Here is a 56,294-nt window from a genome sequence, read left to right on the forward strand (position 1 = left end):
GCACTCGGCCTTGAAGGCCGGCGTGTACTTCTTGCGCGGGACGGGTTGACCGTCAGTTGGTTTCTGTTCGGGCATAGACAGCGGAAGGTAAGACTTCTCCCTGTCCGTTCCGGTTAGACCACCTCAGATTATGCGACGGTGGAACGGGCCGTGGAAGAATGGCTGGCTTCATGGCGCAATTTTGTGGATCAGTTCAGTGGCTTGGTGGTTCCTAGTAATAGCAATAGCCGGAACTTAGCCACCTATAACTTAACAAGCACCGTTCAGCAACTGCCGGCCATGCAGGCCGCGCAACGAACCATAAGTGCCCGGCACGATTACTTCGAACTGGCCGCGTTAGAGCAAGAGGAAACGAGTTGGTATCCGCGCCTGCTGGACAGTGTACGGTTTTACGTGTATTGCCAGGAGGTACTGACCGGCGCTAAAGTATACGGCGTGCGCGAACGCATCCGTCAGTGGAATGAGGCCGACAAGCAAACCAGCTTGGCTGAGGTGCACGCCATCCTGCGAGCCAGCGAGCATGTCCTGCCCGTGCAGATGCATCTGCCAACCTATTTGAGCCAAGAGGGAACGTTGAAAACAGCCGTTATAGGGGTAGAGGGGGTTGATTTTACGAATCAAGAGCACCTGTTGCCGCTGCTGGTTTCACTGGTCGAGCTGAGCGAAACCCGGGCGGATTATTTTCTGCTAGTGCCCGTAGTTAACCGAAAGGCAGGCAGAGGTCTTCGCTGCAACAAGGAGGTCTTCAGGTGGCTTAAGGCCCTCAACGAGGGGGAGGAAGCAGCTACCCCGGCAGATTGGCAACTACCGCAGCCAAAGGCAGCAACTCCAGCGAACGTGCAACCCTTACTTGGAATTGAGGCCCAGGTGATGGTAGAACCTGAAGAAAATGAACGCCTGATCGGCACGCTACAGGCCTTGTGGAAGCTCTTAGAGTACCGGCGGCGGTTGGCGGATGCCTCTTCCTCAGAACGAGCATGGCTAAGCCAGGTAGAAACAGTAACCCGGCTTCGGGTGGAAACAGATTTACGTTGGCTGCAGCCAAGGGTAAATGCCGAGAACTATACTTCCCTAACTCAGTGCGTAACTCGCTGTCTGAACCATGACAGCAGCGTCGAGGAAGAACAACTGGTCACCTTGCTGGAGTCACTTCTGAATACTGCCCCTACCCAGGCGACAGAAATATAATGAGGGATTGGTCATCACCACAAGCTGCCGTTCCGGCAGAGATGGTCAAAAACAAGTTCCGCCACGGCCGATGCTTTCGCTCAGTCCACATATTGGACCCACGCCATATCGGCTATTTCTGCGGCGGGTGCCAGCTGCCCTTGGTGTTGGCCCGAATAGCAGCGCAATCGCACCAATACGTCGGCGGGCTTCTGGTCAGCTGGGGCCGTAAACTCGCTAATAAACTGGGCCGTTTCCGGCAGGAGCACCACATTGAGCTTCTCTCCTATCTCACGCATCAGGGCCAGCGTATCGGTTTTACCTGCTTTGCGCTTACCGTCGGGTATGTAGTAAACATCTCGGTCGTGACAACGGGCCATTAGAATCAGGCCGCCCTCTAGGCGAATCCGGGGGGGTATCAATCACCTGCAGCTCGCAAAACAGTTTACTAGGATCAATGACAGGTACCTTACATGAGACCATTGAATGGCTACATTTATTGAAATTTACTTGCTACCCGCTCGCAACGGAGATTGCCTGCTTTTGCAATACAGCACTGGAGTTAGGCTGCTGGTGGACGCTGGGTATAAGTCTACCTATACCAAATATCTAAAACCACGGTTGCTACAATGGGCACGCCAAGGACGAACGCTTGATTATTGTATTATTACTCATATAGATGCTGACCATATAGAAGGGGCTTACAAAGGGTTGCTTCCAGAAAATCAGGCGGCCGGATCTCCCCAAGTGATTTACATTAACCAGGTCTGGCATAACGGCTACCGGCATCTACGTCCGTCCAATGGTCAAACTATACTTAGTACTCGGACAGATGAAGCCATTTTGCGGAGTCTGGTTAACCGCCAGCCTGTGGGTGAGATGAGTGCTGCTGATACCGGCCCACGATTGCTCAATGCAAAGCAGGGCACCAGCTTGAGCGCTCAACTAGTCAAGTATGGGTACGCGTGGAATACGGCGGTTAATGAAGGGCCGCTCGTGGTACCGTTTGCGGCCCAACTCGCTCCTGGCCTATCCTGCCGGCTGGTCTCCCCTACAGTTGCTGGATTGGCCAAGCTGGCTAGCCGTTGGGAGACTGAACTAGCCAAAATGGGAGTAAGAGCGCGTCAGGAGAGTAGTCCACTCATGGAAGAAGCATACGAGTTCTGGCAACAAACGGAACGCTGGCTACCCTCCACGGGCCCCCGACCCATTGCAGCTGTAGCACCTGCTTCTCCGCAGGCATACCTACGAGCGGCTTTTACGGAGGATAAGTCCCCCATCAATGGCAGTTCCTTGGCCTTCGTGCTGGAAATGCAAGAATTGCGTCTACTACTACTCGGCGATGCTCATCCGTCGGTTGTGTTAGCAGAGCTAACCCGGGCCTACGGTGGACACCAAGACAAGCCTTGGTGGTTTGCGGCAATCAAGCTCTCGCACCATGGCAGCTTCTCAAACAACAGTCCCACCCTGTTACAGGCAACTGATTCGGATTGCTACCTAATCTCTACCGATGGGGGACGCCACCATCATCCCGACTTGGCAACCTTGGCCTGGATAGTTACTAGACCCTTAACCCGACCGGGACAAATAAGGAAGCTTTGCTGCAATTACCTTACTCCTTCCATTGCTCAATTTAACCGGATAGATTGGCAGCAGACATATCATTACACAATCACTGTGCTTGATCCAGACCAACCCCTAATCCTTACTGCTTAATGGACGCTATTCTCTACCCAGCTCAGCTTCAGCGTGCTTTGGCTTGTCTTGTCGTCAGCACCCCTGATGATGAACGACAGGGTACCGGCTTTTTGGTTACCTCCACTCGCTTGTTAACAGCCAATCATGTAGTAGAGCAGGCCACCAGCATCCAAGTAGAGTTTCGCTACGCCGAGAAAGCGCATAGCACGGCTGGGCGGGTCATCGCATCGCCTGAACTGGCAGTTTATGACTTGGCCATCGTTGAATTAGAGAGCGCGCTAAGCAATGTTGAGCCATTGCCGCTTTCCACGGTAGAGCCACGGGTAGGGGCACGTTGGGAAACCAGCGGCTTCCCGCAACCACACGCGCTTACGGGACGGCATTACCGGGGGCGGGTGCTGCAAAAGAATCATCAAGTCGACTGGCCCCTGACACTGGCGGTAGAAGGGGGCAACGCTGTAGACAACCTGACGGGCCTGTCGGGCAGCCCGCTAGTTGTTGACGATCAGGTATGCGGACTGATCCGCGTGCAGCTTGAACAAGACATTGGGGCCATGCTATTAGCTCCAGTGGCGGATGTGCTGCGCGAACTGGGGTTGTCGGTGCACGAAGAAACCGCAACAGATCAACCTCTGCCAGAGGAGGAAGAATTAGTGACTAATCAGGCAGTCATAAATGAATTACGCGCTACGCTAACAGAGGCGAGCACCGGCTGGCATGCACTGGTCGGTTCACCTGGCTCGGGTAAAACCACGCTCGTCGCCACACTGGAGCCGGCCGAGCGACAGGCGTTTGTTGTTGGTGGCCGGTATTACCTAAGCCGTGCCGGTAGCGCGCTGCTCCCGATCCTAGCGGCAGCACGGGAACGGCTGTTGCAATGGCTCAACGATACGGCCAGCATTTTGATGACGGGCGAGCGTGCGCCAGTTCCAGAACCAGACCAGTCATTTGAAGAACAACTGCGCAGGTGTCATGGTCGACTTGCTCAACTAGGGTGGCACTTCCAGCAGCAGCAAAAGATGGTCGTGCTCGTCATTGATGGATTGGACGAAACCGTTCCAGAGCCACAACGGCATGAGTTTTTGGGGGTATTGCCCCTCACGTTGCCCTCCGGGCTGGCCATTGTGTTGTCAGCGACAGGCTTGGAAGTGCTCTCCGCGCCTATTCGCACGCAGTTATCCTCTGCCCGAATTGTAAACGTTACCCCGCTGCCAGCGCAGCACTGTGAGAATTATTTGCACAAACGTTTGCCACAGTTGCCAGTCAGCCAAGCCGCCTTGCTGGCTGAACGCTCAGAAGGCCATCCCCTGTACCTGCAATACCTAATCCGGCAGGTGGAACTACGTCAGGCCGAAGGGGAAGATAACGCAGACTGGTTAGCTGACATTCCCCCAATAGGTGGCGAAATTCAGCACTACTACGAACGCATTTGGCCTGTGCTGGCAGCGAATCCTGCCCAACTTCAGTTAGTGCTGACTATAGCGGCTCTGCGTGGGCCTGTGTCACGTAGCGAGCTTTACTACCTGCTGCCGGGATTTGCCCAGCAAGAGTTTGAAGCAGCATTGCCCAAAGTAGCATACTTGCTAAAAAATACCGTTCAGGTATCTCTCTACCACGCTTCCTTTGCTCAATTCGTGCGTGAGATCGCTACCCAGCGACTGCGGCAAGTGCAGGACAGCATCTGCAAGTACATCGAGGCGAACCCAGCCTGGCCGTACGCCATCGTAAACCAAGTGTACCATTGGGCTTATTCTTCCACTCCCGCACGAGCCATACAAGCATGCACGCAAGGGTGGGCCGATGACTGCGCCCGTCAGCACGTGGTTCCCGACACCCTGCTCGACGATGTACGCCTGGCCAAACAAATGGCCATTGAAGCCAGCGATTTAACACAGGTAGTGCGCTTGCATCTGCTGCATGTGCGGATGGCGTTCAGATACAACGACCTGATGGGGTCTTATGCCGCCGTATTGGCGACTGCGCTGCTAGCGCTTGGTCACCCCGACGCCGCGCTTAATTACCTGTTGCGAGGCGACATTCTCCAAGTGACGGAAAATGACGCATTGCTGCTAGTTCAGCGATTTTATGAAGTGGAGGCTGAGCGAGAAGGAGCTTATTTATTGAGCTACTTGCGACGCCGGGCCTCACGCCTGCTAGACGAGGAAATGCGCGAAGGCAGCCTGTCGTGGGAAGTATTGAGGCTTTTCTATAGCAGCAACACCTTGTTCGCTTATGAGGACACCAAATCTTCAATTGATGTCTTTACGCGGGGTATTCACATGCTCACCCAAATACAAGAAGACTTTCCCGACGGAAGCAAGGATTATCAAGCTATCCAAGTGATGAAGGATCGGATAATGGGCTACCACGGCGGCTTCATTCTGTGGGCTTTTGATCATTACGCTTTGCCCCTTCGCTTTTATGAAGAGCATCCCGAATATGGCCGCGTGATGCGACCGGCTGATGCCGGGAAATGGGCTACTATCGCCCAGACCGCGTTGGAGTTTCAATCGAATGCCCCCCGGCAGCCTTTACCCTCGAAACTGGTAGACGTCGTGCAGGATGTGACGCTTCTAACCAAAAAACACGGCTATTTAGAGCAGGATTTATCACGCATTCTGTTCTTGCTGATGGAGCAAGATGGCGATCCGCAAATAGTACAGGAACTAGCCCCCGGTTGTCTTGAACTGTTGGCTATACCGGCCTTACGAGCTGCCAACGGCGTGGACCTTCAACCGAACTACTTAAGTTTAGTTGTGCAGCGGGCGCTCTTGACCGGCTATACCAATTCAATTGGGGAGGGATATAAATCGTTGCCTCGACCCTATCCTAGAGCTGAAACATGGGAGGAATTTGTCGCCAGCTTGCTCACGCACCTGGGGTACTTGCGCGGCCAATTACTCCGGTTGCGGGCCGAAAACCAGGCCACCAGCTACGGAGAACTATTGGCACAAGTACAGGCCGCTGATGCAGCACTCAATCTGACGCTGGGGAATCGCAGTCAATGGGAGCGGAGCTATGCCCTGCCAGAAGCAATATTTCCGGTTGCATATGAACTACTCGCGGGCATCTACACAACTTTTTATCCGGCAGAAGTGTCCCGGTGGGTAGGTGCGCTGACGCGCCGAGCGGGCGATCAGGCCGGTTTATACACAGAGGGATTCCGTGAGTGTTATTTCCGAGTAGCACAGGTACTGCGGCGTGATAATGATTTTCGGCGGGCTCGTTATCAGGTGCTTGAATCTTTGCGACTGCACGTGCTGGCTGGGGTCCACAATCGTTGGGAACGCACGGGAGCGTTGCTGGAGCTGATTGAGCATTATGCCGATAATGGTAATCAGGCTCGAAGCTTGGCCAGCTACGACGAATTGCTGGCCACATCAATGGGCCCAGCCTGGTATAAAGAAGATCAGTTTGCACTGGCACCATCAGTCGTACGCCACTTACCCGCTGCCTCCCAGGTTGTGCCCACCCTCGCCGCGCTGGTAGATGCCGCAGCGGGTGAAATGACCTTTCAGCGTTACGTGCGCGACACTAAAGCTCAACTGGTGGGCGCACTGGCGCAGCAGGGGCGGATTGACTTGGCTATTGACTATTACCAATTTGAAACCCTTCCAGACCCAGGCACCGTGCGCGCCAACGCCTTGTTGCTGGCAACGGATGCTGTGCAGCCTGGAGATGGATATGCGCTGGGAGCGCGCAGTCTGGTTGAGGCATCCGCGCTGGCTGAGCTGCTCGGCAATCTGCCCATGGTGGACCCCCGCTTAAGCTGGGCTTGCGCTCAAGTATTTAGTCGTAGTGAGGATACGTGGCGTTTTGCTCGGGAATATGGAAAGTTACAGGGAGAAGCGTTTAACCGGCTATTAGCGGAGCGTCCAACTGAGACAGCAGCGTTACAAAGCGAATGGGTAGCTGGTCTGCGGGCAGGCCGCTTCACGAAACGGGAGTTAAAAGAATATCTTCCGGCTTTTGGTAAGGCCCTTACCAAAGAAGCGCATCAACGGATAGAAACCGCCTTGGCTGTAAACCCCGGTTGGCAGAAAATGATAAAACGCACCCCTGCTCCACCGCCTCAACAACGGCTGGCAGACGAGGAACAAATAACTGGATGGCCTGGCATAGGGCGTCCCGACCGTTATCGTGCCATTGAAGAGCAGTTGAGGGTCGCGGCTGAAGAAGCCGAGATGGGCGACCAGCAGCGGGCTGGTCAGATGCTCGGGGAGTACGCGACGACACTGTGGCAGGAAGGGTGGAGCATTTGGTGGGCGGAGAACCTGAGCCGGGAGCTGGGGCGACTGATGGCTAAAACAGTGGAATACACTGAAACAACCCCCGGCCTGCTTCGCGCTTTGCGTCAGCCTATTGCCCATTCAACTGAATGGAACGTTGCGCAAAAGCTGTTGGAATGGTCGGCGCCACGGCTCGGCGAAGTGGAGCAGCAGCAATTGGCAGAAGCAGTAACCGACCATCTGCAAGCTATAACGCAACCCGCCGCAGCCGCTTTACACAAATACGCGTGGTTGGCCAAGCCTACCGAGCAGAAGCTGAGCACCGAGCAGCAGATGGTAAAGCTGCTAATTTGGCATTTAGTCCACCCAAATGCTGAATGGAGGCAAGTTTCTGCGATTACCTTGATTCGCTTGGCGGCTCAACTACCAGCACTGGTTATAAGTGGTTTGCTTGACGTAGCACTTGCTCCTCAATATACGGGTGCTTGGCATGAAGCAGCAGCTTCTCTGCTGCCTCATATTGCCCGAGTTCATCCACTAGCACTGTGGAATGTTGTTGCGCAGGAAATCGATTTGGTCGGACGGGTAAAACACGTTCGTCACTTGCTGATTCATCACGATGTGCAGCAGGCACTGGAGACAGTCGTAAAAGTTATGCCTGACGCCCGGCCAATGCTCCAGCAAATCCAGGACACCGTACCTGCCAGCGGATTGTTAACCGGACGAATTACAGCAGCCGAAGTAGCTCTGGATGAAGAATATCTGGCCTTTATCCAGTATGAACTGGAAGAGCTTAATGACAGGCGTTGGCTAAGCAAGGAGTTTTGTCAGGAGCTTTTGTCAACGTTAGCTAGTCTGTGCCAACCTCTTACTATAACTGAAGTGTGGGAAGCTGATCGCTACGTCCAACGGAGCTTTATGCCGAATAAGCCCTTTCTGTTGCCTTTCCAAGCCCGGTTAGCCTACGCTTTAAATCAGGCTGTAATGCACCGGGCTGATCAGCGGGGCTGGAATGAACTTGTAGACATCCTTCGCCCAGATTAATACTCCACCCATGCACATAACCCCCCGTCCAGCGCCCTACACCCGAGCAATCTTTGAGCGGCGCTTTAATATCCTGCGGGAGATGGCAATGAACGGCCGTATCCATATCAGCCCAGAGGCTGATGGAACCATTGAAAGCCTAGGAGCTATTCGAGCAGCCCCCAATCAGCGCTATAACCTGCTTACAATAAATGAAATGGCGCGAGCAACGGCCATGTCGGTGGATTCTTTCGCTTCCCGAGCAGACGAAGATTTACCGTCAAAAGAAGCGGGCAGTGCTTCAATTACAAAATGACCTTCGACACTTAAGGGTTGGACAATAGCAGGAACGAAAAACAACGGTAAGAGCACTAGTCAGCCGAGTTTGGTGCATTCTAAGTTTGTGGCGCATAGGGATCTCAAAAAACGACCTATAAACATGAAAGACAAATCCTTTCACTATCCAGTAGGCCCTGGCGTACAGCCTGTCCGTGCCGTGCACTCATTAATTCTTGGTTTATTTGAAAACGCTTCCCCGGAGTTCAGCAACACACTTTCGGAACAGATTAAGTACTTCGGCGCCAACCCTAGGATAACCTATGACATTGTGCCCGACGCGGTAGAGGGGCCTTTTATCCAAGGTGCTGAGGGTACTATCTACATTCAGGAAACCTTCCTTTCTTACCTATGGGCAGTGACCTACTCTCATCTGCTGTTAGTGGATGAGGAAATTACGCGCCCTAGAATCGAGCCGGACTATTCTCGTAGTGAAACGCAGGCTAAGTTGATTGACGATGCCTATAATGTGTTAATTTATGCATTGGGCCTGCGGGAGGTATTCGCTCCATGGGACACTGAAGCGCTTCCAAACCCAGAGATTTTTGCGGAAGAAGAAATCCATTACGTTGGAAAATCAAGCGCCGTCTTTGTGCAAGCAATCGTGTTTATTCTGATTCATGAGTTTGCGCACCTCTACCTGGGCCACCTGGAATCAGGCGTGCCGGTTGACAATGCGGAAAGCATTGAGGATGAAACTAAGGCCGATAATTATGCTATCGCCGTCATGAAAGAGGGTGCGGATTTTCTCATTAATAAGCAGACCGTTTACTGTGGAGTAGTAGTCGGCTTAATTGCCGTGCTGTTTCTAAATCCCTCACTGGCTGGTGATACGCACCCAGACCCACACCAAAGGCTCTACAGTGCACTGATTCAGATGGATTTAGAGCCCAATAATATGCTCTGGGCGCTTGCCTCGACAGGTATTGCACTTTGGGCGCATTTTTATCGCAAGCCGCGCATTGGTGGCCACGACCTTAACTCACTGCGCGAAAACTTTGAGAAGATGTTGGATGAACTCTCAGACCCTGATTTCTTTATGTGTTAGGATATAGGTCGCTTCATTTGGTGTGGCTGGCTTTCTTTTGTCACTTTCTACCCAATGCGCCTATGCCTCCCATGCTTCTACCAGATTTTGTATTCGCATTGGGAGAGCTTGTGCGGCACAATGTTACTTGTGAGGTCTGCGAAGTGCGGTGGCAGGGCCAACGCTTCCGGCATGGCATCGTGTACAACGTGCTCCTGGTAGATGACGGCTACCTGCATCTGTTTCACGAGAGTGAGTTCCGGCGAGCCTTTCCACCAGAAGACGAAGAGCAGTTTCTTTACCGATAAAGCAGTCTCTTTTCGAGCTTCCGCTACTATCGCTGGTTCCTGCTACCCACGGTTGCTTTAAAGCTTTGGGGACACGAGGAAATGGAGTTGCGCCTGAAAGGAGGCCAGCGCCTCGGCATCCGGCAGCACAAACCACGTGGTCTTACTTGTCAGGGGAAAGCGTAGCTGCTGCGCAGGTATTCCCAGGCTAACGAGCACGCGCTGCACGAGGCGGGGCTCCTCGCGCTTGAGCTTGCCGTTTTTCAGGTTGACGATGTTGGTGTAGGTGAGCTGGTGGGTCTCACAGAAAGGCTTCAGTTCCCCGCTGCCCAGCATTTTTAATCTTCCCTGAGCATAGAGCAGCGCATCGGCATAGGAAACGGTCAAACTCAGGTCTGGGAATGGCAGAGGGGCAACGTCCGCTTGGCTGAGTACTTCTTCAGTCATGTGTGGTGTATTTTCTTCCTGTCTACGCCATGCTGGGCTCAGGAATCATTATTAAGGTCAGTACAGTAACAGAACGGTGCTTTTGGCGCAAAGGAAGCAAGCCAGAACGGTTCCCCTACGGGCCAATGCCCTTCAAGGGTGCGTAGAAGCCACTTATTAGCCCTGGCTGTTGCGGTCAAGGCCCACCGTAACGATGCCGAGCCGGGCCCTCGGTAGTATTCCATAACCCGCGATTAGGTGGTGCTAGCCCGCATTTTGGCTTATAAAACCTATTAGTTCACGAACCGGCTCAGCTGAACTGTAGGCCGCCGGGCCTGCTAAAGAATAGCTTTTATAAGCTTTGAGGGTGCTGTGAGGGGTACTATCATGCTCAGGGGCCATTTCCTGGGCTGTTTCGGATGCTGCTTCAGAAGCTACATAGACTCTCTTACGATACTTATAAAATCTATTAATGAGGCCTTGGTGAGCTTTCAGCATAGTTTTTAAGTACCTTTGGAGTTGATAGGAGTGTTCTAAATAGTAGAAAAAGGTAAAAAAATCTTTAAAAAGTGCAATCCAATTTTGTGCTTATTTAGACTCCCTTTTTTGTTGTTTTCGTTCGGGTATCGGCCTAAATCACCACTTTAAAAGCTTTTGTACTCCAGCTTCAACAAGCTTGTGAGTATTTTAAGTATTTAAGGTATTTGCAGGGGCCACAACTTTTTGTACCACAGCAACTTAAGCCGCTTCAGTAATAGGTTTTATAAGCGAGCTAATAGGTTTTATAAGCCAAGTAATAGGTCTCATAAGCGGACTAATAGGTTTTATAAGCCCAGCTAATAGCTTTCATAAGCTGATTAATAGAGCATCTTCTTATAGGCTATTAATTCGCTGCCTGGGGCCAACTAATAGATTTTATAAGTCAAAGCTGCTGCTGCCCCAGAAGCAGCCCGAACCTGATGGCTCTGAACTAATAGGTTTTATAAGCCGAACTAATAGCTTTTATAAGTCTCGCATAAAGCTCGCGCCCGGCTAACTAATAGGTTTCATAAGTCTAACTAATAGCTTTTATAAGCTGCCTCGGCGCCGCGCCTGCTCCTTGCTCATAGATTCAGAATTTGTCTCTATTAGTTTCCGATTTAAGCCGTATGTTTGCTTTGTATCACCCCAGTAGCTGCGTATGGCCGCGCCCGAATCCACCGTTCCGATTGAAATCCGGCAGCACAACGCGCTGACGACGGCCCGCTACGAGATGAGCGCCTGCGAGATGGACATCGTCTTCTCGCTGCTCTCCAAGCTCACCAAGCAGGACAAGGCCGGCACCATCTACGAAATCCGGGTGCAGGAGCTCATGGAGATGACCGGCCGCACCTGGAACTACAAGCAGCTGCTCGAATCCACCGAGAACCTCAACAGCCGCGTCTACCACATTGAGACAGGCAAAACCTTGCTGCAAGTGAGTCTGCTGGCCTCGGCCCTGTACCGCAAGGGCGAGGGCACCATTGAGCTGGAGATATCCGAGCGCATGCGGCCCTTTCTGATTGACCTGAAAAGCAACTTTACTTCTTATCGCCTGCAGGCCGCGTTCAGCCTCAGCAGCAAGTACGCCAAGCGCATCTACCAGCTGGCCTCGCAGTGGAAAGACATCGGGGAAACCAAGACCTATTCCCTGGATGAGTTCAAGGCCATGCTCAAGCTCAAGGACCCGGCGGGCAAGGAGCCGGAGCAGTACGCCCAGATTTCAGCCCTGCAGAAGTATGTGCTTGACGTAGCCACCAACCAAATCAACGAGCACACCGACCTGCGCATCAAGTACGAACTGCTGAAAAAAGGGCGCTCCTACCAGAGCATCAAGTTCTACGTCAACACCCAGGTACCCCAGCAGCTCCCCATTCCCTTCGAGTTGGAGGCCGACGATGCCAAAGTGCAGCTGGCGCGCAAGCACCTAGATACGCTGGGCATTGCCGAACCCAAACTGGTGCAGGAGATTCTGCAGTCCGCGAAGCATGTGGATGCCCTGTTTGCTTTCGTGTACAAACTGAAGACTGACAAGATTAAGGCTACTAAGAATCCGGGCGGCTTATTCCTGAAAATGCAGGGTTTACGCTAATCCATACAGGTCACCTGGTTTTCAACCGCGCCTGAGCTTGTGCTTAGCCGCCATTATTCCTGTTGGCTTGCTACTCAAGGGTGCGGACGCTGGGTAGGTCCATTTTCTACATTATGCTGCAGGGGCGCAAGGGAGGAGTTATCTGGGCATCAATCCAGGCTAGCGCTCCGGGCGTTCGGTTTTCGTGGTGACGTGAGTTTTCATATATTCCTTCCAAAGTGACAAGTCCTGCTGCTCTCTAGGTCTTGAACTAAATCTCAACCCTAATAACCACGCATCAACATGTCTATTAAACCCGGCCCCAAACCAAACAAGGAAGACGGTACCCCCGACAGAAGAAGACGGGTCACGGAGGAAAACCGACCGAAACACCCCGATTTAAAACCTCACAAGCATAAAAAAGGCGAGTAGTAAGCTTCCATCCGAAACTGTATGGGAGGGAGTTAACGCCAGTACTGCCAAGCCAACCAGCCCCCTTGCACCACGCCCATCAGCTGGTGCAAGGGGGCTGGACATTTACCAACCATTGAATCCCTTTTTACACGCTCCTGTAGAACCCTTGTCAGGGAGCCGCTTGCGTAGCCGAAGACATGTTGGGATTTGTGCAGGGTGCCTGCAGTAACGCCGCGAGGAAGAGCGCACCCTTGCGTCCTCCCTGTGGCAAAAGACTGTTCTGGCTGACCGTTGGCCGCCCGCGCGTGGTCGGCGGGTGGCTTTCCCATTTTGTGACCAACGCGGCTAAACCAACACGCGTCACCACCCTTGCTCAGCGGTCTAACCAATCTCCAAGGGAGGCCATAAACACCAACGCATCCACCCAAACCTCTATGAGACCCATCCATATTAAGTCATGCTAAAAATATTTTTAGACTAGTCTAAAAAGTGTTTCTTTGCTAAAACTTTACGCTGCTCCCATGAAGTTCGACTCGCACATGTCCAAGCCCAGCATGCGCTTAAGCGGACTGGCTGCGGTGTGGCTGCTGCTCGCCTCGTGCGAGCTGATTTTTCCGCAAGCCCCCGCCGATGACGCGGTGCTCGACGGACCCGTGGCGGGCCTCACGCCCGAGCAACACGCGCAGTTTCTGCGCGGGGACGTGGCGTTTAACGACGGGGTATTTACCTCCCGCACCGGCCTGGGCCCGGTGTTCGTGGCCGCCAGCTGCGGCAGCTGCCACGCCGGCGACGGCAAGGGCCACCCGACGACCACGCTCACGCGCTTTGGGCAGGTGGACAGCACCGGCAACCTGTTTTTGCAGCGCGGCGGGCCCCAACTCCAGCACCGGGCCCTGCCCGGCTTCCAGCCCGAGCAGCTGCCGGCCGGCGCGGCCCACAGCCGTTTCACACCGCCGGCCAACACGGGCCTGGGGTTCCTAGACGCCGTGCCGGACGCGGCCCTGCTGGCCCTGGCCGATCCCACTGACGTCGACGGCGACGGCATCAGCGGCCGGCCCAACTGGATCAGTGCCCCGGGCTACATCACCGCACGTCCTGGGACTAGGGTGCAGGCGGGACGTTACATCGGCCGCTACGGCAAAAAAGCGGCGGCCTACGACTTGCTGCACCAAACGGCCGCGGCCTACAACCAGGACATGGGCATCGTGTCCAGCTACGAAGCCGTGGACGCGCACAGCGGCCAGCTTGCCGACCCGGAGGTGAGCAACCAGACGGTGCTCGACGTGGTGGCCTACCTGAAAATGCTCAAGGCCCCGGTGCAACGCGAACCCAACCACCCGGACGTGCTGACCGGCGAGCAGGCCTTCCTGCGCATCGGCTGCGGCAAGTGCCACACGCCCCAACTGACCACCGGTGCCTCGCCCATCGCGGCGCTGGCCCACCAGACGGTGCGCCCCTACACGGACCTGCTGCTGCACGACATGGGCCCGGGCCTCAACGACGGCTATACCGAGGGCACGGCTGCCCCGGCTGAGTGGCGCACGCCGGCGCTCTGGGGCCTGGGGCTGTCGCCCAACTCGCAAGGCGGCACTTACTTCCTGCTCCACGACGGACGCGCGCGCAGCATCGAAGACGCCATCCGCCAGCACGGCGGCGAGGGCCAGCCCAGCCGCGAGCGGTTTGACTCCCTATCCGCCGAGCAGCAGCGCCAGCTCGTGCGCTTTCTCCAAAGCCTCTGATGACCAGCCTCATGGACCGACGTGATTTTGTGCGCCGCGGCTGTGCCGCCTGCGTGGGCGCCACCCTGCTGGCCCCCTTGCTGCAGGGGTGCGCCGCCACCCGTTACGCCACCGGCACCCTGAACCGGGACGGGCTGCTGCTGGAGGTGAGCGAATTTCTGGCCCCGGACGGCGCGCTGCGTCCCTACGTGGTGGTGCGCAACGAGGCGCTGCACTTCCCCATCTGCGTGTTCCGCTTCAGCGACACGGAGTATGCGGCCCTGTGGATGCAGTGCGCCCACCTCGGGGCCGAGCTGCAAGTCAGCGGCCAGGCGCTGCAGTGCCCGGCCCACGGCAGCGAGTACGACAACCGCGGGGTGGTCACCAACGGCCCGGCCGACCAGAACCTGCGCCGCTTTCCGGTGCAGGTAGCCGCCCAGCACCTCTTCATCGACCTGCGGGCCACCTCATGAAGCAGCTGCTAGCCCTCTTGCTGCTGGCCGGGGCCCTGCCCGCTACGGCGCAGATTGACCCCGTGCTGCTGCGCCGGGTGCCGCGCGACACGAGCCGCCTGCAGCTGAACATGGACGCGGTGTACAACCGGCCCTTCGTGCAGCCCGGGCGCCTGCCCGTGGCCTTGGGCGGCTACGTGGAAGCCAACTACCAGTACGCCGCCACGGACGGGGTAAGCGAGGGCCACCAGTTCCAGATGCGGCGGCTCACGCTATTCGTCTCCAGCAGCATTGCCAAGCGCATCAGGTTCCTGACGGAAATCGAGTTCGAGGACGGCACGAAGGAAATCAACATCGAGTTTGCCTCCGTTGACGTTGAGTTCAGCCCCTTGCTCAACGTGCGCGGCGGGGTGGTCATGAATCCCATCGGCGCCTTCAACCAAAACCACGACGGCCCGAAGTGGGAGTTCGTGGACCGGCCCCTCTCGGCCACACAGCTGCTGCCGGCCACCTGGAGCAACGTCGGCGCGGGCCTGTACGGCAAGAAGTTCGGCGCGACCTGGGTGGTGGCCTACGAGGCTTACCTGACCAACGGCTTCGACGACCAAATCATCTCCAACACCCAGAACCGCACGTACCTGCCAGCCAGCAAGCTCAACCCCGACCGTTTCGAGGAAAGCTTCAACGGCGTGCCCCTGTTCACCGGCAAGGCGGCCCTGCGCCACCGGCGCGTGGGCGAAGTGGGCGTTTCCTACATGGGCGGGGTGTACAACAAGTTCGAGGACGACGGGCTGCGGCTGGACCGCCGGCGCGGCTTGCAGGTGTGGGCGGTGGACCTGACGTCCACCGTACCCAAAACCCGTACCGTATTAACCGGGGAATGGGCCTGGGTACGGGTGAACATTCCCGATGCCTACTCGCCGCAGTACGGCCAACGCCAAGCCGGCGGCTTCGTGGACCTGGTGCAGCCGGTAATGCGGGGCACCATCTTCGGGTTCGACAGGGCGGTGCTCAACGCGGCCCTGCGCCTGGAATACGTGGACTGGAACCGCGACCGGTTCGCCGAAACCGGCGGGCTCATTGGCGACGAAACCCTGGCCGTGGTGTCGGCCGTGAGCTGGCGCCCCACGGCCCAAACGGTTATCCGCCTCAACTACCGCCGCCAGTGGGCCCGGGATTTCCTAGGCAACCCGCCTGCCCGCACGGCCGCCGTGCAGCTGGGCTTTTCCACGTATTTCTAAACCCCTACCGGCGTAGTCTACTTGATTAGCTAACGCCTCTGGCCAGGGGCCTGCTGCTCTTTCTCTTTCTTGCTTGGTTTAACCAACCACGAGCTGCCACCGTCGGACTGCTGCAGCGGGCGGGCCCGCGTGTAAACTTGGGGGCAGGCGTACCCGGCCGCTACCCAGTCCAGGGAAACCAATTCCCACAACCAAGCGGTTGTTACGGCGTGCAGCCCCCCGCGCCTTCGCCGCGGGGGGCTTGTCATACCCCATCCGGGTAGGGCTCGGATGGGTGCAGCCCGTCGTAGTGCGAGAAAACAGCGAATTGTGCTTTAAGCACATCCTTTCTCCGCCGGCTGCGTATGTTTGCACCGTTCCGAACGCACGCCATGCGCTTCTTTTCCGTCTTTTTTGCGCTGTACCTGGCCATTCTGGCCTGCCTGCCCTGTGCCGATGAGGTGCCGGCGCCGGCTGACGGCGTGCAAACCTACGTGGAGGCCCCGCAACACAACACGGCGGACCACGGCGTAGCGGATTGGTGTTCGCCCCTCTGCCAGTGCCACTGCTGCGCCGGCACCTCCTTGCCTTCGGGGTCCATCGTAGCGCTTCCTGCCCAAGGGGGTGCGTATGCGGCGGCACCGCGCTTTGCCCGGCTCACGCCCCCGCCCGTTCCTGAACGGAGCGGCAGCATCTGGCAGCCTCCCCAAGCCTAGTTTCCTGTTCCAACCGGCTCCGTTCGCGGGGGCGGGCACGCTGCTGTGCCCGCCCCCGTGGATGCGTGACGCCTTTGCGCGTCCCGGCCGTGGCTCGTACCGAGCGCGCCTGCGCTTCGAGCGGCCCCCTTTCCCAGGATTTCTAGCCTTACCCAGCCAGCATGTTTGACCGGCTCATCCATTTCTCCATTCACAACAAGCTCATCATTGGAATACTGACCCTGGCCCTGGTGGCCTGGGGCGGCTACTCCCTGAGCCGGCTGCCGATTGACGCGGTGCCCGACATCACCACCAACCAGGTCGTCGTCTACACCGTGGCTCCCTCGCTGGCCGCCGGCGACATCGAGCGGCTCGTCTCCTTTCCCATTGAGCAAAGCCTGGCCACCATTCCCGACCGCGAGGAGGTGCGCTCCTTCTCCCGCTTTGGCCTCTCGGTGGTCACCATCGTTTTCGAGGACGACGTGGACATCTACTGGGCCCGCCAGCAGGTGGCCGAGCGCCTGCGCGAAGCCGAAAGCCAGATTCCCGACGGCATTGGCCGGCCCGAGCTGGCGCCCGTGACCACCGGCCTGGGCGAAATCTACCAGTATCTGGTGCGCGCCAAGCCGGGCTTCGAGAAAAAGTACAACGCCCGCGAGCTGCGCACCATTCAGGACTGGATTGTGCGGCGCCAGCTGCTGGGCACGCCCGGCGTAGCCGACGTGGCCAGCTTCGGCGGCTTGCTCAAGCAGTACGAAATTGCCCTGGACCCGGCCCGCCTGCGCTCGTTGAACGTGACGGTAGACCAGGTCTTTCAAGCTGTGTCGCGCAACAACCAGAACGCCGGCGGCGCCTACCTCGACCAGAAGCCCACCGCCTACTTCATCCGCACCGAAGGCTTGGCCGAGAACGCCGCCGACCTGGGCAACATCGTCGTGCGCAACACCCAGGGCGGCCTGCCGGTGCTGGTGCGCGACGTGGCCGACGTGCGCCTGGGCTCGGCCGTGCGTTACGGGGCCATGACCCGCAACGGGGAAGGCGAAGTCACCGGGGGCATCGTGCTCATGCTCAAGGGCGCCAACGCCAACGACGTTATCCAGGACGTGAAGGCCCGCATGCGGACGGTGGAAAAATCCCTGCCCGAGGGCGTGGCTATCGACGTGTACCTGGACCGCTCCGAACTGGTGGGCCGCGCCATCGGCACCGTCAAAACCAACCTGATAGAGGGCGCCCTGATCGTACTCTTCGTGCTGGTGCTCTTCCTGGGTAACTGGCGGGCGGGCTTAGTCGTGGCTTCGGTCATCCCGCTGGCCATGCTTTTTGCCATCGCCATGATGCGCCTGTTCGGCGTGTCGGGCAACCTGCTCTCGCTCGGCGCCATCGACTTCGGCCTGGTCGTGGACGGCGCTGTCATCATCGTCGAAGCCATCGTGCACCGCCTGCACGGCGGGCAGCTGCAGGTTCCGGGCAACCGCCTCAGCACCGAGCAGATGAACGCGGAAACCTACACGGCGGCCTCCAAAATCCGCTCCTCCGCGGCTTTCGGTGAAATCATCATCCTCATCGTGTACCTGCCCCTGCTGGCGCTGGTGGGCATCGAGGGGAAGATGTTCCGGCCCATGGCCCAGACCGTGGCCTTTGCCATCGTCGGCGCCTTTATCCTCTCGCTCACCTACGTGCCCATGATGTCGGCGCTGGCTTTGAGCCGCAACACTGCGCACAAACCCAACTTCTCGGACCGCATGATGGGCTGGCTCGAAGCCCGCTACCGGCCCGTGTTGGAGTGGGCGCTGCGGCGCAAGGCGGTGGTGCTCGCTTCGGCGGTTGCTCTCTTTGCAGGCTCCTTGCTGCTGTTTCGCACCCTGGGCGGGGAATTCATTCCCCAACTCTCGGAAGGCGACTTTGCCGTGGAGTTGCGCACGCTCACCGGCTCCTCGCTGAGCTACACCGTGGACCGGAGCCTGCAGGCGGGCGCCATCCTCAAACAGCGGTTTCCGGAAGTGCAGGAAGTCGTGGCCAAAATCGGCGCGGCCGAAATTCCCACCGACCCCATGCCGGTGGAAGCGGCTGACGTGATGGTCATCCTGGAAAAAGATCCGGACAAGTGGACCTCGGCCAGCAACCGCGAGGAGCTGGCCGAGAAAATGGCCGAAGCGCTGAGCGTCATTCCGGGCGTGACGTTTGGCTTCCAGCAGCCCATCCAGATGCGCTTCAACGAACTGATTTCCGGCGCAAAGCAGGACGTGGTGCTCAAAATCTACGGGGAAGACCTGCAGCAGCTCGCCTCGTATGCCGAGCAGGCCGCCCGCCTGGTGCGGCGGGTGGAGGGCGCCGAGGACGTGTACGTGGAGCAGGTCACCGGCCTGCCCCAAATCGTGGTCAAGCTGGACCGCAACCGCCTGGCCCGCTTCGGCCTCAACGCCGAGGACGTGAACCGCACGGTGCAAACGGCCTTCGCCGGCCAGAACGCCGGGCAGCTATTCGAGCAGGAGCGGCGCTTCGACGTGGTGCTGCGCCTAGCCCCCGAGCTGCGCCAGAACATCAACCAAGTGCGGCAACTGCTCATTGCCACCCCGGCCGGCGAGCAAATCCCGCTGGAGCAGGTGGCCGCAGTCAACCTGCAGGAAGGCCCCAACCAGATTCAGCGCGACGACGCCAAGCGCCGCATTTCCGTGGCCTTCAACGTGCGGGGCCGCGACGTGGAAAGCGTCGTCACCGAGCTGCAGGGCCGGGTAGAGCAGCAAATCAAGTTCGCCCCGGGCTACTACACCACCTACGGCGGCCAGTTCGAGAACCTGCGCGAAGCCAGCCAGCGCTTGGGCATCGCTGTGCCGGTGGCCCTGGGGCTTATTTTTACCTTGCTGTATTTCACCTTTGGCTCCCTAAAGCAATCGGTGCTCATTTTCACCGCCATTCCGCTTTCGGCCATCGGCGGGGTGCTGGCCCTCTGGCTGCGGGACATGCCGTTTAGCATCTCGGCGGGGGTGGGCTTCATTGCCTTGTTTGGCGTGGCCGTGCTCAACGGCATCGTGCTCATCGGCTACTTCAACCAGCTCAAGGCCGAGGGCCGCGCCGACCTCTACCAGCGCATCCTGGAAGGTACGCAGGTGCGCCTGCGCCCGGTGCTGATGACGGCCACCGTGGCCTCTCTGGGCTTTTTGCCCATGGCCCTGTCGCAGTCGGCGGGTGCCGAGGTGCAACGTCCCCTGGCCACGGTGGTCATCGGCGGACTGGTCACGGCTACCCTACTGACCCTGCTGGTGCTGCCGGTGCTATACGCCCTTTCGGAGCGCAATGCCAAACCCCGGACGGAGCCGGAACCCCAGCCTCGCCCGGTCGTGCCCACGGCCTTACTGGTACTGCTGGTGCTCGGCGGGCTTCTCAGCACTCCGGCTGCCCGGGCGCAGGCGCCGCTGACCGCCAACCAGGCGGTCGGCCAGGCCTTGCAAGCCAACGGCACGGTGCAGGCCGCGCAACGCTCCTTAGAAGCCCAACAGGCCCTGCGCCGCACCGCTTTCGACGTGGGCCGCACCACCATCCTGGGCAACTACGGACAGGTAAACTCCCCGCTTTCCGACAACGTGCTCAGCATCGGCCAGTCGCTGGCCTTGCCGGGCTACTACCGGGCCCAGGCGGGCCTGAGCCATGCGCAGATTGCCACCCGCGAGCAGCAGCTGGCGCAGGTGCAGGCCGAGCTGCGCCGGCAGGTGCGCCGCAGCTACGAGCAGGCCGTGCATGCCCGGCACCGGCTGCGCACCTTGCGCGGGCAGGACAGCATCTACGCCGAGTTCCTGCGCGCGGCCCAGCTGCGCTTCAAAACCGGGGAGGTAAACCGGTTGGAGCCGGCCAACGCCATCATCCAGCAGGGCGAAACCCAGAACCTGCTAGCGCAGGCCCGGACCGATTTGGCGGTGGCGCAACGGCAGCTCCAAGCCCTGCTGCAGGTTGCCCAGCCCGTTACGGTGGCCGACAGCACGCTGCAGGCTTTGGCCGCTCCGGTGGCTCTACCCGACACCGGCCGTTTGGCCGCGACGCCCCAGGCGCGGACGCTGCAGCAACAAATCGCCGAGCGGCGAGCCGAAACCCGGGTCGAGCAGGCCCAGGGCTTGCCCCAGGTAAACGTGGGCTACACCAACCAGACCCTGCGCGGCACTTATGAGGTGGACGGACAGACCCAGACCTACGGCACCGGGGACCGGTTCCAGAGCGTGCAGGCCGGCGTGGCCATTCCGCTGCTGCGCGGGGCCCAGCGCGCCCGCGTGCAGGCCGCCAAGCTGCAGGAGCAGGTTGCCTCGGCCAACTACCAGCGTTACCAGGCCGAGGCGGCTGCCCAACTCGACGAGCTGCGCGCGCGCCTGCAAGAGCAACAGCGGCGGGTGCAGTTCTACGAGCAGACCGCTCTGCCCCAGGCCGCGACTATTGTGCGGCTGAGCCAGCTCGCTTACAAGGCCGGCGAAACCACCTACTCCGAGCTGCTGCTCAACCTGGAGCGCGCCCTAGGCGTGCGCACGGCCTACCTCGACGCCCTGCTCCAGCACAACCAAACCGTTATCGACCTGGACTACCTGCTCGGTACGGCCCAATAACCCCGCTTGCGACGCATCAACCATGAAAAACATAGCAACCCTGGCGCTGCTGCTGAGCCTGACCTTGGCCGGCTGCAGCAAAGAACCAAACGAAACTATCGACGCCGACCACGCCGAGGCCACCACCGAAGCCGGGGAGCATGCCGGTGAAGCAGGGGCGGCCGGTGGGGAAGCCCACGAAGAGGAAGAAGCCACCGATGTGGTGACCCTCTCCGCCGCCGAGCAGCAGGCCGGTGGCCTGAAAACCGGCCCGCTCAGTACCCGCCCGATGGGGGCCGGGCTGGCCGTGAACGGCACGCTGGACGTGCCGCCGGAAAGTTCAGTATCCATCACTGCCCCGCTGGGAGGCTATGTGCAAAGCACCGAGCTGCTGCAGGGTACGCGGGTGCGCAAGGGCGAGGTCCTCGCCGTCATCCGCAACCCCGCGTTCGTGACCCTGCAAAGTGAGTACCTGGAGCTGCGTAGCCGTTTGAAGTTCGCCACCGCCGAGCTGGCCCGGCAGCGGGAGCTTTACCAGCAGGAAGTGGCCCCGCTTAAAAATTACCAGCGCGCCCAGGCCGAGGTGGAAGCCCTGCAGGTACAAACCAGCGCCCAGGCCGCGCAGCTGCGTATCGCCGGGCTACCTGTGGGCGGGGCTATTACCACCACGGCTACGCTGCGCGCCCCGCGGACCGGCTTTGTGCGCGCCGTCAACGTGACGGTGGGCCAGAGCGTAACGGCCACCGAGCCCTTGTTTGAAATCGTGGACCCCGAGCACCTGCACGTGGAGCTGACGGTGTTCGAGCGCGACGTGGCCCGGGTACAAAACGGGCAGCTGATCCGCTTCACCCTGGCCAGCGACTCCACCGGCACCCGCCGCGAGCGGACGGCCCGCGTGTACTTGGTGGGCAAAGCCATCGGCGAAGACCGCACCGTGCGCGTGCACGGCCACCTCGACCAGGAAAACGACCCGGCCCTGCTGCCCGGTCTCTACGTGCGGGCCCTCATCGAAACCGGCCGCACCGACGCGGCGGCCTTGCCCGACGCGGCCCTGGTGCGCTTCGAAGGCAAGCACTACGCCTACGCCGTGGAAGCGGCCGGCCGCTACCGCATGGTGCCCGTCACACCGGGCCGCAGCGAGGACGGCTACACCGAAGTTACCTTGCCCGAGTCCGTGCCGGCCTCGACCACTTTTGTCACCGACGGCGCTTATTCCCTGCTGGCCAAAATGAAAAATGCCGAAGAGGAAGGGGAAGGCCATTGAGGCATCCAGCCTCTCATCCTCCGGTATCCATCTTCCCCGAACCATGAGCTACCTCCAACCCTTGGCCCTGTTTGTGCTGGCCGGTCTGTGCGAAATTGGCGGCGGCTACCTGATGTGGCAGTGGCTGAAAGCCGACCGCCCCGGCTGGACGGGGCTGCTGGGGGCGCTGCTGCTCGTGGTCTACGGTTGGGTGGCCACGTGGCAGCCCACCTCATTTGGCAAAACCTACGCCGTGTACGGCGGCGTGTTTGTCCTCATGTCCGTGGGCTGGGCCTGGTACTTCGATGGTTTCCGGCCCGACCGGTTCGACGTGCTGGGCGGGGCCATCATGCTGCTGGGCTTGGGAGTCATCCTGTTCTGGCCCCGTTCCTGATTACTCTCCTCTAGCTTACTTATATGGCCCACCCGCAGGAAGACACCTTACTCGCCAAGCAGATCACGCCCACCCCCATGCGCCTGCTGGTGTTGGACGTGCTGCGCCGGCAGTCCGCCGCGTTAAGCCTGGCCGACGTGGAGCAGCAGTTGGGGCACGCGGACCGCATCACGGTGCACCGCACCCTAAAAACCTTCACCGACCAAGGATTGGTGCACCGCGTCGAGGGCGGCAGCGGCGCGGTTAAATACGCCCTGTGTGACCCGGCTTGCACGCCGGAGCACCACCAGGACCTGCACGCCCACTTCTTCTGCACCCGCTGCCGCGAAACCAGCTGCCTGCCCGCGGTGGCCGTACCCCCCATTTCCTTGCCAAGCGCCTACCAGGTGCAGGAAACCAGCCTGGTGATGAAAGGCCTGTGCGAGCGGTGCGCCGCCGCTGCCGAAACAATGCAATAGCATTGCATTGCCCAGCAGCCGAGGTTTGCCCTCGTACCCGGCAGTGCCTGACCTGACACTTTCCGCCCATGTTTGATTTGCTCACCGGTGCCCTTGTGCTAAGCTTGCTACACGCCGCCATACCCAACCACTGGGCGCCGGTGCTGGCCGTGGCGCGGGCCGAGCAGTGGACGCTGCGGCGGGCGGCGGGAGTAACACTAGCCGCGGGCCTGGCGCACGTGCTCAGCACCCTGTTGCTGGGCCTGGCGCTGGGCCTGCTGGGCTGGAAGCTTGCGGCCCGCTTCCAAGAGTTTACCGGCTGGGTAGCACCGCTGCTGCTCATCGGCATCGGGATGGCCTACGCCCTTTCCGGCCCGGGCCATACCCACCCCGACCCGGGGCCGGTTGCCGTTCGGCCCCGCAGCCGGGTCGTCCTCGGCCTGGCCGCTACCATGTTTCTGGCGCCGTGCGTGGAAATTCAAACCTTCTTCATGGCTGCCGGCGCCCGCGGCGCGCTGGCCTTGGCCCTGGTCATGGCGACGTATACGCTTGTATCGGTGTCGGCCATGAGCCTGCTGGTGGCCGCGGCCTACACCGGTATTCGCCGGCTGAATTTTAACCGGCTGGCCCGGCACGAGCGCCGCGTTACCGGCGCGGTGCTCGTGCTGGTGGGCTTGGCCGGCTTTTTCGTGCACTGGTAACTGGTGCTCTTTTCTTACGCTCTAACCTGCCCTTCCATGCCTGATCCTTCATCCCAGAACACCGACGAGGAGCTGAACACCGCCAAGCAGGTGCAGCTCGAAAACGTGGGCGCCCTGACCCGCGGGCAGCTCACCCCCGAGGCCGCCGCCAATCCCGAAGGCCACGACGTGCCCGGCCACGACCACCGCGGCCACAACCACCCCGCCGGCAAACAAGTCGTGGACCTGGCCGGCAACGCCGCCGACGCTCACGCCGGCCACGACCACGGCGACGGGGGCCACGACCACGGCCCGGCGGGGGCTAACCCGTACCTGTGGCCCGGCGTAAGCTTGGCGCTACTGCTGGGCGGCATTGCCCTGGATTACTACGACGCGGCTTGGTTTACCGGGTACGTGCGCCTGCTCTGGTACGGCGTGTCCTACCTGCTGGTGGGCTGGAAAGTCATCCGCTCAGCCATCCAGAGCATCCCCTCGGGCAACGTGTTCAACGAATTCCTGCTCATGAGCATCGCCACTGTCGGGGCCTTTGCCATCGGCGAGTACCCGGAAGGGGTGGCTGTGATGCTGTTCTACACCGTGGGCGAGCTGTTCCAGGACGCGGCCGTGAACCGCGCCAAGCGCAGCATCCGGGCCCTGCTGGAAATCCAAGCCACTGAAGTCACCGTTATTCGCAACGGGCAACCGCTGGTGCTGGATCCCAAGCAGGTGGTGATTGGCGACACCATCGAGGTCAAGCCCGGCGAGAAAGTGGCCCTGGACGGCACGCTAACCAAAGGCCCGGCGTCGTTTAACACGGCCGCCCTCACCGGGGAATCGGTGCCCCAGACCAAGCAGGCCGGCGAGGTGGTGCTGGCCGGCATGGTCAACCTAGAATCCTTGATTCAGGTGGCCGTCACGGCCGGCTACCAGGACACCAAGCTGGCCAAAATCCTAGCCATGGTGCAGGACGCGGTGGGCCGCAAAGCCAAGACCCAGCAGTTCATCACCAAGTTTGCCAAGGTCTACACGCCTATCGTGGTGGCCCTGGCCGTACTGTTAGTAGTGGTGCCCGCTTTCGTAGTCGACGACTACGTGTTTCGCACCTGGCTCTACCGGGCGTTGGTGTTCCTGGTCATTTCCTGCCCCTGCGCGCTGGTCATCAGCATCCCGCTGGGCTACTTCGGCGGCATCGGCGCGGCGTCCAAAAACGGCATCCTGTTCAAGGGCTCCAACTTCCTGGACCAGATGCGCGAGCTCGACACGGTGGTCATGGACAAGACCGGCACGCTCACCCAGGGCGTGTTTGCCGTGCAGCAGGTGCAAACGGCCGCCGGCCTTGATGCCCCGCAACTCTTGCGCCTCGTCGGCGCGCTCGAAACCAAGTCCACCCATCCCATTGCCAAAGCCGTCGTGCTCCACGCGGGCGCCGCCGCGGTCGGGGTACCCGCGGAAAACGTGGAGGAAATCAGTGGCCACGGCATGCGCGGCCGCGTAGACGGGCGCGACGTGCTGGCCGGCAACACCAAGCTGCTCACCAAGTTCAGCGTGGCCTACCCGCCTGAAGTAGACCAAGTGGTGGACAGCATCGTGGTGGCGGCGGTGGATGGCCAGTACGCCGGTTACCTGACCGTGGCCGACGCGCCGAAGGAAGACGCCGTTCGAACGGTGCAGGAGCTGCGGGCCGACGGCATCACCAAACTCGTGATGCTCTCCGGCGACAAGGACAGCATCACCCAGCGCGTGGCCAAGGAGTTGGGCATCGACGAGGCCCACGGGGGCCTGCTACCCGAAGACAAGGCCCGCTACGTGCAGCAGTACAAGGACGCGGGCCGCAAGCTGGCCTTTGTGGGCGACGGGGTGAACGACGCTCCAGTCGTAGCCCTGGCCGATGTGGGCATTGCCATGGGCGGTCTGGGCTCCGACGCCACCATCGAAACCGCCGACGTGGTGATCCAGACCGACCACCCCAGCAAAATTGCCACCGCCCGCCGCATTGCCCGCGCCACACACACGGTGGTGTGGCAAAACATCTGGTTGGCCTTTATCGTGAAGGGCATCGTGCTCGTGTTGGGCGCCGGGGGCCTGGCCACCATGTGGGAAGCGGTGTTTGCCGACGTGGGTGTGGCCCTGCTGGCTATTCTCAACGCGGTGCGCATCCAGCGCATGGACTACGCCACGCCGGGCGGCGACCCGCTGGCTGCGGTGCCCCCGGTAATCATCCCCCGCCCGGCAAACGAGTCGGTGGTAGAAAAAATGCCCGAGGAACTGCGTCAAGGACCCCACCCCCGCTAGGCGCGTGCGCATCTACCGCTCGACTGTGCTAAACTGCCCACCGGAGCAGGTCTGGCAGGCCGTTATCCAGCCCCGGTTGCTACTTTACGTGGCCTGGCCCGTGCTGCGCTTTCGGCCCGTAGCACCCCGGCAGCTGCCGCAAACGTGGCAGGACGGCAAATACCTGGTGCGCCTGTATCTGGGCGGCTGGTTGCCCCTGGGCACGCAGTGGATTGTGATTTCGCAGGATGCCGCCCGTTACCGGCTGCGCGACAACGGCCACGGCCCGCTGGCCCGCGTGTGGGACCACCGCATCACCCTGCGGCCACTGGGTGCCGGGCAAACCGTGTATACCGACGAGGTCAGCATTGATGCGGGCTTGTTGACGCCGCTGGTAGCGGGCTTTGCCGCCGGGTTCTACTGGTGGCGCCAGCGGCGGTGGGTACGGCTCGTGCGCCGCGAGCTTGCCTTTTGATGGGTTGCGCCGCATCCGAATGGAAGTAAGTAATATCCCTTCTTTACCCAACACCCCATGAGCAGTAGCCACGGCATGAGCGGCAGCGCCGCCGGACGCAACAAGCGGCAATTAACCATTGTGTTTTTCCTAACCCTAACCTACCTGGTGGCCGAAGTCGTGGGCGGGTTCTGGACCGGCAGTCTGGCCCTGCTGGCCGATGCCGGCCACATGCTCACCGACGTGGCCGGCGTGGGTCTGGCCCTGTTGGCCATCCGCTTCGCCGAAAAGCCCGCCACACCCGAGCGTACCTACGGTTATTACCGCTTCGAGATTCTGGCCGCGCTCACCAACGCGGTGGTGCTCATCCTGATTTCGCTCTACATCCTCTACGAAGCCTATTTCCGCTTTCTCGACCCGCCCCAGGTAGAAAGCACCAGCATGTTGTGGGTCGCCGGCGTAGGCTTGCTCATCAACCTGTATTGCATGTACCTGTTGCGCCAGGGCAAAAGCGAAAGCCTGAACATGAAGGGCGCCTACTTCGAAGTGCTCTCGGACATGCTCACCTCCATCGGCGTTATTGCGGCGGGCGTCATCATGCTCACCACCGGCTGGTACTACGCCGACCCGCTGCTTTCGGCCGGCATCGGCCTGTTCATTCTGCCCCGCACCTGGACGCTGCTCAAGGAAGCGGTGGGCGTGCTGCTGGAAGGGACTCCGGCCGAGGTAAACCTGGAAACCCTGCGCCAGGGCCTACTGGCCGAGCCGGGGGTGGCAGCCGTGCACGACCTGCACGCCTGGTCGCTTACCTCCGGCGTTAACGCCTTCAGCGCCCACGTGGTGCTCGCCGAGGGGGCCCAGCACGACGAGGTGCTGGCGCGAACCCACGCCTACGTGACCAGTAAGTTTGCCATCCAGCACGCCACCATTCAGGTGGAGCGCGGCGGCTTTGCCCAGCACGAAACCCACTTGTAAAACCTTTCTGGTTGCTTTCCCACCTTTAACTGGCTCCGGTTCATGCCCGCTACTGCTTACGACGTTCTCATCATCGGCTCCGGCCCCGGCGGCTACATTGCGGCCGTGCGCTGCGGACAGCTGGGCCTCAAAACCGCCCTCATCGAAAAGTACCCCACCCTGGGCGGCACCTGCCTCAACGTGGGCTGTATTCCCAGCAAGGCGGTTCTCGAATCCACCGAACTCTACCACAAAGCCACGGAGCAGTTTGCGGCGCACGGCATCGACGCCGATAACCTGCGGGCCGATTTGCCCCGCTTGATGGCGCGCAAGGACCAAGTGGTGAAAAAGGTATGCGACGGGGTGGTGTACCTGATGAAGAAAAACAAAGTAGACGTGATTCACGGCACGGCCTCGTTTGTGGATGCCACCACCGTGCAGGTTGCGCCCGCAGCAGGGGGCAGTGAGGAGGGGCAGCAGCTCACGGCCAAGAACATCATCATTGCTACCGGCTCCAAGCCCAGCAGCCTGCCCTTTATCACCCTGGATAAGGAGCGCGTCATCACCAGCACCGAGGCACTGGCCCTGCGCGAACTGCCCCAACACCTGATTATCGTGGGCGGCGGCGTCATCGGCCTGGAGCTGGGCTCGGTGTACGCCCGCCTCGGCAGCAAGGTGTCGGTGGTGGAATACACCGACGCCATCATTCCCACCATGGACCGCACCCTGGGCAAGGAGCTGCTGCGTTCCCTGAAAAAGCAGGGCCTGGAGTTCTACCTGTCGCATAAGGTCACGGCCGTGACGCGCGAGGGAGCAACCGTGAAGCTGACGGCCTCCCCGGCCGCCGGCGGGGCCGACCTGCAACTGGCGGGCGACTACTGCCTGGTCTCGGTGGGCCGTCGCCCCTTTACCGACGGGCTGAACTTAGCTGCGGCGGGGGTGGAACTGGACGAGAAAGGGCGGGTAAAAGTCGACGAGGACCTCCAAACGACGGTGCCCGGCATCTGGGCCATCGGCGATGTGGTGCGCGGCGCCATGCTGGCGCACAAGGCCTCCGACGAAGGCGTGTTCGTCGCCGAGCGCATTGCCGGTCAGAAGCCCCACCTCAATTACCTGCTCATCCCCGGCGTGGTCTATACCTGGCCCGAAGTGGCCGGCGTGGGCTACACCGAAGAGCAACTCCAGGAACTGGGCCGAGCGTACAAAGCGGGCTCCTTCCCGTATTCGGCTTCGGGCCGGGCCGTGGCCGGGAGCGACACCGAGGGATTGGTAAAGGTGCTCACCGACGCGCAAACCGACGAAATCCTGGGCGTACACATGATTGGGCCCCGTATTGCCGACATCATCGCCGAAGCCGTGGGGGTCATGCACTTCCGCGCCGCGGCCGAGGACGTGGGTATGATGTCGCACGCCCATCCTACCTACGCCGAAGCTTTCAAGGAAGCTTGCTTGAACGCGGCCGGCATCGGGGCCCTAAACATGTAACGCCGCACGTCGACAAAATTAGCTCTGCATGCTAATTCAATCGTTATGCAAGTAAGAGTCCTCAAGGGGCAGCGGGTGGAAGCTTGATTAATAGGCAAATATGCTTTTCATGCGGGAAGACCGAAGTTCACGCGGTGGTCCTGCAGGTCTCGACGCGCCGTTGTTTGTCCTGCTATGCCGTTGCTCGCGGTTACGTCAGCCGCAAGGTCTGCGGCCTGCGCGAGAGCGACAAAACACCCAGGCAAGGGTCGGCGGAGTAAACGGTGCTGAAAGTCTAACATCCGGCGCGGTTATTCCAAGGAGGTACGGCTGTCTCCACACCTACTTTGGTGTGCTTTTTGAATTAGCAGCCCGACGCATGAGGCGTATTTACTTGTCGGATCACATGGCTCTTTCCCGTATTTCACGACGGCGCTGGCCGCTGCCGCTGCCCTTCTTCACCCTCATAACCCTTCTGCTGGTGGGCTGCCGGCAACCGGTTACCACGCAAGCGCCCGTTTCTGCCTCGGCATCTCGTCCGGTCGTACTTCCGGACTCGGCCGGGCACGTGCCGCGCTTGGATGCACAGCTGCGCCAGCATTACCGGGCGCTGGGGGACGCGGCCCAGGGCTTGCGTTTTGCGGTGTTCGAGCAAGCCATGACCGGGTACCTAAACCTACGCCAGCAAGGCTTGGTGCCTAGGCAGCGGCTGGCCATTGTGGACTTTGACTTGCCTTCCACCGAAAAGCGGCTGTGGGTGCTTGATGTTTCCGCCAACCAAGTGCTCTATCGTACGCTGGTGGCCCACGGCAATCAATCCGGGCAATTGCAAGCCTCTCATTTCTCCAACACCGTGAACAGTCACATGAGCAGCTTGGGCTTCTACGTGGCCGGCGAGACGTACGTAGGCAAGCACGGCCGCTCCCTGCGACTTAGCGGCTTGGACGAGGGGTTTAATTCCAACGCGGCGGCCCGCGCCATCGTGGTACACGGAGCGGACTACGTCAGCGAAAACTTCATTAAGCAAACCGGGCGCCTGGGGCGCAGCCAAGGGTGCCCGGCTTTGCCCCTGGACCTGTATGAGCCCATCATCGACAGCCTAAAGGGTGGCGCGGGACTTTTTATGCACAAGTCCGAGGCCGGTTACAGCTCCCCGTATTTAGACGAGCAAAAAGCCAGCGCCGCTTACTTCCCGGCTGCCTGAGAGACAGCGCTTTCCAGCAGAACGCCCCCGTCCAATTATAGGGCTCGAACCCGAGTCATTTAGAAGCGTTCTAAAAAAAATTTCGGTCTATTTAGAATGATTACAGATAAGCTAATACCTTTGCCTTATCATTCGCTCCACACCCAATCCCATGACCTTAAAATACGCTTCGGTCGCGCTGCTTGCACTTGCTTTTGGTTTCGCATCCTGCGATAAGAACGACAACGAAGCCGCGCCGACCCTGCGCGCCAAGATGGACGCCAGCACCCTAACGGCTACCTCGCGCTACACCGAGTCCTTCAAGGATGCCAGCGGTCAGAGCACGGTAGACCTGGGTACGTCGAACCAGCGGCTGGACATGTTCACGGAGTTCAACACTTACATGTCGTTGGTAGCGGTGGCGCCGCCGGCCGCCCCACAGACCCTGGACGTAGCCAAGCTCCGCGGTATGTACGCCAACACGGGCGGCTACTTTACCGGCGTTGGCCTGAACGGCTCGGGCTTGTCGCTGCGCGCCACCACGGCCGCTTCCCTCACTGGCACGCCGGCCGAGGCCGTGCGCACCTACATCGATGGGCAAATCACCAAGCTGGCCACCGCCAGCCAGTCGGTTAACCAAGTGGCTGCCCCCGGCACCGCCGGGCGCATCGGCCGTTATCTGGTGGACGAGAAAGGCATTGAAGTGAATCAAGTTATTGCCAAGTCGCTCCTTGGCGCCCTGCTGCTTGACCAGATTGGCAACGTGTTGCTCACCGACAACGCACTGAAAGCCAACAACAACAAAGTGGTGGACGGCAAAGCATATTCGGAGTTGGAGCACAATTGGGATTTGGCGTACGGCTACCTCACGAGCAACCCCATTATGACCACGGACATCAACCTGACGCCCCGCGAGCGGTTCCTGGCCGGTTACCTCAACGAGAAGAACGGCCCGGCTTCGCCCGGCGTGTACCTGGCCTTTCTGAAGGGCCGCGCGGCCATCGTCAACAACGATGCCGCCGGCGTGCAGGCCCAGGCCGCCATCATCCGCACCGAGCTGGAAAAGACCATTGCCCTCTCGGCCGTGTCGTACCTGAGCAACTGGAAAGCGGCTTCGGACCCGGCCGTCAAAGCCCACGCGTTGGGTGAAGGCCTTGGCTTTATCTACTCGCTGCGCTTCTGCACCAAGTACGGCGCCGACGCGGCTTTCTCCGACGGGGTCCTGAATCCCTTGACCGCCGGCACCAACGGCGCTTGGAACCTGACCAACGCCCAAGCCGACGTGGCCATCAACGCCATCAAAGCCAAGTTCAATTTGCAGTAACCCGGAACTGCCCACCCGGCGAAACCGTTAGGCCAACCCGTTTGTCAGCGCCGCTGCCAGGCGGGTTGGCCTTCGCTACGAAATCAGCTTTTCATGAAAAAGTCCCTTCTGTTTGCCCTGACGCTGCTGTTGCTCACCGTTGGCATGTTCAGCTGCCAGAAAGACCCCGCCGGCGATTCACCCGAGCCCAGCACGGGGCCCGACCGCAAAGCCTTGCTCACGCATTGGGCCGACAGCCTGGTAAAGCCCGCTTACCAGCGCTTCAACGACAAGCTGGTAGTTCTCAAGGCCAAGACCACGGCGTTTACGGCCGCCCCCGCTCCGGCGACGCTTGAAGAGCTGCGCCAGGCTTGGCAGGCCGCGTACGTGGAATGGCAAAAGGTAGAACTCTACGAGTTCGGCCCCGCCGAGCAGGTGAGCTTGCGCAACCACTTCAACATCTACCCGGCCGATGTGACGGGCATCAACCGCAACATCACCAGCGGCTCGTATGACTTCGAGCTGTCGACCGCCATTCCCCAGCAGGGTTTCCCGACCTTGGATTACCTGCTCAACGGCGTGGCCACGGGCGACGCGGCCATTGCGCAGCGATACGCTTCCTCGGCTAATCACCGCCGTTACCTGACCGACGTGGTGGCTAAGATGGAGCAGACCTTCGGCACGGTGTACGCGCAGTGGAACGGCTCCTACCGCGACACCTTCATCAACAACGCTGGCACCGACGCCAGTTCGTCCTTGTCGCGGGTCATCAACGCTTATTCCTTGTACTACGAGCGCTACCTGCGGGCCGGCAAAATCGGTATTCCGGCCGGGGCCATGACCGGCGCGCCGCTGCCCGACAAAATCGAAGCCTACTACCAGCGCGGCGCGCTGCCCCTGCAGCTGGCCACCACCGCTCACGCCGCGGTGCAGCAATTTTTCACCGGCCGTACGGGCCAGCCCTCGCTAAAAAGCTACCTGGATGCGCTGGGGGCCAAGGACAGCCGCACGGGCCAGAGCCTGACCAGCATCATCAGCGCCCAGTTCGGGGTATCGGCCCAGCAGCTGGCCTCGCTCGGCCCCGACTTGCACGCCACCATCACGGCGCGCAATGCCGACGCGGTGGCATCTTACAATGAGATGCAGAAGGCGGTGCGCCTGATTAAGGTCGACATGACGTCGGCCATGGGCATCACCGTGACCTACGTGGACAACGACGGCGACTAATGCAGAGCAGCCGGCTGCAGCGCTACCTCCACGCCTACACCCCAGCTGCCCCGCTGGCTACGTTCCGGATGGCCTTTGGCCTACTGGTTCTGGCCAGCGTGGTGCGTTTCTGGGCCAAGGGTTGGATAGACGAGCTCTACCTGCAGCCCAAGTTCTTCTTCCCGTATTATGGGTTCGAGTGGGTGCGGCCCCTGGGCGTCTACACCTACGGGCTGTTTGCTTTCTGCGGGCTGTGCGCCTTGCTGGTAACCCTGGGCTACCGGTACCGCGCAGCTTCCCTGGGCTTGTTTCTGAGCTTCACCTACATCGAGCTCATGGACAAAAGCACTTACCTGAACCACTACTATTTCGTGAGTCTGGCGGCGCTACTGCTAGCCCTGCTGCCCGCCGGGCGCTACTTTGCCCTCGACACGCACCGGCACCCCGCTCGCTGGCGCAGCGAGGTGCCGCGCTGGACGGTAGACGCGCTGCGCCTGCTCATGGGCATCGTCTACGTGTACGCGGGTCTGGCCAAGCTCAACTCCGACTGGCTGGTGGAAGCCATGCCGCTGCGCATCTGGCTGCCGGCCAAAAACGACTTGCCGCTGATTGGTCCGTTGCTGGGGCAGGTATGGGTGGCGTATGCCTTCAGCTGGTTTGGGGCCGTGTATGATTTGACGGTGCCCTTCTTTTTGCTTTACCGCCGCACCCGGCCCTGGGCCTACGTTACCGTGGTGGTGTTTCACGTGCTGACGGCGGTGCTCTTTCCCATCGGCATGTTTCCCTACGTGATGATGGTCGCGGCACTGGTGTTCTTTCCGGGCGCGTGGCACGAGCGGGTGCTGCAGCGGTTGCGCGGGCTGCTGCGCTCGTCCCCCACGGCCCCCTTTTCCCCCACGCCGTTGCGCTACGGCCCGGCCCGCCGGCAGCTGCTGCTGCTGACCCTGGGTGTGTTCTTTGCCGTGCAGCTGGTCTTGCCTTTCCGCTACCTACTCTACCCCCACGAGCTGTTCTGGACCGAGGAAGGCTACCGCTTTTCTTGGCGGGTGATGCTGATGGAGAAAATGGGCTACGTGCAGTTCAAGGTCGTGGACGGGGCGACGGGCCGCATCCGGCAGGTGGACAACCGCGCGCACCTGAGCGTGCTGCAGGAAAAGATGATGAGCACCCAGCCCGACATGCTGGTGCAGTTCGCCCATTACCTGCGCGACTACTACGCCGGGCAGGGGGTGCAGCGCCCCCAAGTATACGCCGACGCTTACGTGAGCTTGAATGGGCGGCTGGGCAAAAGCTTTATCGACCCCACCGTGGACCTGGCCCGCGTCAAAGACGACTTGCAGCCCAAGCCCTGGATTTTACCTTTTGACGATGAAATCACCGGTTTATAGCGCCGTCCTGGCCGTAAGTGTGCTGTCCGGCTTTTCCGCCATCGCCCAGCAAGTGAGCCTGCAGGGCCGCGTTCGCGAAGCCAGCACCAACGCGCCCGTGGTGGGCTGCGAGGTGTACGTACGCGGCTCCCGCCTGATTGCCCGCACCGACTCGGCCGGCCTTTTTACCTTGACCAAGGTCGCGCCCGGCCGGCAGCAGCTGCAGCTTTCCTCCATCGGCCACGAACCCTTCAAAGCTATAGTTGAAGTGACAGCGGAAAGCAGCGTACAGGAGTTCACGCTGACCCGCCGGGAGCGGCAGCTGCAGGAAGTGGTGGTGGCGGCCCCCCAGTCGCGCTTTGGCCCCCAGCGCCTGCGCGAGGTGGAAGGCACGGCCATTTTTGCGGCCAAGAAAACCGAGGTCATCGTGCCCGACAACCTAGTGGCCAACCTGGCTACTAACAACGCCCGGCAGGTGTACTCGCGGGTGGCCGGGCTCAACATCTGGGAAAGCGACCAGGGCGGCCTGCAGCTGAGCATCGGCGGCCGCGGCCTGGACCCCAACCGCACCAGCAACTTTAACGTGCGGCAAAACAATTACGACATCTCGGCCGACGCGCTGGGCTACCCCGAGAGCTACTACACCCCGCCCATTGAAGCCGTCAAGCGCATCCAACTCGTGCGCGGGGCGGCTTCGCTGCAATACGGCACCCAGTTCGGCGGCCTGCTCAACTTCGAGTTGCGCACGCCCGAACCCGACAAGACCGTGGCGGTGGTGTCGCGGCAGACGGCGGGCTCCTTTGGCTTTTTCAACTCATTTAACAGCGTGAGCGGCACCGTGAAGAAGCTCAGCTACTACGCCTTTGCCCAGTACAAGCGCGGGGACGGCTGGCGGCCCAACTCGGGGTTTGCCAGCAAAACGGCCTACGCCGACCTGCGCTACCAGTTCACCGAGAACTTCAAGATCGGTGCCCAGTTCACGCACATGGACTATTTGGCCCAGCAGCCGGGGGGGCTGAGCGACCGGCAGTTTGCCGACAACCCGCGGCAGAGCAACCGGGCGCGCAACTGGTTTGCCGTCGATTGGAACCTGTTTAATCTTTCGGCGGACTGGAAGCTGAGCCCGCGCTCCAACCTGAATTTGACCACGTTCGGGCTGCTGGCTTCGCGCGACGCCCTGGGCTTTCGCACCAACTTTGTGGAGCGCCCCGATGCCGACACCCAGCAGCGCGAGCTCATCACTGGCGACTTCCGCAACGCGGGTGCGGAAGCTCGCTTTCTGACCCGCTACGGCTTAAGCAACACCCGCAGCGGCGTATTGCTGGTGGGCACCCGCCTCTACCGCGGCGACAACCACAGCCTCCAGGGTGCCGGCCCGGCCGGCCGCCGGGCGGAGTTTCGCTTCGAGGAGCCGGGGGCAGGGTTGAACGCCCCATCGGCCTCGTCGGACTACCGCTTTCCCAACTACAACGCGGCCGCCTTCGCCGAGAACATCTTCTATTTCGGGGAGCGTTTTTCGCTTACCCCCGGTCTGCGCCTGGAGTACATCCGTACCCGTGCGGACGGCTCCTACCAGACCGTGTCGCGGGACTTAGCCGGCAACATCACCGCCGTGCAAACCACGGCCGAGCAGCGCACGAGCACGCGCTCCTTTGTCATCGGGGGGTTGGGAGCTTCCTACAAGCCGGTGGAGCAGCGCGAGTTCTACGCCAACGCCACGCAGAACTACCGCTCCATCACTTTCGGCGACATGCAGATCGTCAACAACTCGCTCGTCATCAACCCCAACCTGCAAGACGAACGCGGTTACTCGGCGGACCTGGGGCTGCGCGGCGAGCAGGGCCAGTGGCTGACCTACGACGTGAGCTTGTTTGCCCTGGCCTACAACAACCGCATCGGCGAAATCGGCACCTACGACCGGTTTGACCGCCCGTTTCGCTACCGCGACAACATCGGCCGGGCCCTGATTCTGGGCGTAGAGTCGTATGCCGAGGCCGACGTGCTGCAGGTGCTGCGCCCGAGCGCCGAACCGGGCCGCTGGCGCTGGTCCGCCTTCGGCAACGTGTCGCTGATACGCAGCCGCTACACGCAGAGCAAGAATCAAGAAGTGGTGGGCAAGCAAGTGGAGTTTGTGCCCAACGTCAATCTGAAAGCCGGAATGCAAAGCGGCTTTGGGCCCTTGAAAGCATCCGTACAGTTCACTTACTTATCCGACCAGTTTTCGGAGGCCACCAACGCCCCCAACAGCCCGAACGACGCCCGCCCGGACCCCAGCCTGGCAGTCATTGGACGAATACCAGCCTACCAGATACTCGATGCGTCCGTGTCGTGGGAGCGGCGCTGGCTCAAGCTGGAAGGCAGCGTGAACAACCTGGCCAACACCCGCTACTTCACCCGCCGCGCCACGGGCTACCCCGGGCCCGGCATCCTGCCCTCGGACGGGCGTAGCTTCTTTGTGACCGCCGCCGTAAAGTGGTAGCTGGGTACCTTTGCCGGTGCTTGCCCCTGCCCGCATGTCTTCTCCGCTCGCCCCCCTTGAGTCCATGCTGCGCTCCTGGCCCCTGCTGCGCAGCCACTTCCGCGGCCGCGACTACTTGCCGGAACCGGAACTGCGGGCGTTTGTAGCCGCGGCCGTGCCCGGCGTGCCGACCGCCGCGTGGCCCGTGGTGCTGCAGGGACTTGTGCGCAGCCAGCTGCTGCACGAAACAGTGCCGGGCGTGCTGGCCTTTGAGGCAGACCCGTACGTGTCGGCGGGCAAGCCCGTGCTGGCACCCGCTTGGATAGCCCTGTGGCAGCACTTGCAGGCGCGCCTAGCGCTGCCGCTGGGTTGCCTGTGGTCCACCCGGTGGCTACGCCCGTATTTTCCGGATGCGGCGCCGTTGCTGGTCGTGGACGTGAACTGAGCCGAGTTAGATGCGGCTACCCATCTGCTGGCTGCCCTTACGGAACCGGACCTTGGGGTACATCCCGCCGAAAAACCAACCAATAGCGAGCAGGATACCGTGGTGCTGCGGCCGGCCCTGCGCGCTTCGCCCGTTCGGCTCGTGCAGGGTTTACCCACGGCCCGCCTGGAAAAGATGCTGGTAGATGCCACGCAACTGCCGCAACTGGCCACCACGGTGACGGACATGGCTTTGCGCGGGATGCTGCGCTGCGCGGGCAGAACTCAAGCCAACCGCCACGTGCTGCTGCAGTACGCGGCCCGGCGAGACGCCTCGGCGCGCTGGGAAGCGCTCTTGGCGGCGGTAGGATGATTCTTTCGGCGTGACGTGTTTACTTCTAGGCTGCTTGGCATTGCCCCTGCGCAAGATCCAGCGCCAGCGCTATGCTACGTCGTGCAGCTAGGTCCGAAAACTTGGTTGGGCCTGGCTGGCGTTTGGCCGGTTAACGCGGCCGCCACACCATGGTCAGGCCGGTGGCGCCCGGATAAAGCAGGGGCATCACGCTGTATTTGCCGGGCAGCGGCTTGCGGCCCCAGCGGTTGCGGTGCGAAAGGTAGCCCAAGTGCGCCGAGAGGATGCCCAAGCCCGCGCCGGCAAACACGTCGGATTGCCAGTGGCGGTTGTTGAGCATGCGCATAACGCCGACCCCGGTAGCAATGGTATAGGCCCCGATGCCGTACCACTGGCTTTGGTCGCGGAACTCGGTGTGCACGATGCTGGCGGCTAGAAACGCCTGGGCGGCATGCCCCGAAGGAAACGCGTTGCGCGTCGAGCCGTCGGGCCGCAGCACCTTGGTCGTGTTCTTGACCACGTAGGTGGTCACGCCGAATATTGCCTCCGACTTCAGAATCACCAGCAGGGTGTTGAGCCGGTCGTTGCGGCCCTCCACGCCGGCCAGCTCCACCAAGGCCAGTTCGGCGTACGGGGCGAAGATGAGGTAATCGTCAATTTTGGTGCGGAAGTTCGGGAACTGCCGCTGAATGTCGCGGTGCGCGTCGTAGCTGCTGTAGAATCCGTTACCGTTAATGGTGCTGGCCCCGTAGCCGATGAGCAGCGCCGGCACGATGGTGGCTTTCACCAGTTTGCCCTGGTACCAAGGCTTTTTCTGGGCAAGAGAAAGCCCGGCGGGATTCTCGTACTTCTTAAGCGTGGAGTCGGGCGAGGTTGCGGGCGACGCCAGCGGAATCTGCGCGAGGACGGCCCCAGAGCTGAGCCAAAGCGTCAGCAGTAGAGAGGAAAAAATACGCATAACGGCCGGTTGGTACCGGATAGGTGCGCCCCGATGGGGCGCTACAGAGGATGAAACGTTCCGCCAAAGGTACGCGGTGCAACAGAGTACAGCGAAGAGCGCATCCGGTGAATCGTATCTGGAAAAGTGTGTTTCTTTATTCCGCATCCCAGCACCGTTACTGTTATGCAGACGCTGTTTCTCCCCGTACGCTTGCGGCCCTATTACCAGCAAGAACTAAGCGCGGCTCGCGCCGCTTACGACCGCCGCGATGCTGCTGGGGCATTCCGCCACCTCGAACGCGCCCACGTCCTTGGACAGCGCTGGGCCCTGCCGCATACGCACACCCATCTGCTCATGCTGCGCCACGGTTGGCGCACCGGCGACCGGCGCGAAATCCTGGGGCAGCTGCCGCGCATTGTGTTCGGGTTCTTCATGTCCTTATTTGGCCGCGTGCCCACCGGCAACACCGGCGGCGCCAACGTCTCGCCCGAGCAGCCCATGCCCATCCCGGCCGATTTGCAAGCACTCTTAGCGGAAGCTTCGTCGCGGTAGCGATGATTCCGCACCATGCTATTTCCGAAAGCCAGGGGTGACGCCGGTGAACGGCACCGGGGCCGCCGGCTGCGCAAACAGCGGCGCACTGCAAATCAGCGTAAGCAGCGACAACAGGCAGATTTTCAGAGCATCGAGGGGACGGTCAACGATAAAAGGAATCTATGTCGCAAACTTACGTCATTTAATGTCGTATATTTGCAACATACTTCAAAGCCTTGCCATGACCTACGCCAAAACCGCCGCTTTCACCCACGAGCAACAGCAGCTGGCCCGGGTGGCCAAAGCCCTGGCGCACCCGGCCCGGGTGGCCATTATCCAGTTTCTGGCCTCCAAGCAAACCTGCATCTCCGGCGACATTGCCGCGGAGCTACCTCTCTCGCGCACCACCGTTTCGCAGCACCTGCAGGAGCTAAAGGCCCTGGACCTGATTCGCGGCGAGATTGACGGGCTCACGGTGTGCTACTGCCTTAACACCGAGTTGTTGCAGCGGGTGCACCAGCAGTTCACCGCCTTTTTCATCGAAGCCACCACCAGCCCGGCCTGCGGACCGGCCGATGCGTGCGGTTGCTAATCCTTCATCTAACCCCAACCTTTCTGACTATGAAAATCTCCGAAATGAAGCAGACCCTCGCAGGTCTCGAAGCCGTCAATTTCCGCCTGCCTTCGGGCGACTACCTGCCGTCGCACTTCCACGTGACGGAAGTGGGCCTGGTGAGCAAGCACTTCATTGACTGCGGCGGCGTGGAGCGCCGCGAGACCGTGGCCAACTTCCAACTGTGGGAAGCCGGCGACTACGACCACCGCCTGGCGCCGCAGAAGTTCCTGCACATCCTCAACCTGTCGGAGAAGATTCTCGGCGGCGAGGACCTGGATATTGAAGTGGAGTACCAGCAGGCGACCATCGGCAAGTTCGGCCTGGCCTTCGACGGCAGCGACTTCGTGCTGACGCAGAAGCAGACGGCTTGCCTGGCCCAGGATGCCTGCGGCATTCCCGATGCCCAGCAGTTCGCCCTGCCGCAGCTGCAAGCGGCTTCGTGCTGCACGCCCGGCGGCGGGTGCTGCTAAAGCCTGTTCAGCGGCGCTGCCCTCCCGGGTGGCGCCGTTTTGCTACCCACCTTTTTATCTCTTCTTTCTCTTCCGATGACCATTGCCTTTTTCTCCGACGTCCACGGCAACCTGCCGGCCCTGCAAGCGGTGCTGGCCGATATGGAGCAACGCCGCCCCGACATGATTTTCTGCCTGGGTGATTTGGTGGGCTATGCGCCCTGGCCCAACGAGGTGGTCAACGAAGTGCGCCGGCGGGGCATTCCGACGCTGGCCGGAAACTACGACCAGGGTATTGGCCTGGCCAGCGAAAACTGCGGCTGCGCGTACAAGACCGACACCGAGAAAGACCTCGGCGCCCAAAGTATTGCCTTCACCAACCAGGTGGTTGGGCCTGACGAGCGGCGCTACCTGCGCTACCTGCCCAAGCACATGCGCCTGGATTTCCAGGAAGAGCCCTGCACGCTGAGCCTGCTGATGGTGCATGGCTCGCCGCGCAAAATCAACGAGTACCTGTTCGAGGACCGGCCCGAGGCCAGCTTCCTGCGCATTTTGGAAGAGGCTAACACCGACATCCTGCTCTTCGGCCACACCCACAAGCCCTACCACCGCACCTTTGCCTACGAGCACGCGGGCGAAACCCGCTACCGGCACGCGCTCAACATCGGCTCTGTGGGCAAGCCTAAGGACGGCGACCCAAGAGCGGCCTACCAGCTGCTGCACCTGGACGAAAACACCACGCTCAGCGACCCCCACAGCGTGCGTTCGGAGCTGGTGCGGGTGGCATACGACGTGGAAAAAGCGGCACAGGCCGTGGAGGCCTCGCCCTTGCCTAACGAATACGCGGACATGCTTCGCAAGGCCTATTAACCCCGACTTCCGATGACCATTCAACCCTTAGCGGAAGCGCATTGGCCGGCGGTTAAGGCCATTTACGAAGCGGGCATTGCCACGGGCAATGCCACGTTTGAAACGCAGGCGCCCGCCTGGGAGGCCTGGGACCGGGCCCACCTGGGCCACAGCCGGCTGGTGGCGGTGGACGAGGCCGGCACGGTGCGGGGCTGGGCGGCGCTCTCGCCGGTATCGAGCCGCTGCGTGTACGGCGGGGTTGCTGAAATCAGTGTGTACATCGCGGCCGAAGTCCGGGGCCAGGGGCTGGGCCGGCAGCTGCTGCAGGCACTGATTGCGGATTCGGAAGCGCACGGCATCTGGACGCTGCAGGCCGGCACGTTTGAAGAAAACACAGCCAGCATAGCCCTGCACACGCAGGCCGGGTTCCGGGTCATTGGGCACCGCGAACGAATTGGCCAGCACCACGGCGTATGGCGCAACACGGTGCAGATGGAACGGCGCAGCCCAACCGTCGGCGTCGCTTAATTATTCCTTGTGATGACTACTCTTAACCAACCCCTACCAGCGGCGCCGGCCCCCGCCGCGCTGGCGGAAAAGAAACTCTCCGGCCTGGACCGGGGCCTCACGCTGTGGATATTCCTGGCCATGGCGCTGGGCGTGGCCCTGGGCTACCTGGTGCCCGGCATGAACGACGCCATAAACTACTTCTCGGTGGGCAAGGTGAACGTACCGCTGGCCATCGGCCTGATTCTGATGATGTACCCGCCCCTGGCCAAGGTGAAGTACGAGCAGCTGCCCACGGTGTTTAAGAACACGCGCATCATCGGGCTCTCCTTGTTTCTGAACTGGATACTCGGGCCCCTACTCATGTTCTTTTTGGCCATCTGGCTGCTGCCCGACAAGCCCGAGTACATGATGGGCCTGATTCTGATTGGCATTGCCCGCTGCATTGCCATGGTGCTGGTGTGGAACGACCTGGCCGATGGTTCGCGGGAATACGCGGCGGGGCTGGTGGCGCTCAACTCCATCTTTCAGGTGCTGTTTTACTCGGTGCTGGCTTGGCTGTTCATCACGGTGCTGCCGCCCTACTTCGGGCTGAAAGGGTACGCGGTCAACATTGGCATCGGGGACATTGCGCAGAGCGTGCTCATTTACCTGGGCATTCCGTTTGCTGCGGGCTTTCTCTCGCGCACCCTCCTGCGCCGGCTGAAAGGCAACGAGTGGTACGAGCAGGTGTACATTCCGGCCATCAGCCCCATTACCCTGATTGCGCTGCTGCTGACCATCGTGGTGATGTTCAGCCTCAAGGGCGAAACCATCGTGCGCATTCCGCTGGACGTGCTGCGCATCGCGCTGCCGCTGGCTTTGTACTTCGGCATCATGTTCGTGCTCAGCTTCGCGGCCGGCAAGTGGCTGGGGGCGGACTACGCCGAGAATGCCAGCATTGCCTTCACGGCCACGGGCAACAATTTCGAGCTGGCCATTGCCGTGGCCATCGGCGTGTTTGGGCTGAATTCGGGGCAGGCCTTTGCGGGCGTCATCGGGCCGCTGATTGAGGTGCCGGCGCTGATTGCGCTGGTGAACGTGGCCTTCTGGTTCCGGCGCCGCTGGTACGGGGGCAACACAAATGCCCTATCTGCCGAATGACAATGTTTGCTCTCCGCCCCGGGCCCGTATTTTTCCGCTATGAAACAGCTGCTGCGCCTCCAACTACAGGTCCTCGATGCCCCGTCCGGTGTTACGATGATGCTGCAACGCGGCACCCAGGAGCTGGTTCCGCCGGTCGCCGCCGCTGCGGGCCAGTTGCTTTTTGAGCTGCAAGCAACGGTATCCTATCCCAAGGACGAAGCGGCGCCCCGCTTAGGTGGGCCCGCCGTCCACGGCCCGGTGCAGAGGCGCTTCCTCTACGTAAACGCCGGTACGTATGCCGGTCAGGCTGATTCCGGCTGGGCCCGGCGGGCCAAGGTGCCCCTGCCGGCACTGACCCGGGAACTGGTGGAACAGGCCTTGGCTCGGCCGGACTTGACGCTGCAGGCCCGCATCCTGGGCCGGGCCGGGGATGGTGGGCCGGCGTGCGCCAGCGTGAAGCTGCTGGATGCGGGGTGGACGCTGGCGCCGGCCTGGCCGGTACCCGCAGCTCAGATTAATCCCGACTTGGCAGTCAAATGATACAACAAAAAAGCGCCGGGCTACGAGAGTCCGGCGCTTTTTCACATTCCGAGCGGCGGCTGGCCAGCCACTTAGTACTAAGCTTACTTTTTGACGACTTCCGTGGTCGCCGGGGTTACCGTGGCGGCCGTGGTCGGCTTCTTGGCGCAGCAGCTGGCACCAGGCTTCTCGTCCTTGGCGCATTGCATAGCGGCTTCCTTGGTCGCCTTTTTGTTCTTTTTGCCGGGTTTGCCGTCGTTGGCAGTAGCACTGCCGATGGTGGCCAGCAGGGTCAGGGCAAGCAGGAGGTTTTTCATGAGGTGGGGAGCTAAAAAGTGAAAAGCAACAAGAGAATAACTAGCAGCAGCCGCAGGCACCTTTGCCCTGCTCCTGGATGGGCGGGCAGGGTACGGTGCCGTACGAGCAGTACACGCAGCAGTCGCCGGCCAGCGGCTTGAGCACCGTGTGGCAGCTGGTGCACTCGTAAAACCACTGGCAGGCATCGGTCGGCATCTGCTCGGCCTGCGCGTGCTGGCAGACCGGGCAGGTAAGCACCGAGGTCAGCGTTACTGGCGGGGTGGGGGTAGCTGGTGTGAGGGAAATCATAGCAGGGCAATTAACGGGTAGCAGAAGGGTTCAGCACCGAGTAGCCGGTGCCGTTGATGGCGGCTTCTACCTGGGCCACGGGCGTGACAGCGGCATTGAAGCGGACCTGGGCCGTGCCCTGCTCGTAGGATACCTGCACGCTTTGCACGCCTGGCAGCTGCTGCACGTCGTGCTCGACGTGGCGGGCGCAGGCCTCGCAGGTCATGCCGCCGATGCGGTAGGAGCTGGTTTGCAGCACCGGGGCTGCGTTGTTAGCCACCACGGGCTTAGGAGCTGCTGCCGGGTAGAACCGCGCTCCGTAGTAGGGAAAGGCCAGCAGCAGCGCGGCCAGCACGGTGACCGTGGCCAGAAAGCCCCGCGACTGCATCAGCGAAGGCTTGGCTGGCACGGGGCAGCCGCAGTCGTCGGCTGCCGCGGGCGCGGGTCGCAGGTGCTGGTACCAGGCGAACCCCAGCACGCCCACGGTCAGGGCTACCAGATAGGGACGCAGCGGCTCCAGCCAGGCAAACGTGCTGGCCACGCCCCCCAGCCCGCCGACAATGGCCAGCAAGGGGGTGATGCAGCACAGGGAAGCGGCCAGGGCGGCCAGCAGGCCCGTGCCGGCCAGGGACTTGGTTGGGGTAGCGGGCGTGGTATTCATCGGGCGGGCGTGAGGGAAGGAGAGGTGGATGCCGGGGTCAGCAGCGGCTGCAGCACGGACAAATGCGCCGCCGACAGCGAGTAAAATACCGTTTGTCCGACTTTGCGGGCCTGTATTACCCCGCCGTCCTTGAGCTTGCGCAGGTGCTGGGAGATGGCCGACACGTTCATCTGCAGCACATCGGCCAGGTCGCACACGCACAGCTGCTGCTTGTCCAGTAGCAGAAACAGCATTTTCAGGCGCACCTCGTTGCCAGCCAGTGCCAACACGGCCGCCAGTGACTGCAGCTCCGGCTCGGCGGCGGCCAAGCGGTGCTTGCTCTGTTCAATGTGGGCCGTATCAGCGAAAACCCGGATGCAAGAAGAAGAGGACATACCTTAAATTTTTTCAAAGGTAATGTTTTCTTATTTAAGCAAACGCTAAAATACACTTCCACCACCAGGCCCTCAATGAGTACTTGCCTGTCCTTGTATTGACCGGCTCAGGTCATTGAAATATTGACCAGATAGTAACCGGGACAATAACCCACCATGTACCGGGACTCTGCTGGAGATGGGATTAACACTACCCGATTACCATCCGAAAAAGCAAGGGTGTTAAGGGTGTAGTGGGACTGCTAATTAGGCGTTTCAAGTAGCATCCAGGTACGGCGAGTACCACAGGCAGTGCACGCCATCAACAGCTCCGTGGCGTGCGCATAGCGCTCCAGCACCTCCACGTGGGCGTGTAGCGTTTCCTGCCGGCAGGTGGCACAGGGCAGCAACTCAGTCGCCTCCAGCTGTTCCTGCAGGAACTCGAATTCATCGTCCTTCATCGGTGGCAAGGTAGCAATTAGCAGTAGTCGGTTGAAGCCTCACTCATTCTTCGCCTGGTTTTCCCGGGCGGCTAAGGCCGCTTTGGCCTGGGTTACGTTGAAAAGGTACTGCCGGGCCAGCGCGGGATTTTCGCGTTGGGCCCAGGCCCTGGCCCGACGCGCTTCCTCAATTGGCCCTTCGGGCAGGCGCAGGGGCACTGGCGCGGGCCAGTGGCAAGCGCCCTGACGAAAGAATTCTTCGATTGCTGCCAGCAGCGTGAGCGTGCGCTCCGCGTTCCGGGGCCACTGGTCAAGCAATTGCTCCAGCTCCCAGCTGGCCGCTTCGTACTCGGCTTCAATGTACAAGTTCATGGGTCTGGTTTGGAGTTACGTGCGCAGATGCTGGGTGCTTACCGTTCTACGCCTTCCTTCTCCTGGGCCGGGTTTGATGGCGCGAGGTTGCGCTGCGCTTCCTGCAAACTGCGCCCAGCCCCCCGCAGGGCTGCGGCATCGTCGGCCAATGCCGGTATCTTCTCGGCCCTCGACAAGGCCTCCGTGACTGCCTGCAGGTTCGCACCACCCAGGTAAGCAGATTTCTCCACGGCTTTTACTGCCCGCGACAAGGAATCCGCCGGGCCCGGGTAGCCCTGTTCCTCTAAGCCTTCCACCAGCTGCTTAGCCGCCTGCACAAACGCAGTTGTTGCGGAAGGGTGGGACGGGGGAGGCGTTACTGCCGGCACCACATCGACGGCTCGTGCTTGTGCGGGTGGTTGCAGAACGGCCAGTGCGGCCCCAAACCGGGCGGCCTCTCGCTGAGAAACAGGGTCCTGGAAGCGTTTGTCCTGCACCACCTCCTGCACCAGCTGCTGGAGGCCCGCACCATGCTTAGGCAGGCCCTGCTGAGGGTTGCGGTCGATTTCGAGTACTTGCGCAAGCAGCGCGTCCGCTCGTTGCGTGCGCCGGTAGTCCACGCCGGCTACCAATTGCTGCATGGCCGGGGCTGCCGCAACCAGGTCTCGCAGCTGCTCTATCTGCCGCACGGTGGGCGTGGGTCCATCCGTCAGGGGACGAGCCTGGCTGGGGTGCCGGGCTGCTTCGGCTGCTGCTCCGGGCAGGGCCGTGGTGTTGCGGGCAAATAAGTCCCGCAGGGCCTGCAGGTCCCGCTTTTTGTGCGGCGCGCCGTGCAGGCTCACGATGCCCTGGTCGCGGGCGGGATTGAGCTTTTCGTGCTCCCGTTTAAAGTCCACCCGGTAGCCGGCCTGCTGGGCCAGCTCGCTGAACGCGGCCTGCAGGGTGCGGCCGTTACCTTCCCGGAAAGCGTGCACATGGTTGTAGTGGTCGAAGTAGTAGGCCGCCCGCTCGGCAAAGGCTTCGGGCGTAGGCAGGCCCTTGAGGTTATTCTCAAGCTTGAGCTGCTCGCCCAGCGCGTTCAGGCGCTCGTCAATGCGCTCGTAGGGCGCGAAGTGCATGGGCCGCTCGATACCGGGCAGGTCAGCGGCTTTGACGCCCTGGAAACTGCCTTCGCGGCGGGTCTGGCCGGCCCACTCAAATGCGTCCTGAAACAGGTACCGGTGGGTAGCCCGCAGCCGCTCAGCGTCGAAGCGCTCACACTGCGGGCCGCGGCCCGCCGCCAGTTCCGTGAGCCGGCGCAGGGACAGGCGCTTGGTTTCCCGGTCCAGCTCCTCGGCATCGGTAAGGCCGAGCTGGTTGTAGAAAACGCCGGTTTCGGGGTTGGTGAAGCGGTCGGTCATAGGCCTAGCGTACCCGGCGGTTCGTAACCGAAAAACGCGGGAGCAAAACAGCGCGGCGCGGGTAGCCAGGCTGGGGTGTCACGAAAGCGAACTACTTGGCTCCCGCCGCAGCTGGCTGCTGGCTGGCAATGAGCTGGGCGCGGTACTCGTCGTGGCGGGCCCCCACGTAATCAAGGTCGACCAGGCCCTCCACGTACTGTTCGTGCAGCTTGGCCTGCCAGTCCGGCACTTCGTACGGCCCCTGGCTGCGGGTGATGCCCACTGACTGGCTGATGATGAACTGCCGCTGCTCGCGGGTTTGCTCGCGGGGGCCAAACTGGGGGGTAGGATAAGCAGGCGTTTCCATCATGCAAACTACGTAAAAGGGATAAGCGACGGGTATTTATAAAACACCATTCCGGCGGCTAAGGTGCCCCAAACACCCTTTATAGCATGGGTTCATTGTCCGGCATCTGGCCGGGCTTGAGGGTGTTGGCGTACTGCCCGACAATGTTGGCCACATCCTCCCGAATCAGCTCAAAGTTGGCTTGAATAACCGCCTGTAGCGCACTGACCGGCTCCGCGGGGGACTGACTCCCCGCCTGCCGGGCTGCCCGTCGCTGGCTCAGCCAATCCGGGTCCTGCCCCTCCCCTGCCGGTGCCTCGGCCAGCACCGGCGCCGGGCCACCCTCGAACGTGGCCAGCGGGTGCAGCGGGTACGTGCCGGGCGCCGCCTGGCGCTCCACCTTGCCCTGGAAAAAAGGCCGTTCGGTTTCCACGGTCTGGCCGATGAACTCGCCGGTTTCGAGGGTAATGGTATCCTGCAGGCGCACCAGGTTGCGCTCCTGCCAGCTCACGCTCTGGTTGGTGCTGCTGCCCGCGCCCCGGCTGCCGCCGCTCTGGCTGCGGCCCAAACTGGCCGACACCATCTCCCGGTCTTCCTTGCCCACCAGCTCCGAAACAAACTTGGCCGTTTCCAGGGAGTTGACCTTGCCGAAAAACTGGTTGTTGAGGTTGCTCACCATCACCTGCATTTTCTCCCGGCCGTAGGCGTCAATCATCTGGCTCAAATCCTGGGTCATGTAAATCATGGCCACTTTGTTGCTGCGGGCCGTGGCTGGTATCACCTCCAGGTTCGGCACGTAGATGGTCGCGGCCTCGTCGAGAAACACGTAGCTCGGGTGCTTGTGCTGCTGGTTCATCAGCTTCAAGGCCACGGCCACGATGCAGCTGATAACCGGTGAGAAGGTTTCCTTCAGCGTGGGGTCGTTGCCCACCACCAAGACCTTGGGCGCTTGCTTATCATTCAAATCCAGGCTGAACCCCTCCCCTCTCGCCTCGTCGGGCGTGAGCACCCAGGCGATTTCCGGGGAGTTGATGCGCGTGAGCACTATCTGCAGCGAGGCGATGACGCCGGCTACCTGCTTCTCGGCCCGCTGCTTGACAGCCGTTGTGATACTTCGCACCATGTCGCCGCACTCGGGGTCGGTGTCGAGCATGCTCAGCACGTGGGTAAAGTCCGGGTGCAGGGCCGTGTTTACCACGTGGGGCAGGGTGCAAAACGTGGGGAAGTTCTTCTTGTAAAACCAGATGATGGCCGTCAGAAAGGCGTTGGCGCTGGTGTCGAAGAAGTCCATCTTTTTAATGCTCTCCGGGTTCAGGTTGGCCATGATGGCGCGGGCGTACTCGTTGGCGTAGGCTACTACCGGCATCTTGTCGGCCCGCAGCGGGTTCACCCGCTCGCTGCGTTCCAGGTCTTTAAAGTTGATGATGTGCAGCTGCACATGAGCTGGCTCCTCCCCTGCCGCCCGGGCTTTGGCATCAGCCAGCACGAAAGCTTTCTGCGCGGCTTCGGCCAGCACCGGAAACTTAAAGTCATAGATAAGGCCCGCAAACCCCTTCTCGGTGAACTGCTCAATCAGGGGCTCGCCAATGGAATACGACTTGCCCGCTCCCGCCCCGCCCAGCACCAGCGTGCCCCGAAACGGGTTGGGAATGTTAATCCAGCCCCCGTCCGTCGTGGCCAGACTAAACCCGTACTCGGTGAGCTGCTGCCGGCGCTCGGTGCGCAGCCCGAACCGCTCGGTCTTGTGCAGGGCCCGCGCAATGCCGGCTGCCAGGCCCGCGCCCAACGCCAGCAGGGCCGCGGTGGGGTATAGCCAGGCTACCATACCGGCTGAAAACGTGGCCATGGCCAGCAGCAGCACCCCGGTGAGTAGGCCCACCCCGGCGGCGCCCAGCTGAACGCGCCGCAGCTGCAGCTGCGTGGGCTGCCAGCGCCGCTGCCCGGGCCGCGCGGGTGGGGCTTTGAGCAGCACGGCCAGCAGGCCCCCTGCTACCAGAATCCCCGCGCGAATGAGTAAGCCAAAGCGCTGGTAAAACGTGGCCGTGCCCAGCAGCAGGCGGGTGGTAACGGAAGCCCCCAAGCCTGCATTCGGGGCAGCAGGGGTTACGGCCCCGGCCAGGAAGGAGGGGTGAGAAAGTAGGTAATACTCACCGCCGGCCAGCAACGCCAGCAGGAATCCCAGGGCGATGTACAGGCCAGTCAGGCGGTGGCTGCTCGGCTGCCGGGGGGCACTCATCATGCTCATAGTCGGGTTGTTTTAAGCGTGCAGTACTTGGAATTACAATTCGGCCTCCCACTGCCCGCGCCGGCGCTGCTCCCCAATGTCCTGGGTGGCGACGTGCTCCGGCCCGCTGGTAGCTCGCAGGGTCTGCTGCAGGCTGTGCAGGGCCTGGCGTACCCGGTGCCCGGTATTGGGTCGGGCGGGTTCCTCGCGGCCCGTGGCCAGCAAGTGATAGGCATTGTCGAGGGGCCGCCCCTGCCGGGCACGGTCTTCCACCCGTCGCAGCCGGTCGTAGAAAATGCGGTCATAGCCCCGCCCCTGCGCAATGCGCTGCACCCGCTCGGCATCCAGGCGCTGGCTGGGCGCGGCCTGCCGGTTCAGCTGCCCGACCCGTTCGGCAATCCGCGCGTTGCGCTTGGGGTTCGGTGCTGAAATGGCGGGGGCGTCCTTTCGTTTAGGCGCAGGGCCCTGGTACTGAAACTGCCGCTCAAATACGAGCCGGGCCTCCTCCTGCCAGTCGCGCAAACTGAACCGGCTCACGCGCCCGCCGGGGTTGAGCGTGACGCGCTGGCTTCGGTCCCGCGCCGATACGACCACGTGGATGTGGGCCTGCAGGCCGGGCCGAGGCTGCCCGGCCTGGGCCTCCCCTTCTTTCACGGCCGCGTCGGTGCCCCGGTGGGTGCGCTCCTGGTGAATGATGGCGCCCCACACCACGTCATCTTTCCCCACGGCCCCTCCGTCTTTGAGGCGAAACCCTGCTGCATAGGCGGCCATCACCTCCCGGGTAAACGTGCGCAGCTTCTCCTCAGTGCCGCCCCCGATGTGGGCCAGCTCCTGCGGACTGGGGCTGAGCACCAGGGAATAGAACTTGGCCTCATTGGCCCGCAGCCCTTTCACGTTGTTGTCCAGGGCTGCCAGCACGGTATCCCGGTCCAGCGCGTCCAGCTGCCCGTCAAAAAAGCGAGCCTCCAAACCGTTCTTTCGGGCCTCTTGGGTCAGGTAATTCAGGGTCTGCGCGGCGCTGCCCTGGTTATTATAGGCCTTTTTGCCGTGCACATTTGGGTTAATCAGCTTGGCGTGCATCGCGTCAGTTACCGTTTTTGTGCGGTTTATTTAGCGCCTTTATATCCAGAGCTGCCAGCCCGGCCGCCGTCGCTTCGGCAATACGCTCCTGATTTTTCTGCTGAATTTTGTGCAGTACATCCCCCCCTTCCGGAGCTAATAAATTCTCCACTACCCGTAGCGTCTGCTGCTGCACGGCCTGCTGCTGAAGCTGAAAGCGCAGCATTTCTAGCAGTACGCCCCGCTCCTGCTCCTGTAGGTACGAGAACACCCGGTCACCCAGCCGCTTCACCTCGGCCATGATGAGCTGGCCTTCCCGGGCCTGGGCTTCCACCGGGTTCAGGCTCCGCTCGGCGAAGTAGCGGATGGCCGCGTCGGCATACTCCGTGCGGGTCAGCCCTAGCCGGGCGGCCTCCGCGCCCACCAGCCGGTGCGCCGGTCCGCTAACCGTGAGGTGCTTTACGGCTGAGCCAGTCGTGGGCTGAGGGCCTATTTTCTGTTTCTGGTCCGGCATAAGGCGGGTTTTAACTCTTACTTATTCTATGTCAATCTGTTACTGGCTTGGGTTAAGCAATATCAACTCTGTTGATATCCAACTACCATTTAGTCAGCGTGTTAGCGCAGGCAAATGGTAGTCTTCTTGCTAACTACCCTATTAGGGGCATGTTGAGCGCGTGCCCGGTGAGCCGTAAGTGATACCAGGCCTGGCTTTTCCCATCCCCGGTAAGCTGCCTGGGCAAATCGTAATCGGAAAAGTGTTTTTGAATGTGGTTTTGCTTCCCTTATGAAAGACTGCTGACCAGCAAAACGCATCCCCATGCGTTCAGAAGGCAATTCAATGGGAGTGTGAACCATTTTTTATTTCCTGAGAAACAAGTAAAACAGGAAGGTTAAAAACCTAGCATCCTCCCGACAGTACGCCCCGTATGACGCTTTGTTTCTTAGTATTTTAAGAAATAAGTTTCTTGAGAGCTTTTGTTAAATGTTTACTGAGAAAATTGTAAATGATATTTCTCGGAAAATCAGAAACAAGTAACTCTGAAAACAAAGTGACTTGTTTACGAATAAGCTCGGAAACTTATTTTCCAGGAAACAAAAAAACAAGTTTCCGAGTAACTTTGAAAATTGAGAAACAAGCTGCTTTATTTGCAAGCTGCTTGCGCCCGTCGTGGCTTTACCCGTTAGTTCCCTGCTTTATGAAAATCATCTGCGTTGCCAACCAGAAGGGCGGCATTGGTAAGAGTACCCTCATCACCGTGCTGGCCGGTGCCCTCTCGGCCGACTATGGCTACCGCGTGCTCGTGGTCGATGCCGACTCCCAGCAAACCCTGGCCGGGGTGCGCCTCACCAACGACCAGCCCAGCGTGGACCTGGAGCGCGAAGCCGGCACGCTCGCCGAGCCGGCCTTTCCCTACGCGCTGGAATCGGTGGGCATGGGCCAGGTGTACGACCGGCTCGACGAAGTCAGCGACGACTACGACGTGGTGTTCATCGACGTGCCCGGCCGCTCGGATGACACGGCCATGATTGACGTGCTCAGCGGCGCCAACGTGGTGCTCGTGCCCGTGGGGGCCTCCGATGCCGAGCGCCTGGCCACGATTTCCTTTATGCAGCTGCTGCAGGAGATTTCCCGGCTTTCGCGGGAGCAGGGGCTGGACTTCCAGTTCTTCGGCGTGCACTCGCACCGCACCAACCTGAAAGAGGAAAAGGACATGGACGAGTTCACCGACGCGCTGGGCCTGCCGCGCCTGCAGGCTTCGCTGCGCCAGCTCGGCTGCTACAAGCGTCTCTCGACCCGCTACAGCTACCTCAACCCGGCCTACCGGCGGGCGGTGGGGGCCGATGCCTCCGTGGAAGCCGAAGTGCGCGCCCTGTGCGATGAGCTGATTGCCCGCGCCCAACTCACCTCTGAACTCATATCGTAATGGCCAAGATTCAACGCCTGAAAATCTCCACGGACGAAAAGATGTCCATGCTGCGCGGGCAGCCCGGCCACATGCCGGCCGCCCCAACTGCGCCTGAGCCCGCGGCCGCCGCCCCGGTGCCCGTAGCGGCCCCGGAACCAGCAACGGTAGTTGCTCCGCCAGTAGCAGCCGCTCCAGAAGCTGCTGCAGCACCGGTGTTAGCGCCTGCGCCACCCGCCAGACCGCAGCCGGCCGCGGTAGCCGCTGCGCCCAAGAAGGGGAGGGGCCGGCCCCCGAAAGTGCAAGCCCCCGCTCCCGTAGAAGGCAGTTCCTCGGGGCTGCAGCCATCTCTGATTCGCTTGGAAGGAGAAACCCAGCGGGCGGCCCTGGCTTACATCCACGAGGAGCTGATGCACCACAGCCGGCGGGTGTACCTGAAAGAGCTGGTCGACGAGGCGGTCAACTATTACTTGCAGCACGGCCCGCCCGCCAAAGGCAGGTAGGGGAGGGGGGGAGCGCACCGGCAAGCGGCCCGCTACCAGCGCAGCTGCGAGTTCACTTCAGTAAAGGCGTCCTGGGCTTCGAGTTGCTGCTTTACCTCTTCGTAGGTGCCTACCCGCAGGGCGGCGACAAACTGCTGGGCACCGCTTAGCATGCGGATGTACAGGCTCGGGTCCGATTGCCGGCTCAGGCGGCGCAGCGCATCCAGGTAGGCTTCCCGGGCCCGGGTGGTGACGATAATCCGGCACTGGCCGGCGCTGACCAGCTCGGCGTTCATCATCAGGCGGGCCAGGCGGCCGTTGCCGTCGTCGAAGGGGTGCACCTCGCTGATTAAAAACATCATGAACATGGCCCGGGCCAGCGGGTCCGTCAGGCCCTGGCACAGGGCAAAGCCTTCGTGCAGAGTGCCGCGCACCAGCTCGGGCTCCACGAAGTTGGTCAGGCCGGCCTGGTTGGCGTATTCTTTCCACTGGCCGGGCCGCTTGTCGGGCCGCGCCCGCATCAGCTGGCCGTGGCGCCGCTGCAGCAGGGCCAGCAGCTCTTCCGCCGAGCGGGGCACGACGCGCATCTCGGCCGGGTTGCTGCAGAGTTGATACGTGCTCAGCACATCGTGCGAATCAGCGTGCCGTCCGCCCACCGCCTGGCCCGTTTCCACCATCCGGTGCGCCTCGTCGACCTGGAAGACCGTGCCCTCGATGAAATTGGAGAAGTATGCCTCGAAGAACGCCACCGTGTAATACGCCGGGGCCACGGGGGCCGGGTCCACGCGCTCCGGCAGGGCCGTGGTGCGCAGCGCCCCCGCGAGCGTGGTAAACAAGGCCACCCGGCCGGCATCAAAGGGCAGTCCCAGGGCCCGGGCCCGCGCCACCGGCGAGGAAAGCACCTTAATCGAGTGGGTGGTGAGCAGCGCGCCCACAATGCGCTGCAGCGCGGCCAGCTCATCGGGCCAGTTCAGGGCCGTGGCCACGTCGCGGGCCTGGTCGCGCAGGGCATTTAGGCCCGCTTCCCCCCGCACGCGCAGCACCATCTCCAGCCGCTCTTCCACGGTCTCGATGGGCAGGGCCTTGCTGACGCCCCCCTTGCGGACGCGGGCCGGCTGCAGGTTTTCCAGCAGCCCCCGGGCCTCCGATGCGAAAAGGATGTCGCCCCCCCCAAAGGGAGCATCGCCGGGCTGGGGCCCGGGCCCTTCGAGCAGGTGCACCGTCAGGCCGGGCAACTCAACGTTGCGCGTGTATTTGTACGTCAGAAACAAGTGCCCATCGCCCGTGGGCTGGCCTTCGAGCTGGGAGCGGTGGCTGATAATGGCCCCTGGGAAAAGATGCTGGATAATGGGCAGCCAGTTCTTGCGCACTAACACGGCCGGGGGCGTTGTCAAATCCGGCGAGTAGATACGCGGCGCTACTTCGCGTAGCTCCTCCCGCTGGCGCGCCTGCCGAATCCGGCGGTTTAGCGCCGGGTCGGACGTGCCAAACACCAGCAACGGCCACTGTACATTTTTTTCCATTAAGAGGCCGCCGCAGGCTGATGGCGTTAATTATTTACTGTTAAAGCGACAATTTCGGCTTTTATTTTCGATTAACGGCAGTTTGGCACGGTAAAATAGCATAGGCGTATTCAATTCTTAAGCCTGTTTGCAGGCACTGGCATGCGTCGGCCCCTTCTATGCCCTTGAGTGCCGGCCAGGATTTATCGGATGTTCCATGCGGCGCAGTTGGGCAGGGCGGCGGCGCTGAGGCCGAGCCGGTAAGTGGTCAGGGGGTTGAGCGTGGCCCGCAGCCGGGCGGCGCCTTTTTGGTCAGCCTGTTGCTCCAGCACGGCCCCCAGCACGGCGCGGGCACGGGGCGGGGCTTGGCCAAGGGCCAGTTCCACGAGGCGGCTGCGCCGGGCAGGGGAGAGGCCTTTGATAAAGCGCTGCACCCGGGAGAGCACCTCGTCGGGCCGGGCGTCAGGAATGCGGCGCAGGTCGCGCAGCACCTCCAGCCACTGCAGCAGCGGCACATCGCTGGCCTGCTCCGGGGCCGGGCGCACCACGAACCCCATGCGCGGGGACCTGGTGCGGCGCGGCTTGGGAGTGGTAACCTGGAGCTGAGCGGGCACCTGGGTGGTTAGGCCCAGTTGGTTGTAGAGCGCGACGCCGGTGGGATAGGCTGCCACTTTGCCTGCTGGGGCCGTCAGCGTGCGCATCACGGCGCCCTCAGAAGGCTTTAGCGTGCCAAAGCGTCCCGTTTGCGGCCGGTAGTACTGCCCTTTGGCGTAGCGGGCCAGCAGTCCTTCCCGGCTCAGCCGGCTCAGGGCCGCGGCGACGGCACCGAACTGCGCCGGCTCTGTCACCAGGTCGGCATAGGTCAGCAGCTCGCCCGGCGGGTAAGCCAGCACCTGCTGGCGGACGCGCTGCATAATGGACTCGGACATGGGTAACGCGGGAAGTGGCGGGGCAGAAGTACGAAACGATGTCAAGTTTTTACATGTAAAAACTTGACATCGTTTAACCGGCCGGTGTTCCTTTCGAGGGTGGCTGAGTGGCCCCTTGCACTTCGGCCAGCACCACGGCGATAATGTCGTGCACGGGCTCGTCGAGCAGGTCGGCCACGCGCAGCAGCTCGGCAATGGTGAGGGTAGAGGGGTCAGCCTCGCGCTGCTTAATGGTGCGGTAGGTCATGCGCAGGTGCTCCATCAGCTCGCGCTCGGTGAAGGTGAAGCGGCCGTGGCGCAGCAAGTCGGTAAAGCGGCGCGGCGCCCTGGTGGCGTCATCGGGGGACAGTGGGGGAGGGGAAGGCATAGGCAGCAAGAGAGTAAAGCAGTAAGTCGGGGGCTGCGGGACGATACCCCACCGCCCCCGGCCCCGCCCGGAACCGGACGAGGCGACAAGGTCAAGGTCAAGGTCAAGCGCTACTCCGGCACCTGCTCGAAGGCAGCGAAGTGCGGGTTCTGCTTCGCCTCCTCGGCCAAGGTGCGTTCCTCCCACTCCGTTATCTGCCGCATGATGTTGGTCAACCAGCGGCCCAGGCGGGCGGGGTCGGTTTCGGCCAGAATCCGGCCCGTGGCCGTGCGGCGCTGCTCCTCGGTAAAAGCGGGATGTTCCAGCAGGCGGGTCAGCTCAATGCGCTGCGTGGCAATGACGACCGTGGTCAGCGAAGGCAGGGTTTCCTGCCCCAATACCACCGGCGGCAGCGTGGGCAGCGCCGGGCGGGGCGACAAGGCGCCAGCCTCCACCCGGGGCGCTGGCTGCGCTTCCTCGCTGGCCACGACCTCCGCCGCGGCGGCGGGAGGCGTGCGCATGGGGTCGGGCTCGGTTTCGTCGGGGGTTGCGTTGCCGAGAATCAGCTCGGCGGCCCGCTGGGCGCGGCTGGCGGCCTGCACCACCAGCTTCTTATCCCCGCGCAGCTGCTCCAGCCAAAACTGCAGGTAAGCCGCGGT

General features: G+C 61.4%; 53 protein-coding genes (1 of these 53 running past the window's edge). 35 read left to right on the forward strand and 18 right to left on the reverse strand.

All coding sequences use genetic code 11. The features are described from left to right. The first annotated feature begins 138 nt into the window (after positions 1-138). Positions 139-1,188, forward strand: coding sequence for a hypothetical protein (locus tag DLM85_RS23000; RefSeq protein ID WP_133257217.1), 1,050 nt, complete (start codon positions 139-141; stop codon positions 1,186-1,188). A gap of 80 nt (positions 1,189-1,268) precedes the next feature. On the opposite strand, the gene DLM85_RS23005 is transcribed toward DLM85_RS23000, so the two are convergent. Then, on the reverse strand, positions 1,269-1,547 hold the full coding sequence (locus tag DLM85_RS23005; protein ID WP_133257218.1) for an NUDIX hydrolase: 279 nt from the start codon (positions 1,545-1,547) through the stop codon (positions 1,269-1,271). Positions 1,548-1,653: 106 nt separating this feature from the next. Between DLM85_RS23005 and DLM85_RS26370 the strand changes: the two genes are divergently transcribed. The 4 genes from DLM85_RS26370 (at position 1,654) to DLM85_RS23020 (ending at position 9,501) form a co-directional block, all read left to right on the forward strand. Then, the gene (locus tag DLM85_RS26370; protein WP_111480538.1) at positions 1,654-2,883 is read left to right on the forward strand and encodes an MBL fold metallo-hydrolase; all 1,230 of its coding nucleotides are present in this window, start codon (positions 1,654-1,656) and stop codon (positions 2,881-2,883) included. Next, positions 2,883-8,138 (forward strand): serine protease, encoded by a 5,256-nt coding sequence (locus tag DLM85_RS23015; protein WP_111480539.1) that lies wholly within the window; start codon positions 2,883-2,885, stop codon positions 8,136-8,138. Before DLM85_RS26370 ends, DLM85_RS23015 begins: the two co-directional genes overlap by 1 nt. A 10-nt stretch (positions 8,139-8,148) precedes the next feature. After that, positions 8,149-8,433 (forward strand): hypothetical protein, encoded by a 285-nt coding sequence (locus DLM85_RS25210; protein ID WP_133257219.1) that lies wholly within the window; start codon positions 8,149-8,151, stop codon positions 8,431-8,433. Between the two features lie 123 nt (positions 8,434-8,556). Then, complete coding sequence (locus DLM85_RS23020) at positions 8,557-9,501, forward strand: phage exclusion protein Lit family protein (RefSeq protein ID WP_111480540.1); 945 nt, start codon at positions 8,557-8,559, stop codon at positions 9,499-9,501. A gap of 344 nt (positions 9,502-9,845) precedes the next feature. On the opposite strand, the gene DLM85_RS23030 is transcribed toward DLM85_RS23020, so the two are convergent. Then, the gene (locus tag DLM85_RS23030) at positions 9,846-10,214 is read right to left on the reverse strand and encodes a hypothetical protein (protein WP_133257220.1); all 369 of its coding nucleotides are present in this window, start codon (positions 10,212-10,214) and stop codon (positions 9,846-9,848) included. Positions 10,215-11,373: 1,159 nt separating this feature from the next. Here DLM85_RS23030 and DLM85_RS23035 point away from each other — a divergent pair. From DLM85_RS23035 to DLM85_RS26310, 21 genes are all read left to right on the forward strand, one after another. After that, complete coding sequence (locus DLM85_RS23035) at positions 11,374-12,303, forward strand: replication initiation protein (protein WP_111480543.1); 930 nt, start codon at positions 11,374-11,376, stop codon at positions 12,301-12,303. Between the two features lie 914 nt (positions 12,304-13,217). Next, on the forward strand, positions 13,218-14,435 hold the full coding sequence (locus DLM85_RS23040) for a di-heme oxidoredictase family protein (RefSeq protein WP_243636094.1): 1,218 nt from the start codon (positions 13,218-13,220) through the stop codon (positions 14,433-14,435). Between the two features lie 11 nt (positions 14,436-14,446). Then, complete coding sequence (locus DLM85_RS23045; protein WP_165822269.1) at positions 14,447-14,887, forward strand: QcrA and Rieske domain-containing protein; 441 nt, start codon at positions 14,447-14,449, stop codon at positions 14,885-14,887. Further along, a complete protein-coding gene (locus DLM85_RS23050) occupies positions 14,884-16,107 on the forward strand; it encodes a hypothetical protein (protein WP_111480545.1) in 1,224 nt (407 codons plus the stop codon). Before DLM85_RS23045 ends, DLM85_RS23050 begins: the two co-directional genes overlap by 4 nt. 371 nt (positions 16,108-16,478) lie before the next feature. Beyond that, positions 16,479-16,802 carry a DUF6660 family protein gene (locus tag DLM85_RS26375; protein WP_424321700.1) on the forward strand — a complete coding sequence of 108 codons (324 nt, stop codon included), beginning with the start codon at positions 16,479-16,481 and terminating at the stop codon, positions 16,800-16,802. A gap of 161 nt (positions 16,803-16,963) precedes the next feature. Continuing rightward, the gene (locus DLM85_RS23060) at positions 16,964-21,367 is read left to right on the forward strand and encodes a CusA/CzcA family heavy metal efflux RND transporter (RefSeq protein ID WP_111480547.1); all 4,404 of its coding nucleotides are present in this window, start codon (positions 16,964-16,966) and stop codon (positions 21,365-21,367) included. Between the two features lie 22 nt (positions 21,368-21,389). Further along, on the forward strand, positions 21,390-22,610 hold the full coding sequence (locus DLM85_RS23065; protein ID WP_111480548.1) for an efflux RND transporter periplasmic adaptor subunit: 1,221 nt from the start codon (positions 21,390-21,392) through the stop codon (positions 22,608-22,610). A 43-nt stretch (positions 22,611-22,653) separates the two neighbouring features. Further along, complete coding sequence (locus DLM85_RS23070; protein ID WP_111480549.1) at positions 22,654-22,983, forward strand: YnfA family protein; 330 nt, start codon at positions 22,654-22,656, stop codon at positions 22,981-22,983. Positions 22,984-23,006: 23 nt separating this feature from the next. Continuing rightward, the gene (locus tag DLM85_RS23075) at positions 23,007-23,441 is read left to right on the forward strand and encodes a Fur family transcriptional regulator (RefSeq protein WP_111480550.1); all 435 of its coding nucleotides are present in this window, start codon (positions 23,007-23,009) and stop codon (positions 23,439-23,441) included. Positions 23,442-23,509: 68 nt separating this feature from the next. After that, positions 23,510-24,121 carry a hypothetical protein gene (locus DLM85_RS23080; protein WP_111480551.1) on the forward strand — a complete coding sequence of 204 codons (612 nt, stop codon included), beginning with the start codon at positions 23,510-23,512 and terminating at the stop codon, positions 24,119-24,121. A gap of 36 nt (positions 24,122-24,157) precedes the next feature. Then, positions 24,158-26,392, forward strand: a complete 2,235-nt coding sequence (locus tag DLM85_RS23085; protein WP_111480552.1) for a heavy metal translocating P-type ATPase — start codon at positions 24,158-24,160, stop codon at positions 26,390-26,392. A 25-nt stretch (positions 26,393-26,417) separates the two neighbouring features. Continuing rightward, complete coding sequence (locus tag DLM85_RS23090; RefSeq protein WP_133257221.1) at positions 26,418-26,846, forward strand: hypothetical protein; 429 nt, start codon at positions 26,418-26,420, stop codon at positions 26,844-26,846. 57 nt (positions 26,847-26,903) lie between these two features. After that, positions 26,904-27,800 (forward strand): cation diffusion facilitator family transporter, encoded by an 897-nt coding sequence (locus DLM85_RS23095; RefSeq protein WP_111480554.1) that lies wholly within the window; start codon positions 26,904-26,906, stop codon positions 27,798-27,800. Between the two features lie 42 nt (positions 27,801-27,842). Next, positions 27,843-29,264 carry a dihydrolipoyl dehydrogenase gene (gene lpdA, locus DLM85_RS23100; RefSeq protein WP_111480555.1) on the forward strand — a complete coding sequence of 474 codons (1,422 nt, stop codon included), beginning with the start codon at positions 27,843-27,845 and terminating at the stop codon, positions 29,262-29,264. A gap of 385 nt (positions 29,265-29,649) precedes the next feature. Next, positions 29,650-30,447 (forward strand): murein L,D-transpeptidase catalytic domain family protein, encoded by a 798-nt coding sequence (locus DLM85_RS23105; protein ID WP_165822270.1) that lies wholly within the window; start codon positions 29,650-29,652, stop codon positions 30,445-30,447. Positions 30,448-30,598: 151 nt separating this feature from the next. After that, complete coding sequence (locus DLM85_RS23110) at positions 30,599-31,750, forward strand: DUF4856 domain-containing protein (RefSeq protein ID WP_111480557.1); 1,152 nt, start codon at positions 30,599-30,601, stop codon at positions 31,748-31,750. Between the two features lie 93 nt (positions 31,751-31,843). After that, positions 31,844-32,956 (forward strand): imelysin family protein, encoded by a 1,113-nt coding sequence (locus tag DLM85_RS23115; protein ID WP_111480558.1) that lies wholly within the window; start codon positions 31,844-31,846, stop codon positions 32,954-32,956. Next, positions 32,956-34,323 (forward strand): HTTM domain-containing protein, encoded by a 1,368-nt coding sequence (locus DLM85_RS23120; protein WP_111480559.1) that lies wholly within the window; start codon positions 32,956-32,958, stop codon positions 34,321-34,323. The genes DLM85_RS23115 and DLM85_RS23120 overlap by 1 nt, the downstream gene beginning before the upstream one ends. Continuing rightward, on the forward strand, positions 34,304-36,781 hold the full coding sequence (locus DLM85_RS23125; RefSeq protein WP_111480560.1) for a TonB-dependent receptor domain-containing protein: 2,478 nt from the start codon (positions 34,304-34,306) through the stop codon (positions 36,779-36,781). Before DLM85_RS23120 ends, DLM85_RS23125 begins: the two co-directional genes overlap by 20 nt. A gap of 64 nt (positions 36,782-36,845) precedes the next feature. Beyond that, a complete protein-coding gene (locus DLM85_RS23130; RefSeq protein ID WP_111480561.1) occupies positions 36,846-37,205 on the forward strand; it encodes a hypothetical protein in 360 nt (119 codons plus the stop codon). A gap of 27 nt (positions 37,206-37,232) precedes the next feature. Beyond that, positions 37,233-37,556, forward strand: coding sequence for a DUF6577 family protein (locus tag DLM85_RS26310; RefSeq protein ID WP_341537788.1), 324 nt, complete (start codon positions 37,233-37,235; stop codon positions 37,554-37,556). 130 nt (positions 37,557-37,686) lie between these two features. Here the strand turns inward: DLM85_RS26310 and DLM85_RS23140 are convergent, their stop codons facing one another. Then, positions 37,687-38,493: a phosphatase PAP2 family protein gene (locus DLM85_RS23140; RefSeq protein WP_165822271.1), complete on the reverse strand. Its 807-nt coding sequence runs from the start codon at positions 38,491-38,493 to the stop codon at positions 37,687-37,689. Between the two features lie 165 nt (positions 38,494-38,658). On the opposite strand from DLM85_RS23140, the gene DLM85_RS23145 reads away from it, so the two are divergent. The 7 genes from DLM85_RS23145 (at position 38,659) to DLM85_RS23175 (ending at position 43,095) form a co-directional block, all read left to right on the forward strand. Then, positions 38,659-39,027 carry a DUF3703 domain-containing protein gene (locus tag DLM85_RS23145; protein WP_111480564.1) on the forward strand — a complete coding sequence of 123 codons (369 nt, stop codon included), beginning with the start codon at positions 38,659-38,661 and terminating at the stop codon, positions 39,025-39,027. A gap of 223 nt (positions 39,028-39,250) precedes the next feature. Continuing rightward, a complete protein-coding gene (locus tag DLM85_RS23150) occupies positions 39,251-39,601 on the forward strand; it encodes an ArsR/SmtB family transcription factor (RefSeq protein WP_111480565.1) in 351 nt (116 codons plus the stop codon). Positions 39,602-39,630: 29 nt separating this feature from the next. Beyond that, positions 39,631-40,095 (forward strand): DUF6428 family protein, encoded by a 465-nt coding sequence (locus tag DLM85_RS23155; protein ID WP_111480566.1) that lies wholly within the window; start codon positions 39,631-39,633, stop codon positions 40,093-40,095. Positions 40,096-40,170: 75 nt separating this feature from the next. After that, a complete protein-coding gene (locus tag DLM85_RS23160) occupies positions 40,171-40,944 on the forward strand; it encodes a metallophosphoesterase family protein (RefSeq protein ID WP_111480567.1) in 774 nt (257 codons plus the stop codon). A gap of 12 nt (positions 40,945-40,956) precedes the next feature. Further along, positions 40,957-41,451 carry a GNAT family N-acetyltransferase gene (locus DLM85_RS23165; RefSeq protein WP_111480568.1) on the forward strand — a complete coding sequence of 165 codons (495 nt, stop codon included), beginning with the start codon at positions 40,957-40,959 and terminating at the stop codon, positions 41,449-41,451. 12 nt (positions 41,452-41,463) lie between these two features. After that, on the forward strand, positions 41,464-42,573 hold the full coding sequence (gene arsB, locus DLM85_RS23170; protein ID WP_111480569.1) for an ACR3 family arsenite efflux transporter: 1,110 nt from the start codon (positions 41,464-41,466) through the stop codon (positions 42,571-42,573). A 39-nt stretch (positions 42,574-42,612) separates the two neighbouring features. Then, positions 42,613-43,095, forward strand: coding sequence for a DUF5990 family protein (locus DLM85_RS23175; protein WP_111480570.1), 483 nt, complete (start codon positions 42,613-42,615; stop codon positions 43,093-43,095). An 83-nt stretch (positions 43,096-43,178) separates the two neighbouring features. On the opposite strand, the gene DLM85_RS23180 is transcribed toward DLM85_RS23175, so the two are convergent. The 11 genes from DLM85_RS23180 to DLM85_RS23230 all read right to left on the reverse strand — a co-directional run bounded on the left by DLM85_RS23180 (position 43,179) and on the right by DLM85_RS23230 (position 50,986). After that, positions 43,179-43,391: a hypothetical protein gene (locus tag DLM85_RS23180; RefSeq protein ID WP_111480571.1), complete on the reverse strand. Its 213-nt coding sequence runs from the start codon at positions 43,389-43,391 to the stop codon at positions 43,179-43,181. Positions 43,392-43,431: 40 nt separating this feature from the next. Continuing rightward, positions 43,432-43,680 (reverse strand): GDCCVxC domain-containing (seleno)protein, encoded by a 249-nt coding sequence (locus DLM85_RS23185; protein WP_111480572.1) that lies wholly within the window; start codon positions 43,678-43,680, stop codon positions 43,432-43,434. A gap of 10 nt (positions 43,681-43,690) precedes the next feature. After that, on the reverse strand, positions 43,691-44,320 hold the full coding sequence (gene merTP, locus DLM85_RS23190) for a mercuric transport protein MerTP (RefSeq protein WP_111480573.1): 630 nt from the start codon (positions 44,318-44,320) through the stop codon (positions 43,691-43,693). Further along, a complete protein-coding gene (locus tag DLM85_RS23195) occupies positions 44,317-44,694 on the reverse strand; it encodes an ArsR/SmtB family transcription factor (RefSeq protein ID WP_111480574.1) in 378 nt (125 codons plus the stop codon). The genes merTP and DLM85_RS23195 overlap by 4 nt, the downstream gene beginning before the upstream one ends. A gap of 242 nt (positions 44,695-44,936) precedes the next feature. After that, entirely contained in the window at positions 44,937-45,134 is a 198-nt protein-coding gene (locus DLM85_RS23200) for a hypothetical protein (RefSeq protein WP_111480575.1), read from the reverse strand. A gap of 39 nt (positions 45,135-45,173) precedes the next feature. Beyond that, complete coding sequence (locus DLM85_RS23205; RefSeq protein WP_111480576.1) at positions 45,174-45,485, reverse strand: hypothetical protein; 312 nt, start codon at positions 45,483-45,485, stop codon at positions 45,174-45,176. 38 nt (positions 45,486-45,523) lie between these two features. Beyond that, positions 45,524-46,864, reverse strand: coding sequence for a Fic/DOC family protein (locus DLM85_RS23210; protein ID WP_111480577.1), 1,341 nt, complete (start codon positions 46,862-46,864; stop codon positions 45,524-45,526). Positions 46,865-46,955: 91 nt separating this feature from the next. Further along, entirely contained in the window at positions 46,956-47,213 is a 258-nt protein-coding gene (locus tag DLM85_RS23215) for a hypothetical protein (RefSeq protein ID WP_111480578.1), read from the reverse strand. A gap of 76 nt (positions 47,214-47,289) precedes the next feature. Then, positions 47,290-49,428, reverse strand: coding sequence for a type IV secretory system conjugative DNA transfer family protein (locus tag DLM85_RS23220; protein ID WP_165822273.1), 2,139 nt, complete (start codon positions 49,426-49,428; stop codon positions 47,290-47,292). A 39-nt stretch (positions 49,429-49,467) separates the two neighbouring features. Then, positions 49,468-50,493 (reverse strand): DUF5712 family protein, encoded by a 1,026-nt coding sequence (locus DLM85_RS23225; RefSeq protein ID WP_111480580.1) that lies wholly within the window; start codon positions 50,491-50,493, stop codon positions 49,468-49,470. 4 nt (positions 50,494-50,497) lie between these two features. Beyond that, positions 50,498-50,986, reverse strand: a complete 489-nt coding sequence (locus DLM85_RS23230) for a hypothetical protein (RefSeq protein WP_133257223.1) — start codon at positions 50,984-50,986, stop codon at positions 50,498-50,500. Between the two features lie 682 nt (positions 50,987-51,668). On the opposite strand from DLM85_RS23230, the gene DLM85_RS23235 reads away from it, so the two are divergent. Together DLM85_RS23235 and DLM85_RS25655 are read left to right on the forward strand one after the other, a co-directional pair. Next, positions 51,669-52,397, forward strand: coding sequence for a ParA family protein (locus DLM85_RS23235; RefSeq protein WP_165822274.1), 729 nt, complete (start codon positions 51,669-51,671; stop codon positions 52,395-52,397). Between the two features lie 338 nt (positions 52,398-52,735). Next, entirely contained in the window at positions 52,736-52,879 is a 144-nt protein-coding gene (locus DLM85_RS25655; protein WP_165822275.1) for a hypothetical protein, read from the forward strand. Between the two features lie 32 nt (positions 52,880-52,911). Here the strand turns inward: DLM85_RS25655 and DLM85_RS23245 are convergent, their stop codons facing one another. The 4 genes from DLM85_RS23245 to DLM85_RS23260 all read right to left on the reverse strand — a co-directional run. Beyond that, positions 52,912-54,381 (reverse strand): Fic family protein, encoded by a 1,470-nt coding sequence (locus tag DLM85_RS23245; RefSeq protein WP_111480583.1) that lies wholly within the window; start codon positions 54,379-54,381, stop codon positions 52,912-52,914. Between the two features lie 182 nt (positions 54,382-54,563). Continuing rightward, positions 54,564-55,289 carry a DUF6088 family protein gene (locus tag DLM85_RS23250; protein ID WP_111480584.1) on the reverse strand — a complete coding sequence of 242 codons (726 nt, stop codon included), beginning with the start codon at positions 55,287-55,289 and terminating at the stop codon, positions 54,564-54,566. Between the two features lie 73 nt (positions 55,290-55,362). After that, complete coding sequence (locus DLM85_RS23255; RefSeq protein ID WP_133257224.1) at positions 55,363-55,656, reverse strand: hypothetical protein; 294 nt, start codon at positions 55,654-55,656, stop codon at positions 55,363-55,365. Between the two features lie 110 nt (positions 55,657-55,766). After that, positions 55,767-56,294: the end of an ArdC family protein gene (locus DLM85_RS23260; protein WP_111480586.1), read on the reverse strand. Its footprint extends 768 nt past the window's final position; the window shows 528 of its 1,296 coding nt (coding positions 769-1,296); its start codon lies beyond the right edge, outside the window; its stop codon occupies positions 55,767-55,769.

It is taken from the genome of Hymenobacter edaphi (assembly GCF_003258365.1).
Taxonomy (GTDB): Bacteria; Bacteroidota; Bacteroidia; order Cytophagales; family Hymenobacteraceae; genus Solirubrum; species Solirubrum edaphi.

Excerpts from the sequence above, each read along its gene's own strand:
- DLM85_RS23005 (WP_133257218.1), bottom strand. The coding sequence starts at position 1,547 with ATGGCCCGTTGTCACGACCGAGATGTTTACTACATACCCGACGGTAAG.
- DLM85_RS26370 (WP_111480538.1), top strand. The coding sequence starts at position 1,654 with ATGGCTACATTTATTGAAATTTACTTGCTACCCGCTCGCAACGGAGAT.
- DLM85_RS23015 (WP_111480539.1), top strand. The coding sequence starts at position 2,883 with ATGGACGCTATTCTCTACCCAGCTCAGCTTCAGCGTGCTTTGGCTTGT.
- DLM85_RS25210 (WP_133257219.1), top strand. The coding sequence starts at position 8,149 with ATGCACATAACCCCCCGTCCAGCGCCCTACACCCGAGCAATCTTTGAG.
- DLM85_RS23020 (WP_111480540.1), top strand. The coding sequence starts at position 8,557 with ATGAAAGACAAATCCTTTCACTATCCAGTAGGCCCTGGCGTACAGCCT.
- DLM85_RS23030 (WP_133257220.1), bottom strand. The coding sequence starts at position 10,214 with ATGACTGAAGAAGTACTCAGCCAAGCGGACGTTGCCCCTCTGCCATTC.
- DLM85_RS23035 (WP_111480543.1), top strand. The coding sequence starts at position 11,374 with ATGGCCGCGCCCGAATCCACCGTTCCGATTGAAATCCGGCAGCACAAC.
- DLM85_RS23040 (WP_243636094.1), top strand. The coding sequence starts at position 13,218 with ATGAAGTTCGACTCGCACATGTCCAAGCCCAGCATGCGCTTAAGCGGA.
- DLM85_RS23045 (WP_165822269.1), top strand. The coding sequence starts at position 14,447 with ATGGACCGACGTGATTTTGTGCGCCGCGGCTGTGCCGCCTGCGTGGGC.
- DLM85_RS23050 (WP_111480545.1), top strand. The coding sequence starts at position 14,884 with ATGAAGCAGCTGCTAGCCCTCTTGCTGCTGGCCGGGGCCCTGCCCGCT.
- DLM85_RS26375 (WP_424321700.1), top strand. The coding sequence starts at position 16,479 with ATGCGCTTCTTTTCCGTCTTTTTTGCGCTGTACCTGGCCATTCTGGCC.
- DLM85_RS23060 (WP_111480547.1), top strand. The coding sequence starts at position 16,964 with ATGTTTGACCGGCTCATCCATTTCTCCATTCACAACAAGCTCATCATT.
- DLM85_RS23065 (WP_111480548.1), top strand. The coding sequence starts at position 21,390 with ATGAAAAACATAGCAACCCTGGCGCTGCTGCTGAGCCTGACCTTGGCC.
- DLM85_RS23070 (WP_111480549.1), top strand. The coding sequence starts at position 22,654 with ATGAGCTACCTCCAACCCTTGGCCCTGTTTGTGCTGGCCGGTCTGTGC.
- DLM85_RS23075 (WP_111480550.1), top strand. The coding sequence starts at position 23,007 with ATGGCCCACCCGCAGGAAGACACCTTACTCGCCAAGCAGATCACGCCC.
- DLM85_RS23080 (WP_111480551.1), top strand. The coding sequence starts at position 23,510 with ATGTTTGATTTGCTCACCGGTGCCCTTGTGCTAAGCTTGCTACACGCC.
- DLM85_RS23085 (WP_111480552.1), top strand. The coding sequence starts at position 24,158 with ATGCCTGATCCTTCATCCCAGAACACCGACGAGGAGCTGAACACCGCC.
- DLM85_RS23095 (WP_111480554.1), top strand. The coding sequence starts at position 26,904 with ATGAGCAGTAGCCACGGCATGAGCGGCAGCGCCGCCGGACGCAACAAG.
- lpdA (WP_111480555.1), top strand. The coding sequence starts at position 27,843 with ATGCCCGCTACTGCTTACGACGTTCTCATCATCGGCTCCGGCCCCGGC.
- DLM85_RS23105 (WP_165822270.1), top strand. The coding sequence starts at position 29,650 with ATGGCTCTTTCCCGTATTTCACGACGGCGCTGGCCGCTGCCGCTGCCC.
- DLM85_RS23110 (WP_111480557.1), top strand. The coding sequence starts at position 30,599 with ATGACCTTAAAATACGCTTCGGTCGCGCTGCTTGCACTTGCTTTTGGT.
- DLM85_RS23115 (WP_111480558.1), top strand. The coding sequence starts at position 31,844 with ATGAAAAAGTCCCTTCTGTTTGCCCTGACGCTGCTGTTGCTCACCGTT.
- DLM85_RS23120 (WP_111480559.1), top strand. The coding sequence starts at position 32,956 with ATGCAGAGCAGCCGGCTGCAGCGCTACCTCCACGCCTACACCCCAGCT.
- DLM85_RS23125 (WP_111480560.1), top strand. The coding sequence starts at position 34,304 with ATGAAATCACCGGTTTATAGCGCCGTCCTGGCCGTAAGTGTGCTGTCC.
- DLM85_RS23130 (WP_111480561.1), top strand. The coding sequence starts at position 36,846 with ATGCTGCGCTCCTGGCCCCTGCTGCGCAGCCACTTCCGCGGCCGCGAC.
- DLM85_RS23140 (WP_165822271.1), bottom strand. The coding sequence starts at position 38,493 with ATGCGTATTTTTTCCTCTCTACTGCTGACGCTTTGGCTCAGCTCTGGG.
- DLM85_RS23145 (WP_111480564.1), top strand. The coding sequence starts at position 38,659 with ATGCAGACGCTGTTTCTCCCCGTACGCTTGCGGCCCTATTACCAGCAA.
- DLM85_RS23150 (WP_111480565.1), top strand. The coding sequence starts at position 39,251 with ATGACCTACGCCAAAACCGCCGCTTTCACCCACGAGCAACAGCAGCTG.
- DLM85_RS23155 (WP_111480566.1), top strand. The coding sequence starts at position 39,631 with ATGAAAATCTCCGAAATGAAGCAGACCCTCGCAGGTCTCGAAGCCGTC.
- DLM85_RS23160 (WP_111480567.1), top strand. The coding sequence starts at position 40,171 with ATGACCATTGCCTTTTTCTCCGACGTCCACGGCAACCTGCCGGCCCTG.
- DLM85_RS23165 (WP_111480568.1), top strand. The coding sequence starts at position 40,957 with ATGACCATTCAACCCTTAGCGGAAGCGCATTGGCCGGCGGTTAAGGCC.
- arsB (WP_111480569.1), top strand. The coding sequence starts at position 41,464 with ATGACTACTCTTAACCAACCCCTACCAGCGGCGCCGGCCCCCGCCGCG.
- DLM85_RS23175 (WP_111480570.1), top strand. The coding sequence starts at position 42,613 with ATGAAACAGCTGCTGCGCCTCCAACTACAGGTCCTCGATGCCCCGTCC.
- DLM85_RS23180 (WP_111480571.1), bottom strand. The coding sequence starts at position 43,391 with ATGAAAAACCTCCTGCTTGCCCTGACCCTGCTGGCCACCATCGGCAGT.
- DLM85_RS23185 (WP_111480572.1), bottom strand. The coding sequence starts at position 43,680 with ATGATTTCCCTCACACCAGCTACCCCCACCCCGCCAGTAACGCTGACC.
- merTP (WP_111480573.1), bottom strand. The coding sequence starts at position 44,320 with ATGAATACCACGCCCGCTACCCCAACCAAGTCCCTGGCCGGCACGGGC.
- DLM85_RS23195 (WP_111480574.1), bottom strand. The coding sequence starts at position 44,694 with ATGTCCTCTTCTTCTTGCATCCGGGTTTTCGCTGATACGGCCCACATT.
- DLM85_RS23200 (WP_111480575.1), bottom strand. The coding sequence starts at position 45,134 with ATGAAGGACGATGAATTCGAGTTCCTGCAGGAACAGCTGGAGGCGACT.
- DLM85_RS23205 (WP_111480576.1), bottom strand. The coding sequence starts at position 45,485 with ATGAACTTGTACATTGAAGCCGAGTACGAAGCGGCCAGCTGGGAGCTG.
- DLM85_RS23210 (WP_111480577.1), bottom strand. The coding sequence starts at position 46,864 with ATGACCGACCGCTTCACCAACCCCGAAACCGGCGTTTTCTACAACCAG.
- DLM85_RS23215 (WP_111480578.1), bottom strand. The coding sequence starts at position 47,213 with ATGATGGAAACGCCTGCTTATCCTACCCCCCAGTTTGGCCCCCGCGAG.
- DLM85_RS23220 (WP_165822273.1), bottom strand. The coding sequence starts at position 49,428 with ATGATGAGTGCCCCCCGGCAGCCGAGCAGCCACCGCCTGACTGGCCTG.
- DLM85_RS23225 (WP_111480580.1), bottom strand. The coding sequence starts at position 50,493 with ATGCACGCCAAGCTGATTAACCCAAATGTGCACGGCAAAAAGGCCTAT.
- DLM85_RS23230 (WP_133257223.1), bottom strand. The coding sequence starts at position 50,986 with ATGCCGGACCAGAAACAGAAAATAGGCCCTCAGCCCACGACTGGCTCA.
- DLM85_RS23235 (WP_165822274.1), top strand. The coding sequence starts at position 51,669 with ATGAAAATCATCTGCGTTGCCAACCAGAAGGGCGGCATTGGTAAGAGT.
- DLM85_RS23245 (WP_111480583.1), bottom strand. The coding sequence starts at position 54,381 with ATGGAAAAAAATGTACAGTGGCCGTTGCTGGTGTTTGGCACGTCCGAC.
- DLM85_RS23250 (WP_111480584.1), bottom strand. The coding sequence starts at position 55,289 with ATGTCCGAGTCCATTATGCAGCGCGTCCGCCAGCAGGTGCTGGCTTAC.
- DLM85_RS23255 (WP_133257224.1), bottom strand. The coding sequence starts at position 55,656 with ATGCCTTCCCCTCCCCCACTGTCCCCCGATGACGCCACCAGGGCGCCG.